This is a genomic window from Paenibacillus pinistramenti (genome assembly GCF_005869875.1).
GTDB classification, from domain to species: Bacteria; Bacillota; Bacilli; order Paenibacillales; family Paenibacillaceae; genus Fontibacillus; species Fontibacillus pinistramenti.
This window is the reverse complement of record NZ_VAWG01000002.1, coordinates 229,865-287,535: the sequence shown is the minus strand read 5'-3', so window position 1 is coordinate 287,535 and position 57,671 is coordinate 229,865. Positions and strand designations below refer to the sequence as shown.

The 57,671-nt window shown below is 51.8% G+C and carries 50 protein-coding genes and 1 pseudogene (2 of these 51 running past the window's edge); 39 read left to right on the top strand and 12 right to left on the bottom strand.

The annotated features are described in order from the left end of the window. On the bottom strand, positions 1–689 hold the 5' portion of the coding sequence (locus tag FCN15_RS04080; protein WP_138493684.1) for an amino acid permease. Its footprint begins 661 nt before the window's first position; only the first 689 of its 1,350 coding nucleotides appear in the window; the start codon lies at positions 687–689; the stop codon falls past the left edge of the window. Positions 690–976: 287 nt separating this feature from the next. On the opposite strand from FCN15_RS04080, the gene FCN15_RS04075 reads away from it, so the two are divergent. From FCN15_RS04075 to FCN15_RS04065, 3 genes are all read left to right on the top strand, one after another. Continuing rightward, entirely contained in the window at positions 977–2,419 is a 1,443-nt protein-coding gene (locus FCN15_RS04075; RefSeq protein WP_138493682.1) for a glycoside hydrolase family 1 protein, read from the top strand. 213 nt (positions 2,420–2,632) lie between these two features. Then, positions 2,633–3,610 carry a LacI family DNA-binding transcriptional regulator gene (locus FCN15_RS04070; RefSeq protein WP_138493681.1) on the top strand — a complete coding sequence of 326 codons (978 nt, stop codon included), beginning with the start codon at positions 2,633–2,635 and terminating at the stop codon, positions 3,608–3,610. Between the two features lie 33 nt (positions 3,611–3,643). Next, positions 3,644–4,099 (top strand): GNAT family N-acetyltransferase, encoded by a 456-nt coding sequence (locus tag FCN15_RS04065; RefSeq protein ID WP_138493680.1) that lies wholly within the window; start codon positions 3,644–3,646, stop codon positions 4,097–4,099. A 72-nt stretch (positions 4,100–4,171) separates the two neighbouring features. On the opposite strand, the gene FCN15_RS04060 is transcribed toward FCN15_RS04065, so the two are convergent. Then, entirely contained in the window at positions 4,172–4,486 is a 315-nt protein-coding gene (locus tag FCN15_RS04060) for a cupin domain-containing protein (RefSeq protein ID WP_138493679.1), read from the bottom strand. Positions 4,487–4,687: 201 nt separating this feature from the next. Between FCN15_RS04060 and FCN15_RS04055 the strand changes: the two genes are divergently transcribed. Next, the gene (locus FCN15_RS04055; protein ID WP_138493676.1) at positions 4,688–5,938 is read left to right on the top strand and encodes a DUF438 domain-containing protein; all 1,251 of its coding nucleotides are present in this window, start codon (positions 4,688–4,690) and stop codon (positions 5,936–5,938) included. A gap of 21 nt (positions 5,939–5,959) precedes the next feature. On the opposite strand, the gene FCN15_RS04050 is transcribed toward FCN15_RS04055, so the two are convergent. Next, on the bottom strand, positions 5,960–6,478 hold the full coding sequence (locus FCN15_RS04050) for a Crp/Fnr family transcriptional regulator (protein WP_138493674.1): 519 nt from the start codon (positions 6,476–6,478) through the stop codon (positions 5,960–5,962). 198 nt (positions 6,479–6,676) lie between these two features. Here FCN15_RS04050 and FCN15_RS04045 point away from each other — a divergent pair, with 198 nt between their 5' ends. The 8 genes from FCN15_RS04045 (at position 6,677) to FCN15_RS04010 (ending at position 15,594) form a co-directional block, all read left to right on the top strand. Further along, a complete protein-coding gene (locus FCN15_RS04045; protein ID WP_420819539.1) occupies positions 6,677–7,339 on the top strand; it encodes a LysE/ArgO family amino acid transporter in 663 nt (220 codons plus the stop codon). Positions 7,340–7,486: 147 nt separating this feature from the next. Beyond that, a complete protein-coding gene (locus FCN15_RS04040) occupies positions 7,487–8,848 on the top strand; it encodes a sodium-dependent transporter (RefSeq protein ID WP_203232089.1) in 1,362 nt (453 codons plus the stop codon). A gap of 198 nt (positions 8,849–9,046) precedes the next feature. Next, positions 9,047–9,970 (top strand): cysteine synthase A, encoded by a 924-nt coding sequence (gene cysK / locus FCN15_RS04035; RefSeq protein WP_138493673.1) that lies wholly within the window; start codon positions 9,047–9,049, stop codon positions 9,968–9,970. Positions 9,971–10,115: 145 nt separating this feature from the next. Further along, a complete protein-coding gene (gene murB, locus FCN15_RS04030) occupies positions 10,116–11,006 on the top strand; it encodes a UDP-N-acetylmuramate dehydrogenase (protein ID WP_203232076.1) in 891 nt (296 codons plus the stop codon). A 350-nt stretch (positions 11,007–11,356) separates the two neighbouring features. Beyond that, positions 11,357–12,091 carry a YheC/YheD family protein gene (locus FCN15_RS04025; RefSeq protein WP_138493670.1) on the top strand — a complete coding sequence of 245 codons (735 nt, stop codon included), beginning with the start codon at positions 11,357–11,359 and terminating at the stop codon, positions 12,089–12,091. Between the two features lie 158 nt (positions 12,092–12,249). Continuing rightward, positions 12,250–13,047, top strand: a complete 798-nt coding sequence (locus tag FCN15_RS04020; protein ID WP_138493668.1) for a polysaccharide deacetylase family protein — start codon at positions 12,250–12,252, stop codon at positions 13,045–13,047. 98 nt (positions 13,048–13,145) lie between these two features. Beyond that, on the top strand, positions 13,146–14,606 hold the full coding sequence (locus tag FCN15_RS04015) for an aminotransferase-like domain-containing protein (protein WP_138493667.1): 1,461 nt from the start codon (positions 13,146–13,148) through the stop codon (positions 14,604–14,606). A 73-nt stretch (positions 14,607–14,679) separates the two neighbouring features. Next, on the top strand, positions 14,680–15,594 hold the full coding sequence (locus tag FCN15_RS04010) for a D-alanine--D-alanine ligase (protein ID WP_138493666.1): 915 nt from the start codon (positions 14,680–14,682) through the stop codon (positions 15,592–15,594). A 79-nt stretch (positions 15,595–15,673) separates the two neighbouring features. Here FCN15_RS04010 and FCN15_RS04005 read toward each other — a convergent pair. Next, positions 15,674–17,077, bottom strand: a pseudogene (locus FCN15_RS04005) (amino acid permease). A gap of 250 nt (positions 17,078–17,327) precedes the next feature. On the opposite strand from FCN15_RS04005, the gene alr reads away from it, so the two are divergent. The 7 genes from alr (at position 17,328) to FCN15_RS03970 (ending at position 24,616) form a co-directional block, all read left to right on the top strand. After that, on the top strand, positions 17,328–18,515 hold the full coding sequence (gene alr, locus FCN15_RS04000; protein ID WP_138493664.1) for an alanine racemase: 1,188 nt from the start codon (positions 17,328–17,330) through the stop codon (positions 18,513–18,515). Between the two features lie 37 nt (positions 18,516–18,552). Then, entirely contained in the window at positions 18,553–19,188 is a 636-nt protein-coding gene (locus tag FCN15_RS03995; RefSeq protein ID WP_138493663.1) for an FMN-dependent NADH-azoreductase, read from the top strand. Between the two features lie 70 nt (positions 19,189–19,258). Further along, complete coding sequence (locus tag FCN15_RS03990; protein WP_138493661.1) at positions 19,259–19,441, top strand: small acid-soluble spore protein H; 183 nt, start codon at positions 19,259–19,261, stop codon at positions 19,439–19,441. Positions 19,442–19,596: 155 nt separating this feature from the next. Continuing rightward, on the top strand, positions 19,597–20,979 hold the full coding sequence (locus tag FCN15_RS03985; protein WP_138493660.1) for a spore germination protein: 1,383 nt from the start codon (positions 19,597–19,599) through the stop codon (positions 20,977–20,979). Next, the gene (locus tag FCN15_RS03980) at positions 20,972–22,066 is read left to right on the top strand and encodes a GerAB/ArcD/ProY family transporter (protein ID WP_138493659.1); all 1,095 of its coding nucleotides are present in this window, start codon (positions 20,972–20,974) and stop codon (positions 22,064–22,066) included. The genes FCN15_RS03985 and FCN15_RS03980 overlap by 8 nt, the downstream gene beginning before the upstream one ends. After that, complete coding sequence (locus FCN15_RS03975) at positions 22,063–23,172, top strand: Ger(x)C family spore germination protein (RefSeq protein WP_138493657.1); 1,110 nt, start codon at positions 22,063–22,065, stop codon at positions 23,170–23,172. Before FCN15_RS03980 ends, FCN15_RS03975 begins: the two co-directional genes overlap by 4 nt. A gap of 223 nt (positions 23,173–23,395) precedes the next feature. Beyond that, on the top strand, positions 23,396–24,616 hold the full coding sequence (locus FCN15_RS03970) for an MFS transporter (protein WP_420819546.1): 1,221 nt from the start codon (positions 23,396–23,398) through the stop codon (positions 24,614–24,616). Positions 24,617–24,684: 68 nt separating this feature from the next. Here the strand turns inward: FCN15_RS03970 and FCN15_RS03965 are convergent, their stop codons facing one another. Beyond that, positions 24,685–25,341, bottom strand: a complete 657-nt coding sequence (locus FCN15_RS03965) for a YitT family protein (protein ID WP_238996494.1) — start codon at positions 25,339–25,341, stop codon at positions 24,685–24,687. Between the two features lie 181 nt (positions 25,342–25,522). On the opposite strand from FCN15_RS03965, the gene FCN15_RS03960 reads away from it, so the two are divergent. Genes FCN15_RS03960 through FCN15_RS03945 form a run of 4 tightly spaced genes read left to right on the top strand, consistent with a single transcriptional unit; the run spans position 25,523 to position 30,045 of the window. Further along, complete coding sequence (locus tag FCN15_RS03960; protein WP_138493654.1) at positions 25,523–25,951, top strand: hypothetical protein; 429 nt, start codon at positions 25,523–25,525, stop codon at positions 25,949–25,951. Next, the gene (locus FCN15_RS03955; protein WP_138493653.1) at positions 25,938–26,423 is read left to right on the top strand and encodes a nitroreductase family protein; all 486 of its coding nucleotides are present in this window, start codon (positions 25,938–25,940) and stop codon (positions 26,421–26,423) included. The genes FCN15_RS03960 and FCN15_RS03955 overlap by 14 nt, the downstream gene beginning before the upstream one ends. 21 nt (positions 26,424–26,444) lie before the next feature. Further along, positions 26,445–28,190 (top strand): ABC transporter ATP-binding protein, encoded by a 1,746-nt coding sequence (locus FCN15_RS03950; RefSeq protein ID WP_138493652.1) that lies wholly within the window; start codon positions 26,445–26,447, stop codon positions 28,188–28,190. Next, positions 28,177–30,045, top strand: a complete 1,869-nt coding sequence (locus FCN15_RS03945; protein WP_238996493.1) for an ABC transporter ATP-binding protein — start codon at positions 28,177–28,179, stop codon at positions 30,043–30,045. Before FCN15_RS03950 ends, FCN15_RS03945 begins: the two co-directional genes overlap by 14 nt. Before the next feature lie 83 nt (positions 30,046–30,128). Here FCN15_RS03945 and FCN15_RS03940 read toward each other — a convergent pair whose 3' ends face one another. The 3 genes from FCN15_RS03940 to FCN15_RS03930 form a co-directional block, all read right to left on the bottom strand. Then, complete coding sequence (locus FCN15_RS03940; RefSeq protein ID WP_138493651.1) at positions 30,129–30,809, bottom strand: PspA/IM30 family protein; 681 nt, start codon at positions 30,807–30,809, stop codon at positions 30,129–30,131. Between the two features lies 1 nt (position 30,810). After that, entirely contained in the window at positions 30,811–31,356 is a 546-nt protein-coding gene (locus FCN15_RS03935; protein ID WP_138493649.1) for a hypothetical protein, read from the bottom strand. A 63-nt stretch (positions 31,357–31,419) separates the two neighbouring features. Next, entirely contained in the window at positions 31,420–32,466 is a 1,047-nt protein-coding gene (locus tag FCN15_RS03930; RefSeq protein ID WP_162515284.1) for a DUF4405 domain-containing protein, read from the bottom strand. Between the two features lie 246 nt (positions 32,467–32,712). On the opposite strand from FCN15_RS03930, the gene FCN15_RS03925 reads away from it, so the two are divergent. The 5 genes from FCN15_RS03925 (at position 32,713) to FCN15_RS03905 (ending at position 38,464) form a co-directional block, all read left to right on the top strand. Next, complete coding sequence (locus FCN15_RS03925; protein WP_138493646.1) at positions 32,713–33,390, top strand: response regulator transcription factor; 678 nt, start codon at positions 32,713–32,715, stop codon at positions 33,388–33,390. Then, the gene (locus FCN15_RS03920) at positions 33,390–34,664 is read left to right on the top strand and encodes a sensor histidine kinase (RefSeq protein ID WP_138493645.1); all 1,275 of its coding nucleotides are present in this window, start codon (positions 33,390–33,392) and stop codon (positions 34,662–34,664) included. The genes FCN15_RS03925 and FCN15_RS03920 overlap by 1 nt, the downstream gene beginning before the upstream one ends. Positions 34,665–34,910: 246 nt before the next feature. Next, positions 34,911–35,651, top strand: a complete 741-nt coding sequence (locus tag FCN15_RS03915) for a polyphosphate polymerase domain-containing protein (RefSeq protein ID WP_138493644.1) — start codon at positions 34,911–34,913, stop codon at positions 35,649–35,651. Continuing rightward, on the top strand, positions 35,648–36,328 hold the full coding sequence (locus FCN15_RS03910) for a DUF4956 domain-containing protein (protein ID WP_138493643.1): 681 nt from the start codon (positions 35,648–35,650) through the stop codon (positions 36,326–36,328). The genes FCN15_RS03915 and FCN15_RS03910 overlap by 4 nt, the downstream gene beginning before the upstream one ends. 24 nt (positions 36,329–36,352) lie before the next feature. Then, positions 36,353–38,464 (top strand): carbohydrate-binding domain-containing protein, encoded by a 2,112-nt coding sequence (locus FCN15_RS03905; protein WP_138493642.1) that lies wholly within the window; start codon positions 36,353–36,355, stop codon positions 38,462–38,464. Between the two features lie 103 nt (positions 38,465–38,567). On the opposite strand, the gene FCN15_RS03900 is transcribed toward FCN15_RS03905, so the two are convergent. Then, positions 38,568–38,885: an AzlD domain-containing protein gene (locus tag FCN15_RS03900; protein WP_138493641.1), complete on the bottom strand. Its 318-nt coding sequence runs from the start codon at positions 38,883–38,885 to the stop codon at positions 38,568–38,570. After that, positions 38,876–39,607 (bottom strand): AzlC family ABC transporter permease, encoded by a 732-nt coding sequence (locus FCN15_RS03895; protein ID WP_138493639.1) that lies wholly within the window; start codon positions 39,605–39,607, stop codon positions 38,876–38,878. The genes FCN15_RS03900 and FCN15_RS03895 overlap by 10 nt, the downstream gene beginning before the upstream one ends. A 256-nt stretch (positions 39,608–39,863) precedes the next feature. Between FCN15_RS03895 and FCN15_RS03890 the strand changes: the two genes are divergently transcribed. Beyond that, positions 39,864–41,375 carry a glycoside hydrolase family 43 protein gene (locus tag FCN15_RS03890; RefSeq protein WP_138493638.1) on the top strand — a complete coding sequence of 504 codons (1,512 nt, stop codon included), beginning with the start codon at positions 39,864–39,866 and terminating at the stop codon, positions 41,373–41,375. Between the two features lie 70 nt (positions 41,376–41,445). On the opposite strand, the gene FCN15_RS03885 is transcribed toward FCN15_RS03890, so the two are convergent. Next, positions 41,446–42,306 carry an AraC family transcriptional regulator gene (locus FCN15_RS03885; protein ID WP_138493637.1) on the bottom strand — a complete coding sequence of 287 codons (861 nt, stop codon included), beginning with the start codon at positions 42,304–42,306 and terminating at the stop codon, positions 41,446–41,448. Positions 42,307–42,481: 175 nt separating this feature from the next. Here FCN15_RS03885 and FCN15_RS03880 point away from each other — a divergent pair, with 175 nt between their 5' ends. The 9 genes from FCN15_RS03880 (at position 42,482) to FCN15_RS03840 (ending at position 55,624) form a co-directional block, all read left to right on the top strand. Then, a complete protein-coding gene (locus FCN15_RS03880) occupies positions 42,482–44,188 on the top strand; it encodes an ABC transporter substrate-binding protein (protein WP_138493635.1) in 1,707 nt (568 codons plus the stop codon). 94 nt (positions 44,189–44,282) lie between these two features. Further along, a complete protein-coding gene (locus FCN15_RS03875; RefSeq protein WP_138493634.1) occupies positions 44,283–46,559 on the top strand; it encodes a sensor histidine kinase in 2,277 nt (758 codons plus the stop codon). 40 nt (positions 46,560–46,599) lie between these two features. Then, complete coding sequence (locus FCN15_RS03870; RefSeq protein WP_138493633.1) at positions 46,600–47,262, top strand: response regulator transcription factor; 663 nt, start codon at positions 46,600–46,602, stop codon at positions 47,260–47,262. 191 nt (positions 47,263–47,453) lie between these two features. Next, positions 47,454–48,464 (top strand): YsnF/AvaK domain-containing protein, encoded by a 1,011-nt coding sequence (locus FCN15_RS03865; RefSeq protein WP_138493632.1) that lies wholly within the window; start codon positions 47,454–47,456, stop codon positions 48,462–48,464. Positions 48,465–48,915: 451 nt separating this feature from the next. Continuing rightward, a complete protein-coding gene (locus FCN15_RS03860) occupies positions 48,916–49,572 on the top strand; it encodes a phosphatase PAP2 family protein (protein ID WP_162515283.1) in 657 nt (218 codons plus the stop codon). Between the two features lie 177 nt (positions 49,573–49,749). Beyond that, positions 49,750–50,862, top strand: coding sequence for a glycosyltransferase (locus tag FCN15_RS03855; RefSeq protein WP_138493630.1), 1,113 nt, complete (start codon positions 49,750–49,752; stop codon positions 50,860–50,862). Positions 50,863–51,165: 303 nt separating this feature from the next. Then, positions 51,166–52,005 (top strand): BglG family transcription antiterminator LicT, encoded by an 840-nt coding sequence (licT, locus tag FCN15_RS03850; protein WP_138493629.1) that lies wholly within the window; start codon positions 51,166–51,168, stop codon positions 52,003–52,005. Positions 52,006–52,179: 174 nt separating this feature from the next. Then, the gene (locus FCN15_RS03845; RefSeq protein ID WP_138494011.1) at positions 52,180–54,081 is read left to right on the top strand and encodes a beta-glucoside-specific PTS transporter subunit IIABC; all 1,902 of its coding nucleotides are present in this window, start codon (positions 52,180–52,182) and stop codon (positions 54,079–54,081) included. Positions 54,082–54,160: 79 nt separating this feature from the next. Continuing rightward, complete coding sequence (locus FCN15_RS03840) at positions 54,161–55,624, top strand: glycoside hydrolase family 1 protein (protein ID WP_275259472.1); 1,464 nt, start codon at positions 54,161–54,163, stop codon at positions 55,622–55,624. Positions 55,625–55,695: 71 nt separating this feature from the next. Here the strand turns inward: FCN15_RS03840 and FCN15_RS03835 are convergent, their stop codons facing one another. Beyond that, a complete protein-coding gene (locus FCN15_RS03835; protein WP_138494009.1) occupies positions 55,696–57,180 on the bottom strand; it encodes a DHA2 family efflux MFS transporter permease subunit in 1,485 nt (494 codons plus the stop codon). A 281-nt stretch (positions 57,181–57,461) separates the two neighbouring features. On the opposite strand from FCN15_RS03835, the gene FCN15_RS03830 reads away from it, so the two are divergent. Then, on the top strand, positions 57,462–57,671 hold the beginning of the coding sequence (locus FCN15_RS03830) for a TetR/AcrR family transcriptional regulator (RefSeq protein ID WP_138493628.1). 393 nt of this gene lie beyond the right edge of the window; the window shows 210 of its 603 coding nt (coding positions 1–210); its start codon is at positions 57,462–57,464; the stop codon falls past the right edge of the window.

Here is a 57,671-nt window from a genome sequence, read left to right as displayed (position 1 = left end):
TCCGCATGCTCGGTCTCTGTCAGGGTTAACCCGATCAGCTCCGATCCGCCGTAGGAGAAGGTAACGACCAGCAAGGCCGAGAAGATCGCCGTCCACCCGTTCGGCAGAAATCCGCCATGGCCGGTTAAATGGCTGAGGCCTGGAGCCGCTCCCGATCCTTTAATAATACCGAAGACCACACAGATGCCGAGGATGACAAAGACGATAATCATGGCAATCTTGATTCCCGCCAGCCAAAACTCCACTTCCCCGAAGCTGTTCACACTCATCAGATTAATAAGAATAATCACCGCCGCGCAGGCGAGACTTAGCACCCACAAAGGGATGGAAGGGAGCCAATACTGCAGGAAGCTTCCCGCTGCTACAATTTCAATGACACAAACCGACATCCACAGGAAGCAGTAGAGCCAGCCCAGAATAAACGAAACCCGCTGCCCGAAAGCTTCCCGGACGAAATCCTTCATATTTCTTCCCGGATAAACGGTTGCCATCTCCGTCATCGCGGCCATCACGACGAGCAGGAGCAGACCTGCCAGAATGTAAGTTAAGACCACTCCCGGACCGGCCAGTCCGATGGTGTCGGCACTTCCCTTGAAGATGCCGGTTCCGATGACACCGCCCATTGCCATAAAGGTGATGTGCCTCGGCTGTAGCTTTTTCTGTAAATGACCCTGTTGTTTGCTGCTCATAAAACCCTCCTGACTCACTTCTTGTCTGTAGTATTTCTCAGTATAAAGCTCTTTAACTAAAAATCCTATCCTTTTCGTTGCTCCGGTACACGGATACCAGCACTTTGTTTATTTGTAGCGGATAATTAGCGGGTAATAAGAATGCAGAAAGCGTCTATTAGGCAACCCTAAGCTTCTGAAGGGATTCATAACAACCGTACACCGCCTGCTTGCTCTGAAATGCGTTTCATATTTTATACTGGTTTCACATTCGGAAAAATACTTGACTACATGGAGGCGACTCACACATGCTGCATCAGCAAATAAAACCTTTTCGGCCGGACTTCCTATGGGGCTCCGCGTCTGCGGCTTATCAGATCGAAGGGGCCTGGAATGAAGACGGTAAGGGGCCGTCGGTTTGGGACCTTTTTACCAAAATAGAAGGCAAAACGTTCAAAGGCAGCAACGGCGATGTGGCGATGGATCACTATCACCGGTACAAGGAGGACGTCGCTTTGATGGCTGAGATGGGGCTGAAAGCCTACCGCTTCTCGGTGAGCTGGCCCCGCATTTATCCGTCGGGCAGCGGCGAAGTTAACGAGGCGGGCCTTCAATTTTACGATAACCTGATCAATGAGCTGCTGGCTCACGGCATCGAACCGGTTCTGACTCTCTACCATTGGGATGTGCCGCAGGCACTGATGGACGATTACGGGGCCTGGGAATCCCGGCGGATTATCGAGGATTTTGACCATTACTGTACCACTTTGTTCGAGCGTTTCGGGGACCGTGTGAAATACTGGGTTTCGCTTAACGAGCAGAATTACAATACGAACCACGGATTCATTACGGCCATGCACCCGCCAGGGGTAAAGGACCGCAAACGGTTCTATCAGGCCAATCATCATGCCTTTCTGGCCAATGCCAAGGTGATTGACTCCTTCCGCAAGTACGTGCCGAACGGTAAATTCGGGCCAAGCTTCGCTTATTCTCCGGCTTACCCGGCGTCGAGCAGACCGGAAGACATGCTGGCCTTTGAAAATGCAGAGGAATTCACGAACAACTGGTGGCTGGATGTCTACTGCCGGGGAGAGTATCCGCAGATACCGCTGCAGTATTTGAAGGAGCAGGGACTGGCTCCGGAATTTGAAGAAGGCGATCTGGAGCTGCTGCTTAAAGGCAAGCCCGACTTTGTCGGCGTCAATTACTATCAGACCATTACGTATGATTTCAACCCGCTGGACGGGGTGGCTGAAGGCAGGATGAATACGACCGGCCAGAAAGGCAGCAACCAGTCGACAGGTGTGCCTGGACTGTACAAGACGACGCCGAACCCGAATCTTGAAACTTCCAACTGGGACTGGGCCATTGACCCGATCGGGCTCCGGATCGGCCTGCGCCGCATCACCAGCCGTTATGGCCTGCCTGTCTTCATCACAGAGAACGGACTCGGGGAATTCGACAAGCTGCAGCCGGATGATACGATTCATGATGATTACCGGATTGCTTACCTGAAATCCCACCTGGAGCAGTGCCTGCAGGCTGTGAATGACGGCGTGGATCTGATCGGCTACTGCAGCTGGTCCTTTACCGATGTGCTCAGCTGGCTGAACGGGTACCAGAAGCGGTACGGGTTTGTGTATATTGACCGCGATGAGACGGATGCCAAGACGCTGCGGCGGATTAAGAAGGACAGCTTCTACTGGTATCAGGAGGTCATCCGGACAAACGGCGGCAAGCTGACGGAGTAAGCTGATAGAGTATGGTGATGGAATAAGCGGATGCAAGAAGCTGATGGATAAAATGGTGGGGCTGGTCTTCGGACCGCCCCTATTTATTTTGCAGATAATCGCGGGATTCATTATACTCTTAGTGATTAGCAATCAAGAAGAGTACATACCTATTTAGACTGCAGCAGGAGGAGACACGCATGAACCAGGTTATGGAAGCGAGAGGCCGCGGGAATGGCTAATATCCGTGAAATAGCGAAGGCGGCTCAGGTCTCCGTAACCACGGTCTCCCGGGTGCTCAACGGCCATCCCTATGTCAGCGTGGAGAAGAGGCAGCGAGTTGAAGAAGCGATGCGGCAGGCCGGATACAGCCCGAATTCGAACGCGGTTCATTTGGCAACGGGGAAGACGGGCATGGTCGGAGTGGTGCTTCCGTACAGCCATCATCCGTATTTTCATGCGCTGCTCGGCGGATTAATGGAAGAGGCGCTGAAGCATCAATACACGGCATTGCTGTGCCAAACCAATTACGAGGCCGAAACCGAACGCCACTATCTTGAAATGCTGCGCACGAAGCAGGTAGACGGGCTGATTCTGTGTTCGCATGAACTGCCCTGGCCGGACATTCTTCCCTATGCCGCAAACGGGCCGATTGCCGCCTGCGAATTTGTTCCGCACCCGGAGATCAGCGCGGTTTATACCCCTCACTATGCGGCTTTTCTGGAAGGCATGCGTTATCTTGCCGCCCGGGGCCACCGCAGAATCGGCTACTGCATCGGCAGGCGGGACAGCGAAAGCAGCCGCCAGCGCTACGCGGCTTATACGGACGCTTTAAAGGAAATAAACGAGCCGCTCCGCGAAGACTGGATATTCGAAGGCTGCGTTCAGTTCAGTGACGGGATAAAGGTGCTCGATCAACTGATGCACATGGAGGACAGGCCGACGGCACTGCTGGTCACCGGAGATGAAGCGGCGGCAGGCGTATTGGCCCGTTCCCGTCAGCTCGGCATAGCGATTCCCGGCCAGCTCGCCATTGTAGGCTTCGATAACCAGCCGATTTCAGAGGCGCTTGAGCTGACTACGATCGACCAGCATCTGCATGAAATCGGCAGACAGGCCTTTAAAGCTTTCTACCGGAAGGCTGCGCAGCAGGACAAGACTCCGTGCCGGATGGAGATCCCTTTTGAACTGATCGAGAGGGCAAGTGTTTAGAGAAAGAGAAGCATAAACGGGAGGGAGTTACCTATGGAGATCAAGATTGACGATTTAAGAGGACCCGAGATTAAGGCTCTGCTCGAAGAGCATCTTGCGGATATGTATGCGACTTCGCCTCCGGAGAGCGTACATGCCTTGGATCTGGATAAGCTGAGACAGCCCGACATTACCTTCTGGACTGTATGGGAGGATGGGGATCTGATGGGCTGCGGCGCTTTGAAACAGCTGGATGCCGGGCACGCGGAGATCAAATCGATGCGGACCTCCTCCAGACATAAGCGTAAAGGGGTCGCCAATATCCTGCTGACGCATATCCTCTCAGCCGCTAAAGAGCGCGGATACCAGCGCATCAGCCTGGAGACGGGGTCAGTCCCTTACTTTGAACCGGCCCGCAGACTTTATGAGAAGCTTGGGTTTCAATACTGCGGCCCATTTGCCGATTATACCGAGGATCCTTACAGCGCCTACATGACAATGGAATTGTAAACTGAACCTGTATATTTTGTATTTGAAAAAGAAAAGAGCTGTCCTCCTGAACGAGGACAGCTCTTATACTATTTAAAGCTTGATCAGCGTGACATACAGGTTCGATTCGACGCCTTCAGCGCTCGTAAAGGAGAATTCCTCTTCCTCCGTAACCTGAATCACATCGCCGCGCTTCATTTCCACATCTTGTCCATCTACGGTTACCTTGCCGGCGCCCTCCAGCAGAGTTGCGTATAAAATAGCTCCAGGATGTTTGTGGTCCGGGAGTTTCTGTCCGGCTGCAAACTGCAGAACAAACACCGTTTGCTCTCCGTTTTGAAAGAGAATATGCTTTGCAAATTTGCCGTTAGGTATGTCAGCTGCTGAAACGAAAGTCTTTTTATCCATGTGATACCAATCCTTCCCTTAAAATATTTAGCAGACTTTATTAGTTTGCTTTGTGTGTACAGGTTCTTATCCACCGTGCTTATTTATCGTAAATGATTTTTCTCACACAACTTGTGATTCAAATCACAAAGTCTGAGGTGTATGAATGATACCTTATGGGCAGAGGATAACGAACCTAAACATGAACAGGGAGTGGAGAACATGAGCGAACTGATTAATAACCGCGAACAATCCGGCATGGTTGATGAAGAACGTATAGAGACCCTTAAAACAATCATTAAAGAACTGCACAACGGCGCAAGCGTGGAAGAGGTGCAGGCACGGTTTCAAGATGCGGCCGGAGACATTTCCGTTGCCGAAATTTCAGTTCTGGAGCAGGCCCTTATGGAAGAAGAAGGAATTCCGGTGCAGGAGGTACAGCGTCTATGCAGCGTACATGCGGCCGTATTCAAAGGCTCAATCCAGGATATTCACCGGTCTTCCAAGCCGGAAGAGCAGCCGGGCCATCCCGTACACACTTTTAAAATGGAAAATCAGGAAATTGACCGGCTCGTCCAATTTAAAATCGGGCTTCACGCCGAACGTCTGCGCAAAGACGACAGCGAGCCAAACCGGCTCAAGCTGCTGGCGGACCTGAATCTTCTGTACGACATTGACAAACACTACAGCCGTAAGGAGAACCTGCTGTTCCCTTTCCTTGAGAAATACGGGGTCTACGGCCCTACAAAAGTAATGTGGGGAGTGGATGACGGCATCCGTCTAGGGATAAAAGAGCTGCAGGCCAAGCTGACCGCGTATGACGGGAATCTGGAGGCGCTGCTGGCTCTTCTGGATAAGGTGATGAAGGAAATCACCGATATGATTTTTAAGGAAGAGCATATTCTGCTGCCTATGGCCCTGGAGAAATTGACAGAAGACGAGTGGGTCAAGATTGCCCGTGAAAGTGCAGAAATCGGATTCTGCCTCACCTCGCCGGAGCAGGAGTGGATTCCGGAACGGGCAGAAGAGCCTCAGGTTCCGGATGTAGAAGAAGCTTCCTCCCACTCGGACGGTTTGATCCGTATGGGTACAGGCGTACTGACCGTCAAGCAGCTGGAGACGATGCTCAACCATCTGCCGGTTGATTTGACCTTTATCGACGACCAGGACATCGTCCGTTATTTCTCGCATGGCAAAGAACGGATCTTTGCCCGTACCAAAGCTGTAATTGGACGTACCGTGCAGAACTGCCATCCGCCGCAAAGCGTGCATGTCGTTGAGAAGCTGCTGAGCGATTTCAAAGCAGGTGTCAAGGATGTGGAAGACTTCTGGATTCCGTTTAAGGACAAATTTGTATTTATCCGCTATTTTGCCGTAAGAGATGAAGAAGGCCGGTACATGGGAACGCTGGAATTCACACAAAATATTGCGCCGATTCAGCAGCTGCAGGGTGAAAAACGGATCATGTCCTGATCCTCATCCTCTGCTTGATTCTCATCCTCTTCCGGATCCGCCATGAATTTGATTCCGGAGCAGACGGTTAACGGTCTCTCTGCGCAGCCCGATCCACTGGCCGATCTCGCTCTGCGTCAGAATGTCGGTCAGGGAAGCAGCCTGGGTATAAGTGTGAAACCAGTTCTGAAGCTGTTTCAGCCGTTCGGCTGGAGAGACTTCGGTCAGCTGGTCAATCCGCTGCTGCATCATGCGAAGCTTGTCCTGCAGCTGCAGGGCTATCGTCCGGTAGAGCTCCGGGTTCTGCTCGAGCTCCCGGTACCATTCCGGTCCCGGAATCCGCTCAACTTCGCAGGTGACAAGGGCGATGGCCGATCCGTAAAAAGGATTGGGAGAGATGAGAGAGTGATGCGGGATCGTTTCGCCGGGGACGATGACGTTAACCAGAATTTCGGAGCCGTCCTCATGGACACGCACAATTTTTAACATACCGCTCTTAAGATGATACAGGAACCCTGATTCTCCTTGCCGGAACAGGGTTTCTCCTTTTTGCAGGATCATGATTTCGCCTCCAGTGGGTTGGTTCATTTGATTGGTATACACGCCGCAGAAGCCTGAATTCCTCTAATCATTGTAGCGTCTGGCCGGGTTTGGAGCAAACCAATTGGCCGGAACAGGCAGCAATAGAGCCGATGAGCAGCTGAGCACTTGGGCAGCTGTGGGTTATAATAGGAGGCGGAATTCTAATCATACTGGAGGATGTTTATTTTGCTGGCTGCGCTTATGCATGGATTTGTACTGGCCTTCGGGCTTATTCTGCCTTTGGGGGTGCAGAATGTATTTATCTTTAATCAGGGAGCTGTACATAAACGTTTCATATACGCGCTGCCCGCAGTCCTGACGGCTGCCATTTGCGATATGCTGCTGATCACCGCTGCTGTCGCAGGCGTTTCTATAGTCCTGCTCGGCTCCGTCTGGTTCAAAACTCTTCTGCTGGCCGCCGGAACCGTATTCCTGCTGTTCATGGGCTGGCAGACCTGGAAAAACAGCGGTTCGTCCGCAGACAGCAAGCGCGGGGAGAAGGAGGCTGACCGTAATTCCAGAGCGGACGAGCCGTTCTCTCCCCGGAGGCAGATTCTGTTCGCGGCATCGGTTTCACTGCTGAATCCGCATGCCATTCTGGATACCATTGGCGTCATAGGTACAGGCTCGCTGCGTTATGCCGGCATGGACAAGATCGCTTACGCCGCCGCGTGCATTTTGGTCTCCTGGCTCTGGTTCGCGGGGCTCGCTTACGCGGGAAGACGAGCTGGCCAGCTTGACCGCAGCGGACGGTTGATGGAGATCGTCAGCAAAATCTCAGCGGTCATTATCTGGGCCGCAGCGCTGTATATGGGAAGCACCCTGCTATTATCGGAATAACGGGAAATAGGGCCGTGAAACCGGTAAATAGCCGCATTTTTCAGAAAAAGTCGAGAAATCCCTATTTAGATTGCTGACATCTTACATGACTTGAAATATAATTAAGAAACTTGTATTCAAGACATCTATTGATGAGGAAGGGTGTTTATTCATTTGAGTAACCAGAGGCAGACAGCACCAACTAAAGGAGACCGCTTCTCGTCGGCAGGCTTTATCCTGGCCGCGATCGGCAGTGCCGTTGGTCTCGGCAATATGTGGAAGTTCCCTTATATTACCGGGAAGTATGGGGGAGCAGCGTTCTTTATTCTATTTATTATTTGCTTGATATTGATCGGCCTGCCGGTACTGCTGGCTGAGCTGGCTATCGGCCGTACAGGAAGAGGCAGTGCTTCGACCTCCTTCGCCAAAGCCGGGGGCGGACGCATCTGGGAACGGTTCGGGATGCTGCAGGTCATTTCACCGTTTGTTATTCTGTCCTTCTATGTCATGATAACAGGCTGGACGCTGTATTATGCCTTCTTGTCGTTCAGCGGCAAGTTGTTTGACACAGACGATTTCTCAGGCAAGTTCGGAGATTTTACCGGCAGCTACATGCCGCTGGTTTGGCAGCTTGTCTCTATCGTACTGACTGCATTAATAGTTGTGGTAGGGGTTTCCAAAGGGATTGAGCGATTTAACAAAATCGTGATTCCGGGTCTTATCATTCTTCTTCTGGTTCTGATGATCCGGGCGCTGACGCTGCCGGGCGCAGGAGAAGGGGTATCCTTCTTCCTGAACCCCGACTTCTCCAAGCTGAGTACGGAATCAGCTCTGGTCGCACTGGGACATGCCTTCTTCTCCTTGTCGCTGGGCATGGGGATCCTGATTACTTACGGCGCTTATGTGGACAAGAAGCAGTCGCTCGGAGCAGCAACGCTGGCCATCGGGGCTGGTGACCTGATTTATGCGCTGATTGCCGGACTGATTATTTTCCCGACTACCTTTTCTTTCGGCATTGACCAGACGCAAGGGGCTTCCCTTGTCTTTATCGCTCTGCCTGCCGCGTTCTCGGCCATGCCGTTCGGCGGATTGTTTGGAGGCTTGTTCTTCGTCCTTCTGGCGATTGCAGCACTGACCTCGGCAGTATCCTTGCTTGAGGTACCGGTAGCCTATCTGATGGACCGCTGGAAATGGAGCCGCCGCACCTCGGTTATCGTGCTGTCAGTTATCTGTTTCGCATTGGGCGTACCTTCCGCCTTGTCGTTCGGTCTCGCTCCGTCGCTTGGCGATATTGGCGGGAAATCCTTCTTCGACTGGATGGACTTCATTGCTTCCAACATTCTGCTGCCGCTGGGCGGTTTGCTGACGACACTCTTTACAGGCTACTTCTGGAAAAAAGCCGGCGAAGCCGCGGGCCTTACTTCCCTCTGGTTCCGGCTTTGGGTGTTTACCCTCCGCTACATTGCGCCGGTGCTCGTTATCCTGGTTCTTCTGCACACTTCGGGTATTATCAAGTTCTCCGGCGAGTGATGGCGGATCAGCTGACAATAGCGTAATGATGCAAATTCGAAGTATTACCAATATTCACAGCATTACACTTGGCCTGCCGGAACCCGGCAGGCTTTTGCTTTCATCAGCAGAATTTGCGAAGATAAGAAAGGAAGCGGCCTTGTTATAGAACCGGACGGCTATTTTTTTCAAATGGAAATGTATAAGGAAGTGTTGTAAATGACTAGAAAGATCGTAAACCGGATTACCGATTTGATTGGAGATACACCGGCTGTGAAGCTGAGAAGATTAACCGGAGAACAGGACGCGGATGTATACGTCAAACTGGAATATTTCAATCCAAGCGGCAGCGTCAAAGACAGGGCGGCCCGGAATTTGATCGAGCAGGCGGAGAAGGACGGAAAGCTTCAGCCTGGCGCAACGATTATCGAACCGACCAGCGGCAATACCGGAATTGGACTCGCGATGAATGCGGCGGCCCGCGGGTACAGGCTGATCATTACGATGCCTTCCAATATGAGCCGGGAACGGATCAACATCATGAGAGCCTATGGGGCTGAAGTGATTCTGACGCCGGCGGAGGAGCGGATGCCCGGGGCCATCGCGAAGGCAATGGAGCTGCATGCCGCCATTCCCGGCAGCTTCATTCCCCAGCAGTTCGAGAACCCGGCGAACCCGGACGCACACCGCGGAACGACCGCCCTTGAAATTCTGGAGCAAATGGAGGGCAGGCTGGATGTGTTTGTGGCTACCTCGGGTACGGGAGGGACCATCACCGGAACTGGAGAGGAGCTGCGCAAAGCGCTGCCTGACCTTCGGGTTGTGGTTGTAGAGCCGAAGGGCTCTCCGGTATTATCCGGAGGGAAGCCCGGTTCCCATATGCTCGTCGGGACGAGTCCGGGCTTTATTCCGCCTGTCTTGAACCGGAACGTATTTGACGAAATTGTTCAGGTGGCAGACGAGGACGCCATCCGGACCATTAAGCAGCTTGCGGCCTTGGAAGGACTGCTGCTGGGCCCGTCTTCAGGCGCGTCCGTCTGGACGGCGCTTCAGGAAGCGAAGCGGTTAGGGCGGGGCCGCAAAGTATTGTGTATCGCTCCAGATAACGGAGAGAGGTACCTGAGTTCCGGCATATTTGACTAGCGGGACGGCCCGCGTTGGAGGACAGCTTATGCGGCTGTCTTCTTTGTTTGGATTATTTTTCACCAATCAAGCCCATTGTTCATTAAATGTATTAGCGGAATGCTGTATAATGATTAAAACGATTGCTAATAGGAGTGCGCCATTCATGTATGAATTAGAACAACTGATTCCTAAAGAGAAGCTTAAATACAATGAACCTTTGAGAAATCACACCTTTATCAAGCTCGGCGGCCAGGCGGATGTGCTGGTTCAGCCTACGACTGTTGAGGAGATTGCGGCTGCGGCTGCGTTTGCACGCTCGAACCGGATTCCTTTGACGATTCTGGGAAAGGGCTCGAACACCATTATTAAAGATAACGGCATAAGAGGCATAACCCTTTCGCTGAGCCATTTTGATCAGATTAAGGTTAACGGACTCGAAATCACGGCCCAGAGCGGCGCCGATATTATTGATGTCTCGAGAAGCGCATTGCAGCATTCGCTCACCGGGCTGGAATTCGCCTGCGGCATTCCGGGGAGTGTAGGAGGGGCCTTGTATATGAATGCCGGCGCCTACGGCGGGCAAATCTCGGATGTGCTGGCAAGCGCGCGTGTCCTGAGCAAAGAAGGCGAGCTTCTGACCTTATCCAAGGATGAAATGCAGCTGGGTTACCGGAAGAGCATCTTCCGCGGAGATGAATATGTCGTTTTGGACGCCGTCTTTGTGCTTGAAGCTGGAGATTATGGCAGCATTGAAGCTAAGATGAAAGAGCTCACCCATGCGAGAGAGTCCAAACAGCCTCTTGAATATCCTTCCTGCGGAAGTGTCTTTAAACGTCCGGAAGGGCATTTTGCCGGAAAGCTGATTCAGGACTGCGAGCTGCAGGGTACCCGGATCGGCGGCGCAGAGGTGTCGAGAAAGCATGCCGGCTTCATTGTGAACGTCGACAACGCAACCGCACAGGACTATCTGGATCTGATCAAGCTGATTCAGCAGAGAGTCCGGGAGAAATTTAACGTCGAGCTCGAAACCGAAGTCATTACGCTTGGGGAATGACCGGGAATCCCTTCGATCCCAAATAAATAGCCGTTTTATTCCAAAAATCCCTCCGCCAGTTTGAATGGTGACCCAGATTTGAGATCTTGCGGGTCACCGTTCAATTGCCGGGGGGATTTTTATATTGCCTCTCGCCGCACTTACGCGGGAGTTCTGTGGTCCTATTTTCCGCTTAGTATCCGGTCAAAGTGTCCGTTCCTGATGATGATCGTCACTCGTATGATGGTCTAGCGGCAGAAGAATCATGCAGCCGGGTTGAGCTTTAACCGGAGCTAAGCGGAAATACCCTAATTCATATCGGCTATTCGCCATGCCCCGGCTTATTTAATAATAGTTTGGGAGGACTTAGAATGCCACGTTACGTAGGAAGCAAATGGAAGAAGACCGCTGCTATTATGAGAAATTCCTCTTTAGCTGTTAATGTTCCCTCTACCAGCCGAATGAGCAGACAATCCTTAAAGGAGTATTTGGCACGCTACCAAATGGTCTATATCAAACCCGAGCACGGCTCCTATGGCAATGGAGTGATGCGTGTTGAAACGACAAGCTCAGGCTACCGTTATCAGCTGGGCACGAAAGCCCGTAATTTTAGAGCCTATGATTCGATGTATCAGTCTATTCTGCAGCATACAAAGGGCAAGCGTTATTTGGTTCAAAAAGGAATCCACCTTCTCAAGCATAACGGCCGGAAATTTGATTTGAGGGTGATGGTCCAGTTATCGCCTAACAATGTATGGGAAACAACCGGAATTATCGGAAGAGCGGCGGCTAAGGGCAAAATAGTTACGAATTATCACAGCGGCGGAACAATCGTGAACGCAGATCAGCTGCTTAGCACGCATACGAACCAGGTTCAATCCCGGCTGCGCCAGCTCTCTAGTATGGGTGTCCGGGCTGGAGCAGCGATGCAGCGGGCGTTCCCGGGCGTTACGAAGATCGGCCTGGATATTGCGATGGATAAGACGCTTCATCCGTGGATTCTGGAAGTGAACACCAGTCCTGACCCATATATTTTCCGGAAGCACTCCGATCCAAAGGTATTCAAGAAAATAATGAGATATATAAAAGCGGATAGAAGCAGATAGAATCAGAGGAGTTTACGTGCATCTGATCTGCTCTATCAAACCAATAAATTGAGCATTTGGATAGGAATGTGCCGCGCAGCAGTGCACATTCCTTTTTTTCGCGTTAAACTGGAGAGAGAACTGAATCCTGTGAAGTCAATTAGAGGAGGAATATTGGAATGCGCTTACATTTCGACAGGTTTCCGAACGGACTGAACAAAGCTTTGACGGTCAGCTTCGATGATGGCCGGGATTATGACCGTCAGCTGGTACAGAAACTAAATACATACGGAATCCGGGGCACCTTTCATCTGAACAGCGGCAATCTCGGCAAGGCGGGATATATCGGCAGAGAGGAAGTGGAGCCGCTCTATCAGGGGCATGAGGTATCCGCCCATACGGTGGATCATCCGGCACTGCCTGACCTGCCGCCTGAACAAATTGTGGAACAGATTCGAAAAGACCGTCTGGCTTTGGAGCAGCTTGTTCATTACCCGGTTAAAGGGATGAGCTATCCCTACGGGGCTTATAATGACGAAGTGGCCGTGCTGGTTCAGGCGGCGGGAATGGAATATGCCCGCACCGTAAACAGCCATGGCTCGTACCACAAGCCTGAGGATTGGCTCCGCTGGCATCCGACCTGTCATCATAAAGAGATGCTGGAGTATGCGGATCCGTATATCCGCCTGGAGCAGAGTCACCCCGGCATGGCTGTTTTCTATGTATGGGGCCATAGTTATGAGTTTGAGGAGGATCAGAACTGGGAGCTGCTGGACCGGTTTGGAGAGCTGGCCGGCGGCCGTGAAGATATCTGGTATGCGACAAATGCGGAAATCTTCTCGTATTGCCAAGCTGTGGACCGTCTCCGCCTGTCGGCTGACAGACGGCTGCTTCATAATCCTTCCGCGCAGGCGATCTGGGTGAGCAAGGATGGTGAAGCTGTGGAGATAAAGGCGGGAGAGATCATCCGGCTGTAATCCGCAGCAATTGAGCCACGACCCCGTTTTAACCAGCGGGGCGTGGTTCTTTTCATATTCGGCGGGGATATGTCATGATGAATGAGGAGGTCGATCAGATGTATAACGATTTCAAGCTGCTGGATCAGGATCGTCCGGCTCACATCCAGGTGAAAGACTATGTCAAACGGCTGATCGTCAGAGGGGCGCTCCAGGCGCACCAGAAGCTGCCGGCAACCCGGGAGATGAGCAAGCTGCTCGGGGTGAGCCGGAACACGGTAATTACCGCTTATGCCGATCTGGAGGATGAGGGCCTGATTTATGCCGTACAGGGCAAAGGCAGCTATGTCGCGGATATGCAGCTGTCCGCCGAGCCCGCAGCCTCCTGGCAGACCGATTGGGCGTCCAGGGTTAATGACTATGCCAGGCAGGCTGTGGAGCTTGACCGGATGAAGAATGGAATCCGGGCGGCAAAAGGAGTGATCTCCTTCACCAGCATCGCGCCGGATGAGTCCCTGTTTGATCTGGATAACGTCAAACGAGCTTTTCTGGACCGGATGTCTCTTGAAGGGCACGTCCTGCTTAACTATGGCTATGCCAAGGGATACAAACCCTTAATTGAATTTCTAATGCGCTATATGGAGCAAAAAGGCGTCGATCTGACCGGTAAGGATATGCTGATCACCAGCGGATTTACGGAAGGCTTTGACATTGTGCTGGCTGCGCTTGGGAAGAAGCACGGGGCGGTTCTGTGCGAGAATCCGACCCACCAGACAGCACTTAAGAATTTGAAGCTGAACGGCTTTCAAATTACCGGAATCGACATGGAGCAGGACGGCCTCCATCTCGGCAAATTGAAGCAGGCGCTGAGCGAACGGTCTTATGACTGCGCTTATTTAATCCCTTCGTACCACAACCCGACAGGAATAGTCACTTCCCCGGGCAAACGAATGGCCCTGATGAAGCTTCTGTCTGATTACGAAATTCCGGTCATCGAGGACGGATTCAACGAGGAGCTGCGCTACTCGAGCTCCCATGCACTGCCGCTGATGTCTCTTGCCGGCGGAGGGAACAGCGTCATTTATCTCGGCAGCTTCTCCAAGGTGCTGTTTCCAGGGCTGCGGGTAGGCTGGGTGCTTGCCGACAAACAGCTTATTGACTATCTGGAGAGCATCAAGCGGGCCCGCAGCATTCATACGTCGACGCTGGATCAGGCAGTCTTGTACCAATACCTTCACAATGGGCATCTGGATAAGTATTTAAAGAAAGCAAGACAGGAATATAAGAAGAAATACGAGTGGACGCGCCAATGCTGCGAGCAGTTTATTCCTTTTGCCCGCTTGTCAGGGGACGGGGGACTGCATTTGTTCCTTGAATTTGAGAAGGGGTTTGATACTCACCGGCTGCTGGATGCCTGTTTGAGCGAAGGGGTGATTTTTACTCCGGGAGAGATGTTCTTTACGGATGGCGGCGGCAGGAATACGATGCGGATCGGCTTCTCAAGATTGGATATCGGGGAGATTGCGAAGGGGCTGCGTATTATAGGTGAGCTTGCGGCAAAACAATTGCTTGAAGGATAACGATTCCAATAGGGAAGAGCAATAGGGAAGAGCAATAGGGAAGAGCAATAAAGAAGAGGGAGAGGGAACCAGGATGAAAGTAGGCGTGATTATGGGAGGACCTTCTTCGGAGAGGGAGATATCCCTGCTGTCTGGAGAAGAAATGCTGAAGGGCTTGGATACCGAAAAATATGAACCCTGCCGGATTGAACTCCATCCTCGGGAGCAGCTTGCCGCTCAGCTGAAAGGAATCGATTTTGCCCTGCTGGCGCTGCATGGCAGCTACGGGGAAGACGGAACGATTCAGGCCGAGCTGGAGAGCCTCGGAATTCCTTATTCCGGCTCCGGAGCGGCCTCCAGCAGCTTGTGCATGGATAAGCACGCTGCCAAAACCCGGCTTCACGCGCACGGCATTCCGACGCCGAAGTGGCTGCTTGCGCACGGGCTGAAGGAGGTATCTCCAGCTGATGTCCGGAAGCTCGGCTATCCGGTGTTCGTGAAGCCGAATGCCGGCGGCTCAAGCGTCGGCACTTTGCCGGCTGAGAATGAAGCCTCGCTCCGTCAGGCGTTCCAGGAAGCGCTTCGCTGGGATTCATCGGTGCTGATCGAAGAATATATCGAAGGGCAGGAGATCACCTGCTCCATCCTAGGCGGTGAGCTGCTTCCGATCCTCGGAATCCGTTCAAAGACCTCGGCGGGTTGGTTTGATTACAAAGCCAAATACGAGGATGGAGGAGCGGAGGAACAGGTCATTCATCTGCCGGCTGATCTGGAAGCGAGGGTCCGCAGGACCGCGCTGGACGTTTACCGCGTTCTGGAATGCAGCGTTTATGCCCGGATTGATATGATGCTGAAGGATGGAATTCCATATGTGCTGGAAGCCAATACGCTGCCCGGAATGACCCCCGCCAGTCTGCTCCCGAAGAGCGCAGCGGCGGCGGGCATCAGCTTCAGCAGGCTGCTGGACCGCATTATTGAGCTGTCCCTGCTGGAGAGAGCTTCCGGTTAAAGGACAAAGAATAACCCGCCGCGGGTGTGCGGCGGGTTTATTTTTCAGATAGAGAGAGTCATTTCTGTCTTCTTAAATTTTATTTCTGTCTTCTTAACGATCCGGCCAGCATCAGCGGATAGAGGACAATTCCGGCCGCAATGAGCGCAAGCCCGAGCAGGAAGGTTTTGAGATCGGCTGTACCAGCAATTATGACCCATAAAGAGTAGATGGCCGCCAATCCGGCTATAATTCCCTCGGTGACCCGTTCGCGGCGGTGCAGGAAGGTTTCACCGGTCATGGTCAGCTTCAAATGATAAACCGCAGCAATCAGGTAAGGCACCAGATAAGCGAGCGTTGCAATGTAGATAATAAAGTCAAAGGCTGCCGAAATCGAGCTGGAGAGGGTAGACAGCAGGAAGATCTGGCCAAGCACGTTGGAGATCCAAAGAGACACATTCGGCATTCCCTTGCTGTTCTCTTTAGCGAAGGAAGGCAGGAATACCCCGACTTTGGCTGCCTGAAAAGGTACCTCCGCGCTGAGCAGCACCCACCCGACTGTCGAGCCGAGCAGACTGATTAATCCTAAACCGGCAAGCAGCTTGCCTCCAACCGGACCAAGCACGGTCGAAATTCCGTCTACGAGCGGATTCTGGGAAGTCATCAATTGGGCCTGCGGCAGCAGTCCCATGGTCAGAACACTGATCCCGATGTACAGCACTAATGCGATCAAGAGACCTGCAATCGTGGCCCGGCGGATATCCTGCTTGCGGCGGGCGCGCGAAGCAAACACCATGGCGGATTCCACGCCGATAAAGGCCCAGAGTGTTGCGACGGCAGCCGCGTTGATCTGGGAGAGCAGACCGATCGTTTCTCCGCTGTCATTGGTGCGGGGAGCGAGAAACGGGCCTATGCTGCTCTGCTGAAAGGCAAACAGGGCGATTACAATGAAGAGCGCGAAGCCGACGACTTTGGTCGCCGTTGCGATAAAGTTCAAGCGCCCGGCTCCCTTGATGCCTTTCAGGCAGATGGCATGTGTGCCCCACAGCAGCAGCGAACTGACCAGAAACGTGAGGACATTGCCTGCTTTCAAAGTAAAATCTCCAAGCGAAAGCCATGCTTTATCACTGGTCAACACCGGGAAGAAGGTGGATTAATAGCTTGTGAATGTCGTAATTACAGCCACGAAGCCGGCAATATTCCCGATCCAGTAACCCCAGGTGGACATAAAGCCGGCGAGAACCGAGCTCTGCGAGCCTTCGCGGAACAGCGCCTTGGCATAAATCTGCGGGCCGCCGCTGAGCTCCGGCTTGCGGACAGCCAGGCTGCCAAAGACAAGCGCCAGCAAAAGAACGCCAAATCCGGTGGCTCCCCATGCCGCCAGCACTCCCGCCGGATTTGCCGCTTCCGCGAGCGATCTGGGCAGCATAAATATCCCTGAACCGACCATGTTGCCTACAACCAGGGCGGTCAGGATCCAGAAGCCTAATGGATGTTTAGTCATGATGGATGAAACCCCTTCTGTTAATTAGATTGATAAAGCGTCAAAGTGAACGGACAGTTATCTATGATACACTTTCTTTTGGTAAAGCGCTATAGCATTTTTTGCAAGTATGACATGCTGCATGAACAAGGAACCGCTAGTACGGAGAAAAGAGCCGTCCGTGGTTCTTTATCCGCCTTCCATCTATATGTCATGATGATAAAGGAAGAAGCTCTTCACATAGAAAGTCATGAACAGGAAGTGTTTATTAATGGAATATGAAAATCGTCCTTTTTATAGAGATACTTGGGTGGAAATTGACCTGGATAGTATTTCCTGGAATTTAGCCAGGATCAAGCAGCAGCTGCCGGCCGAGACAGCCGTAATAGCTGTGGTTAAAGCGAATGCCTACGGGCACGGGGATTACAGGGTGGCCGAAGCAGCTCTCAAGGCAGGAGCGTCTCTTCTGGCCGTCGCCTTTCTCGATGAAGCCCTCACGCTGAGAGACAAGGGCATTCAGGCGCCGATTCTCGTCCTGGGAGCGACGCGTGCCCGTGATGCGCGGCTTGCGGCCGTCCATCATATATCGTTAACGGTGTATGAGCAGGAATGGCTTGAGGAGGCTGCGGCCTGTTTGCAGCCGGAAGACCGCTTGGCTGTTCACTTGAAGGTGGATACCGGCATGGGGCGTATCGGCGTCCGGGACGGCGCGGAGCTTATTGTGCTGGAGCAGCTGCTCAGAGCTGACAGCCGGTTTGAATTTGAAGGGGTGTATACCCATTTCTCTACCGCAGATGAACCGGATCCCGCGTATTTCGAAGCCCAGCTGGCTCTGTTTCAGGAGAGGCTGAGCCTGTTAAGCGGGAAGCCGAAATATATCCACTGCAGCAATAGTGCGGCCGCCCTGCGCTACCCCGCTGCGCATTTCAATGCGGTCCGGATCGGCATTGCCATGTACGGCCTCGCCCCTTCAAGCACGGTAGAGCAGGAGGTGCCGCTGCCATTAAGAGAAGCCTTCTCTCTGCATTCCCGGCTGATCCATGTCAAGAAGCTTCCTAAAGGGGAGAAGGTCGGCTACGGCGCTGCCTATGAAACAGCGGAGGAAGAATGGATCGGGACCCTTCCAATTGGCTATGCGGACGGCTGGATCCGGCGGCTTCAGGGTCAGGAAGTGCTAATTAACGGCAGACGGGCGCCGCTTGTCGGCAAAATCTGCATGGATCAGTGCATGGTCCGGCTTCCCGGCTATACGGAGCCTGGAACCGAAGTCACTTTAATCGGCGGTCAAGGAGCAGGGCGGATCTCGGTAAATGAAATCGCGGATAAGCTTGAAACGATAAACTATGAAATCCCTTGCCTGATTGGCAGCAGGGTGCCGCGGATATACAAAAATGCCAATGAGCCAGGCTGCATGATCTGTACGCCTGAGGACATAATACTTGTCGATTCGGCGCATTAAGCAATCCTCAAATTTAAACTAAAGGAGCACTGCATCCATGGCCCAATTGCTATTCATTACAGCTCATCCCAACGATCACAGCACTTCATACAGCATGGCTGTCGGCAAGGAATTTCTTGACGCCTACCGCGCAGCTAATCCGAATGACGAAATTGTTGAGCTGGATCTCTACAAGCAGAACATCCCCTACATTGATGCCGATGTGTTCAGCGGCTGGGGCAAGCTCAGATCAGGGAGTGAATTCGGCCAGCTGAGCGCTGAGGAGAAGGCGAAGGTGGGCCGGCTGAACGAGCTGGCGGATCAATTTACAGCGGCTGACAAATATGTATTTGTAACGCCGATGTGGAACTTTTCCTATCCTCCGATTATGAAGGCTTATATTGATTCCATCTGCGTTGCGGGCAAAACGTTCCGGTATACCGAAAATGGACCGGTCGGGCTGCTCGGCGGCAAGAAGGCGCTTCATATTCAGGCGAGCGGGAGCGTCTATACCGAAGGGCCGATGGGTGACCTGGAAATGGCGCACCGCCACCTTAAGGTCATCATGAACTTTATCGGGATTCCATCTCTGGAAGCCTTGTTTGTAGAAGGGATGGCAGCGGCGCCGGATCAGGCGGAGTCCATTAAGGAAAAAGCGATCCAGCGTGCCCGTGACATGGCCCAAACGTATTAATTAGTCCTTATCCAATCCAAGTCCAATTCAAATCCAATCTTATATCTTAACAAGCAGGGAGGCCTGTCCCGTGAATGCACAAAGAGCGCAGGAAATTGTCTCTTCTCCAGTTATGGTTGATGTAACCTGTGAAGGTGCGCCGGTCTATATCCAGCATGTGGACGAGCGGAAGGAAACCGCCCGTATTTACCCGCTGGGCAGCCCGGAGGAAGAAAGGGAAGTACCATTGTATGCCTTAACGGAGCAGGGCTAAACGACTGGAACACGCACAGATTCGTCTGCTGCGTGTTTTTTTATTTTTGCCGGATAGCAGAGCTCCTCCATCCAGTGTTTAGTGAAACTGTACATAATTTCAGTCAAGCAGAACCACAATAGAACTATCTAGGACAGCCGGCAAGGGGGAGAACAATGGCGGACAGCAAGCAGCAAGCAAGTAAGGGAAACACGATTTCATGCGTTAAGGAGCAGCTCGCTAAAATGAGCGATTTGGAGCACCAAACGCTTGGTTTTCACGGGCAAAAGGTTCAATTTATCTATTTGACAAGTCTCTGTGATTCCAAAATCGTGAACCGCTCCCTGATCGCCCCTTTATATGAAATGGGGGATGATAAGGAATACGAATTGTATATTGCTTCCTTTCCCGGCTGCCAGCAGCTTGAAGCCCCCCCGCAGATTGTCGCGAAGCTTCTGCAGGGCTGTGCCGCTTTGGCTTTTGACAGCGGAAATTTATATCTCTTTGATGCCGCCCGTGTCGAAGCAAGCGGAGTGGCTCCGGCGGAGTCCGAAACCATTGTACAGGGGCCTTCAGATTCGTTTAACGAAAGCCTGGATGTAAGTCTGAATCTCATCAGAAGACGGTATCAATCCGCCAGTCTCAAATCCGAAGCCAGAACGATCGGCGCCCAGTCCAAAACCAAATTAGCCGTAATTTATGACGAAGACCGGGTCGATCACAATGTTCTGAAGGAATTAATGGCCAGGCTGGACAACATCAATATTGATATCCTGCAGGGGGCGGCGGAACTCGACCGATATTTGGCGAGCACCAAGTTCCGTCTGTTTCCTACAACGATTTTGACGGAGCGTCCGGACCGGGCAGTCTTTAATCTTTCAGAAGGTAAAGTGATCATTCTGGTCGATACCACAGGCTATGCGGTCATTGTCCCGGTCATCTTTAACGACTTCTTCACGGCTATGGACGATAAACTTCAGGTTACTCTGGTTGGCTGGTTCCTTAAGGGCATCCGCTATTTGGGTTTGGTGCTGACTACCGTTCTTCCTGCGATTTATGTCGCTTTTTCCTCTTACAATTCCGAGGTATGGAAAATTCAGATCGCGCTTCTGGTAGCAGGCAGCCGGGCTACGGTCCCTTATCCTTCTTTTGTTGAGGTCATTCTGATGCTGCTGATGATGGAGTTTCTGACAGAGGCCAGCCTTCGGCTTCCCAAAGCCATTGGTTCGACTGCCACCACGGTAGGCGGGCTGATCTTGGGTACAGCTGCAACCGAGGCCGGTCTGGTGAGCAACATCATGATTATCCTGGTTTCGGTAGTGGCCATATCGAACTTTGTCATCCCGTTAAATATGATGGGCTTCACGGTGCGTGTCATTAAATACGCCTTAATTGTTGTTGCAACCTTGTATGGGCTGCTCGGGATTATCTGCGGCTGTCTTGTATTAGTCATGTATCTGACAAGCCTGCGCAGCTTTGGCAAGCCCTATTTCCGCATCTTTGTTCTGGATCGGCTGAAGCTTGGACGGACATCGATGGGAGAGAAGAACAATGGCTAAAGACCGCTACTTTTATTATCTCTTTTTGATCAATGCGCTGCTGAATATTGTGAATTTCGTGCCCAAAGGACTTATCAACGGGCGGTTTGACGGCTCGATGGCGTCCATCATGGTCGCTGTGCCGCTGGGACTCCTCTTTACCTATTTATTTGGAAAAGTAATGGGGAAGTTTCCTTCCACCGGAGTTCCCGAAATCTACAATCAATATCTCCCTAAACCGTTGTCGCTGCCACTTCTGCTGATGTTTGCCGTTTTATGGTTTATCGCAGGTTTAATTACTTTGCTTGCCTTTGTAGAAATTACTCTACGTTATATAAGCATGGATGTAGAGCCATTAACGGTCCTAGTTTTATTTCTAATGGTTGTCTGTATCAGCATGCGGATAAATACGGAGTCGATCTTGTATGGCCTGGAGGTTCTGCTGTTCCTCAACTTTCCGATCATCGGTTATATTCTGTTCAAATCGCTGCTGAATCCGCAGTTTAACTGGAACGCTGTTCTTGAAATTGTTACCCATTCCGCTCACTGGCCTTCATTTGGAGGTGTTGCGACAGCCACTTTTGTCTTCTCTGGCTATGCCAATCTGGCTATCTTTAACCGGGTTCTGAAGAATGTAAACTTCAAGCTGCTATGGCTACTCGGAATATCTGGGTTCCTGGTTCTCTTGACCTCGTTCCTGATCCCGATCGGGTATCTTGGCACGATCAATGTGGACAGACACGTTTATCCTTGGTTCTCTACCGCCGATGTATTAAGAACCAAAAATTTCGTCATTGAGCGGGTTCTCTTCTTATTCTATTTCAACTACTTGATGTTATCTCTTGCAAGTACAATTCTGCACTGGCATATCTCTCTGAATATGATTAAGGGGATGTTCGCCTCCAAGAAGAGGAAGAAGCCTAAACGCTCGTTTGACTGGTGGGTGATCATCCTCTTCAGCGGATTTACGTTCGCCGCCCAAACGGCGAATCAGTTTAAACTGGATCAATTCGGCCAGCTGTTTCTTGATGTCCGGTTCGGCGGCGAAGGCATTCTGATCCTCAGCGTCTACCTTGCTTACAGAAGGAGGAAGCAGAGACAAGCATGAAACGATGGGGAGTTATTATTTGTACACTGCTCCTGCTCCTTCCTGTGCAGGGATGTAAATTCAAGGATCTGGATCTTAAGCTCTTTGTCGTTGCGATGGGCGTGGATCTTTCCGAGAGCGACCCTGATAAGCTGAGCGTAACCATCAAGGCGGCCGTGCCGATGGGCGATCCGAAGCAGGCGAGTGAGAAGGTGCTGATCATGACCGAAAAAGCGAATACCATTGCCGAGGCTGTCAGATTGATGAAATCCCGGACGGATAAAGAGCTGGATTTCGGCCACTGTAAAGCCGTTATCTTTGGCGAGTCCTATGCCCATAAGGACATCAGGCAGGCGACGGATTGGGTTCTCCGCAGAAGAGATATGCAGCTTCTTAACTATACAGCTGTGGGAAGCCCGTCAGCGAAAGAAGTGCTGAACGTTCAGCCGGTTACCGAAAGACTGCCCGGAAATTCGCTGCTTCAGGCGCTAAGTATGGATGGAACGGAATCTCCGTTCATTATATCGCCACAGTTCACTTACAATCTGGAGCGCAAAGCCGAAGAAATCGGCGAAGATCCGATTATGCCCTTAATAGAAGTCAAAGGGGAGAGCGAGCTGAACATCAGCAAGGGCATCCTGTTTAACAAGAAGCAAGCAGTTATGACGCTGGAGCCTGATGAAGTGAGAATTTACAACATTCTCGAGGGGCGCAATCTTAAAACCAGCCTGAATTTCAAGCTTGAAGGGGTAAAATATGCCTATACCTTCCTGCGCAGCAGCTCCTCTTATAAAATGAAACTTGCAGACGCCTCTTCCCCTAATTTGGAATACAAAATCAAAATTCAGGCCGGTATTGAGGAAAATTCCAGCGGCTCGCCAATCGATTCGGCGGGTCTTAAAGAGCTATCTGCTGCCGCGGAGCAGCAGCTCGGCGAACAAATCGAGAAGGTGCTTAACAAAATCCATAAGACCGGAACCGACCCGCTGGGCTGGGGGCTGCACTACCGGTCAAGGCACTGGAACAGCTTGACAGCGGAGAAAGAAGCCTGGGAGGATATCTATCCCCAGCTCGATTTTAAAGCCCAAGTTCGTATTAACATCAAATATACCGGGATGATCCGGTAATCAAGAAGGACGGGAATTGGGATTGAATGGGGATCGGGAAGAAATGGGAATCAGGAAGCATTGGGAATCAATAGAAGGATCAAATTTGGCTGCTTCGGGATAGTCTGGACCATGGCGGGGGACGATAATTCTACAATCAATGGCTTTTGAAGGAGGATGTGAAGTGTCTGAAGGTCAACCCTCTGCTAAAACAATCGTTGCCATAGGCTCCATTCCGCTCATTATGACGCTGGGTAACTCCATGCTGATTCCCATTCTGCCAACCATGAAATCAGAGCTGCACATTTCGTCCATGCAGGTCAGCTTAACCATTACCGTGTTCTCATTAGTCGCCGCTTTCTTCATCCCGGTGCTGGGTTATCTCTCTGACCGTTACTCCCGGAAAGCGGTCATAATTCCATCGCTGATTCTGTATGGAATCGGAGGGCTGCTTGCAGGGCTGGCGGCCTCCATGTTCCCTCACGCATATGCCTGGATCCTGGTTGGCCGGACGCTTCAGGGAATGGGCGCTGCCGGAACGGCGCCGATTGCTATGGCTTTAACCGGAGACCTGTTTAAAGGCGCTGAAGAGAGTAAAGTCCTCGGCCTGGTTGAGGCCTCCAACGGCTTTGGCAAAGTGCTGTCGCCGATTCTGGGCGCTGCGATTGCCCTTTTGATCTGGTACGGTGTCTTTTATGCTTTTCCCGGCGTGGTGCTGATCTCCATTGTGTTGTCCTGGATCTGGATTAAGGAGAAGAAGCGGGACAAGGAGCCGCCCGCTTTAAATCAATATGTAAAGGGCTTGTTCAGTGTATTCAAGCATGAAGGCCGATGGTTATTTACCGCCTATTTGGCGGGGGCGACCTGCCTCGTGACCCTCTTCGGGATTCTCTTCTTTCTGTCTGACACCCTGGAGAAGGTATACAATATTGACGGCGTAGTCAAAGGCTTGGTCTTGGCGATCCCGCTCCTCGTCATGTGTACAACCTCTTATATAACGGGCAGCAAAATCGGCCAGAAGCAGAAGCTGATGAAGCGGCTCATTGTTACAGGCTTTGTTCTGATAACGGTATCGGATGCTGCGTTGTCCTTTATTACCAACCTTACTTTCTTTATTGCCGTACTTGCTGTCGGCAGTGTTGGCACCGGCTTGACGCTGCCCTGCCTGAACAGCTTTATTACGAGCGCGGTGGGCAAGGAGAGAAGGGGATTTGTTACTTCTTTATATGGTTCCGTGCGCTTCTTTGGAGTCGCGGTCGGCCCTCCTCTGTTCGGCTGGCTGATGGACTGGTCGAGAGTTGGCATGTTCCTGTGTATTGCCGGCTTTACATTTGTGGTCGGGGTGCTTGCGCTGTTCCTCATCCGGGTCAGCAGCAACCAGGAGGAAGGGCGGGAGCAGCCGAAGCCTTCCAAGAAGAACAAGAAGCGTCAAATTCATTACTTAAAACCGGTTGGAGGCCGTTAAGGCTTCCGGAAGACGAATCGTGCTTGTCACGGCTCGTCTTTTTTTTATGGGGAAAAATCATGTGCCGGTCATTTCTTCCGCCATCCCAAAGTGTAAGCCAAACTCCTGCGGCGGACGGGAAGCTTGTAGACCCAGGTGATAATCCGGGTTGAGATCCACTGGCAGATCAGGGCCAGGATGATGATTTTCCAGTCGATGACATAAGCGGCAACGGAGAAGATAAGGATGTTCAGCCATAAAAGGACAGTGCCGGGATTCATTTTGCGTGATTTGGCTATTGCCAGTGCCAGAAATCCGAGTCCGCCGTTGGACACGCCGGACCGGAGCAGAAGCGAAACCCCGGTTCCAAGGAACATCGAGCCGATGAGAAGGTCCAGCCAAATGTTGCTGAATGGAGAGCCTAAATAAAGCTCAAAGTATTTCACTGACACGGAGGTCGCCGTAATGACATAGACCGTCCCGGCAGTGCTGAACAAGCCCAGGTATTTAACCGCGAACAGGAGAAAGCTGATGTTCACGGCCCAAAAGCCGAAACTCATCGGCAGCTGAATCCAGTAGTTAAGCAGGACCGCGATCCCGGCTCCGCCGCCGGAAGGGATGGAGTGGGGGAACAGAAATACGGCCATGGCATAGCCCTGCAGTAAAGCTCCGCCGGTGATCGGAATGATTCTTCTTGATAAGCGCCGAAGCCAATAGTTCGGATAACGAATGCTTTGTCGGTTCACGTGCCCCATCCTTCGTTCGTGCAGGAATCGTACAGCAATTTGTACAAGTTTATGTTTGTCCCGGGCAGGACATGTCAAATAGACAGACAAAGAAAAGATTGACAGGGCAATCATCGCGGGTATACATTTGTATACAAGAAAATATTCGTATACTTTTGTATACGCGAGAGGAGAGATACACATGCGGGAAGGAAGACATGAACACCAAGGAAGACATGAACACCATGGGCCTGATAAGGAAGGACGCGGGCACTGCCGGGATCATCATGGCAAGAAGGACTTTCACAAGGTCCAGACGTTCCGCCGCGGACGGGCGATTGCTTTTCTTGAAAGGCTGAACGTGAAGCGTTCCACGCTGCAGCAGCAGCTGAACCAGCCGGAGTTTGATGCCGTCAAGCAGGTGATCAGCGGGGAGCTTAAAGCGACGGATGCGATTATCCAGGAGTTTATTCATACCTTTGAACTCCATGAAGCGGTTAATGAAGCAGTTAATGAAGCGGTTAACGGGGCAGCCGGCGAAGCTGCAAGTGAATCTGCCGCCGAAACTGCAGGCGAAACTGCAAGCGAGAATAACAAACAGGGAGAGGACGATGACCATGTCAATCATTGAAACTATCAAATCACGCAGAAGTGTAAAAGCATTTAAACCGGATCCTATTCAAGAACAGGATCTGATGTCCTGGCTGGAAGCCGCTAGTTATGCGCCGAACCACCGCCTGAATGAGCCTTGGGAGATTAAGATGGTGGGGCCGGAGACGAGAGCCAGATTAAATCACAAGACAGATTTCGGCAGCGCGCCTGTCGTGCTGGCCGTGTTATCCAAACCGGGCGCTACGCCGTTTGAACGCGACGAGAATGTGATGGCTGTCTCCTGTTATGTGCAGAATTTCCTGCTGGCCGCGTATGAAGCCGGAGTTGGCGTCTACTGGGCTTCAATGGGAGCGCTTCCGCAGAATCGCGAAATCCTTGGCGTATCAGAGGGTTACGATGTAATTGGCCTGTTCGGAATCGGATATCCGCAGGAGATTCCCGCAATGAAACCGAGAACGCCGATCTCATCCAAGATCAGCTATCTGAGTTAATTGGGCTGGTGACGTAATAGAATGTGGAAACTGAAGAGCTTTCTTAAGCCTTATTGGCTGTGGTGTCTGCTTGCCCCGCTGCTGATGATCGTAGAGGTCTATATGGATCTGCTTCAGCCAACGCTGATGGCCAGTATTGTGGATAAGGGAATTATGATGAATAATCTGCCGCACATTGTTTCAACCGGCCTTATGATGCTGGGCATCGCGCTGATCGGTTTGATCGGCGGAGCGGGCTGCACGATATTTTCAAGCATTGCTTCGCAAAATTTCGGCAACGATCTGCGTGTGCGCCTGTTTGAACATATTGAATCTTTCTCCAACCGGAATCTGGACCGTCTGAAGACAGGTTCATTGATTACCCGGTTAACGAATGACGTTGGGCAGCTGCAGACCTTTGTGCAGATGATCCTGCGCTCGTTTGTCCGTTCCCCTCTTCTCCTCATCGGCAGCCTCGTGATGGCTCTGCGGATCAGCCCTGTGCTGACTTTGATCTTAGCCGTTTCCGTGCCGCTGCTGTTTCTGATTTTATTTGTACTGATAAAGCTCTCCTTTCCGCTGTTTGCCAAAATGCAGGCCAAGCTGGATGGCGTCAATACCGTGCTGCAGGAGAATTTGTCCGGCATCCGGGTCATCAAGGCTTTTGTCCGCGCCAGGCAGGAGCAGAAGCGGTTTCAGACGGCCAATAAGGATTATACTGAAACCGCGATTAAAGCCAACCGTCTGATGGCGCTGAACATGCCGCTGATGATGCTGATTCTGAACGCCAGCATCGCTGCCGTTCTCTGGTTTGGCGGGCTGCAAAGCTGGAATCACGGACTTCCCGTCGGCGATCTGATCGCTTTCATCAACTATGTCACTCAGCTGCTCATGTCGATGCTGATGCTCAGCAACATGCTCACCTTTGTGTCGCGTGCGAAGGTATCCGCAGACCGGGTGGAGGAGGTGATGGCGGTGACCAGTGAAATCGATCAGGCGCCGGGTGCAGATCATGAGGCTGTTCAAGCCGGACGAATCGAATTCAGCCAGGTCTCCTTTGCTTATGACGAGGAGGATGAGAACCTGGTGCTGGAGGACATCAGCTTCACAGTCCATCCAGGCGAAACGGTTGCCGTCCTCGGCGCCACAGGGGCCGGGAAATCAACGCTCGTCAGCCTGATTCCAAGGCTGTATGATGTCTCCAGCGGCTCCATTAGGATTGACGGTACGGATATCCGGAATATTCATCTCGACCATCTCCGAAGTCGGATCGGCTTTGTCATGCAGCAGTCGATTCTGTTCACCGGCACCATTCGCGACAATATCCGGTTTGGGCGTCCGGCGGCGACGGATGAGGAAGTGGAGCAGGCTGCCAGGATCGCTGAAGCCCATGATTTTATATCTGCGCTTCCTGACGGATATGATACGCTGCTCGGACAGCGGGGCATCAATTTATCCGGCGGGCAGAAGCAGCGGCTGTCGATCGCCAGAGCTCTTCTGATTCAGCCCGCGGTGCTGATTCTGGACGACAGCACCAGCGCGCTCGATGCCGCCACGGATTCCCGGGTGCGGCAGCAGCTTAAACAGCAGATGCGAGCCTGTACAACGATCATGATCGCCCAGCGCGTTTCTTCCGTAATTGAAGCCGACCGCATTCTCATTCTGGAGAATGGAAGAATTGCGGCCCAGGGCACTCATGAGGAGCTGCTGCGCAGCAGCGAAATTTACAGGGATATCCGCCAGTCTCAGCTTAAAGGAGAGGAGCAAGCTGCCCATGTCGAATCTTAACAACCGCATGCCGCTCCCGATGCCGGGACGACCGGGCGGTTTTGGCGGAGGGCCCGGCGGTCCGGGACCGGGAGGAGGCCACGGCGCCCCAGCCAAGGTGCGGGCCAAAAACCGCGGAGCCACGATCAAACGGATCTGGTCCTACCTGAACCGTCAGAGATCCGCGCTCATTCTCGTATACGTGTTTACCGTTCTCAATGCGATCTTCTCCCTGATTGGTCCTTTCCTGCTGGGAAAAGCCATTGATTCTGCCGTCATCCCGGGTGATTACGGGGCTTTGGTCCATTTTTGCCTGCTGCTGCTCGGCATTTATCTGCTGGGAAGTGTAGTCGCCTGGGTTCAGGCTTATATCATGACGGCCGTATCACAGAAGACGGTCTTTGAGCTGCGGCGGGATTTGTTCGGCAAGTATCAGGTGCTGCCGGTGCAGTTCTTTGACACCCACGCAAACGGAGAGCTGATGAGCCGGGCAACCAATGATATTGATAATGTATCCAATACGCTGAGCCAAAGCGTCACCCAGCTGCTCAACAGCCTGATTACGCTCAGCGGTTCGCTTGTAATTATGCTCGCGCTCAACGTTCCGCTGACAGTCGTCACGCTGCTGACCATCCCTCTGTTTCTCCTCTCCAGCCGCAAAATATCGGGCCTGGGCCGGATTTACTTCAAAACTCAGCAGCGGCACCTGGGGGAACTGAACGGATTCATCGAAGAGACGGTCACCGGGTTAAAGGTTGTGAAGCAGTACCGCAGGGAAGAAGCGGAAGCGAAGCGGTTCCGTGTCATCAGCGGCAATTTGAATAAAGCCGGGATCAAGGCCCAGATCGTATCCGGGCTTGTCGGCCCTGTCATGAACACCATCAACAATCTCTCCTTCGCGCTCATTGCCGGAGCCGGAGGGTGGATGGCTTATCACGGGCTTGCTACAGTCGGCGTCATCGTCAGCTTCCTGAACTATTCGAAGCAGTTTGGCCGCCCTATTGCAGAGCTGGCTAACCAGTACAATCTGATTCAGTCGGCGATTGCCGGTGCGGAGCGTGTGTTCGAGGTGATGGATTTGAACTCTGAATACGAGAATCAGGGGGATAAACGGCCTGATAAGCTGACTGGAGATGTGGCGTTTGAAGACGTATCTTTCGGTTACAAGCCGGATACTCTGATTCTGAACGGGGTGACCTTTGAAGCCAGGGCAGGCGAGAAGATCGCGCTGGTCGGGCCGACGGGAGCGGGGAAGACGACGATCATCAACCTGCTGACCCGTTTCTATGAAATCAGCGGAGGGAGTATCCGGATTGACGGGCAGGACATTCGTGAGCTCGATAAAAATGCCCTGCGAAGCCAGATTGGCATCGTGCTGCAGGATGCGCATGTCTTCTCCGGAACCATCCGCGAGAATATCCGGTTTGGCCGTCTGAATGCGACAGACCGGGAAGTCGAGGAAGCGGCAAGGCTTGCGAATGCTGACGGATTTATTGCAAGACTTTCGCACGGGTACGATACGATGCTGGAGCCGGAGGGAAGCAATCTCAGCCACGGCCAGCGCCAGCTTCTGACGATCGCACGGGCGATTCTTGCCGATCCGGCGATTCTCATTCTGGATGAAGCCACCAGCAGCGTGGATACGCGGACCGAGATGCACATCCAGCAAGCCATGAAGACCCTGATGAAGGGACGTACAAGCTTCGTTATTGCCCACAGGCTCAGCACGATTCAGGATGCTGACCGCATTCTGGTGATTCAGCATGGTGCCGTTGCCGAGCAGGGGAACCATGACCAGCTCCTGGAGCATAAGGGTGTATACTTTAACCTTTATAACAGTCAGTTTAAGCAGGCTATGGAGGCCGAGGTTTCTTAAACAAGAGGAAAAGGACAGAGGGAGTGGCTCCTCTGTCCTTATTTCTGTCCGCCGAGCCCGACCTTTCGTCTCGAACGTCCCGGTTAAACCGTTTGAACTTTATCTTTTCTTTGCTCCTTCAGCTTCTCAAGCTCTTCCAGAACCTGAGCCTGAAGCATATCGGCTTGTCCATAGGACGCAGGAACGTTATAAATCCGGTTCACTGCGTTTCCTGCGCCGGCGTTTGCTTCCAGCTGCCAAACCTTCTCCTCGATTCTTGCAAAGCCGCGGCTGATCTGATCCGGGTTGAAGGATCTCAGAGTGGAGTGGATTTCACTTTGAGCTTGTGCCGCATTGAGCCGGGAGATCAGATAATCCTTGCGGACCTTCAATTCCTCATAGACTTCTTTCAAATGGCGGATATCCTCCATCAGATTTGCGGTCTGGCGTTTGACTTCGTGCTGCTGGTTCAGGTAATTCTGGAGCTTGCTCTCATGAAGGAGCTTGTCCCGCAAAGCCATCTGCGCGATCTGCTCCTCGCCCCGTTCAACGGCAAGCTCGGCTTGACGGGCGCGTTTGCTGATCACAGCTTTGGTGTCGCTGACAAGCGCTTCATATTTGCGTTCGACAAACAGCTGATGCGAAAGCGCCTGGCGGGCTTCATCCATCTGGTCTTCCAGCTCGCGGATATACTGTTTCAGCATGCTGATCGGGTCTTCCACCTTATCGAGCAGATTGTTGATATCGGCGACGGCAATATTTTTAACACGACTAAAGATTCCCATATTATTTATCCTCCTTTGTTATACTTCTTTCCCATTCGTCCAGCAGGTCGGCTTCGCTGCCAATCGGCATGCGGTCAACCCGGGAGACGGATTCGATTTGAACAGGCAGAACCTGGTTGTTTCGATAAATCCGATATAGAATATATGCAATCAAAGCAGTTGCAGCAGCAGCGAGCCAGAACGGCATCAGCGTAAACAAACCGATCACAAACACGGCTGCTCCGAACCATTTTAAAGTCTTCTTGGCACAGCTCCACAAGATCAGGCCGGTAAGTATAAATGCAATCTTAATCAATACCAACGCCCAATTGCTGCTGGAAGCTTCCGACTGAAGACTGCTGCGGCCGTCCATCATCATCATGGACCCTTGTCCAAAGAAACCGCGCTGGGCAAATCCGTGTTTCCCGAAACCGTTCTGTACAGGCTGGGATACATGGTGCATGGACTGTGAGTTACCCCAGAACATACATCCGAGGACAATAATCACCACAGCAGCAGCTAATCCGATGAGAAGGCCTTTAAAGCTTTTGTCGTTGGTTCGTTTCATTTGTTTCACCTCCTTTCAAGGGGCTTTCGCCCCTTAATTTATTACTTGAATTTATCAGCGGCATTATGCAGACTGCTGAACGGTTTTGCGTACCCGCTTCTTGCGGGAAGTGATCCATTTATCCAGATAGTAGGTGATGCCGGCAAAGACAGCCATGATTCCAAAATAGGTCAGGAGAACCTGATACCAGCTGGAACTTCCCGATTCCCGGCCTTTAACACCCTCACCGCCGAATTGTCCGCGCATTCCGCCTTCATCCGAATCGAAAGAGTCTCCATCCTTGAAGCTTGAACTCTGATCTCCGGAAGCCGCCTGCACGGTGCCGCTGCTGTCTGCAGAAGCTCCGTTTGCCTGCGCAGCAGCAGCGGTTGTGCCGGAAGCACCTGCCGTATCTGCGGTTGAGGAAGAGCCTGTATCGGCCGAAGCTGAGCCTGTATCTGTTGGCGCTGCGCCTCCGCGGTCAAATCCGCCTCCATGCTCAAAGCCGCCTTTGCCGGAGGCTCCTGCCGTAGAGGTGAACATGGACTGAACCATCTGAAGCTTGGACCAGTAACTCGTGGTATAGAACTGGTAAACCCCGAAGCCGAGCACAATTACGGCAGCGCCGGTCATCAGAACTCGGGACAGCCGCTTGGAGACTTTAAGGTGCAGAATCTTCTGGAACATTTTAATGACCCAATGCCAGTGCAGCCCGATATGAACACCGATCAGGGCCAGTCCCAGATAGGCAGAGCCCATGTGCGCCATTTTGAACCAGTTCTCATTACCGAGCTGGAAGTTTGGCAGCAGGACTCTCGAGATGACCAGACCGCTGAAGATCACAAGCCCCATCGACAAGAGGAGCAGGAAGCTCAGCAGATAGCTGAAACGGGTTCTGGCCGGAAGCGCCTTGTCAAACAAGCGGACAGTCACTTTCTGCACGAATTTGAAATTCAGCAGAATATGGGTGATGAAAGCAGCTCCGATCGCTGCCCCCGCAATCTCGTGGAAAGCCAGCCCGCCCAGTACGTTCTTGTTATAGAGCAGCGCAAACGTGATTCCCATCAGAATGTCCAGCGTAAGTTTTACATAAGGGATTTTCTTCTTCATTCCTTCGTCTCCGTCCTTCATGATTTTGAGGTACCCGAATGTATTGTCCGTCCTCTTCATGTCTATAGCTTATAGCGGGAACCTTTAATGAAGCTTAAATGCTTGGTCTCTGTTTGAACTATTGGCAAAAAAGAAGAGGCTGGCCTGAGCGCCGTGAACCGCTATAATGGAAGAAAGTGATATCAGAAAATTGGTTTCATTTAATTAAGGTAGATTAAAGGTTTTGGACCTAACATCAAGACATGACAATTAAAGGGGCTGCTAGTAATGAGAATATTAATTGTAGAAGATGAGGAGAATTTGGCGGAGGCGCTCTCTCAAATATTAAAGAAGCAGAATTATTCGGTTGATGTCGTTAACGACGGGGAAGAGGGGCTGGACAATGCGCTGAGCGATATTTATGATCTGCTGCTGCTTGACATCATGCTCCCCGGCATGGACGGCATCTCTATATTAAAAAGAATCCGGGCCGAAGGCCTTGCCACCCCGGTCATCATGCTCACGGCCAAAGGGGAAGTGCCCGACCGGATCGCCGGCCTGGATTATGGCGCGGATGACTATGTCGCCAAGCCGTTCTCAACGGGAGAACTGCTTGCCCGCATCCGGGCCGCCCTGCGCCGGAAGGGCGAGGTCGTACCAGAGGACGCCCTCCGCATTGGGGATATTGAGCTGAACACGGCTCATCTCAAGCTCACCTGCAAGGGCAAGGAGCTGAAGCTGATTCTGAAGGAAAGCGAGCTCCTGGAGCTGCTGATCAGCAGAAAGCAGGCTGTGACCTCCAAGGAGCAGATCATTGAGAAGCTGTGGGGATTTGATTCGGACGCGGAGCATAACAACGTGGAGGTCTATATCTCTTTTCTGAGAAAGAAACTGACCTTCCTGCAGTCCTCCGTGAAGATTAACACCATCCGGGGCGTCGGATATGTACTGGAGGCGGCTTCCTGATGTTTAACAAACTGCGCAATCGGTTCCTGCTGATGAATATGATCATCATATCTGTAATCATGCTGGTTGCCTTCGCAACCATTTATACGATCACTTATCAAAATGTCCAGAGTGACATGCAGGGACAGCTCCGTCAAGCCGCTGAGATGACGAGGAAGGATGGCGGCAGCATGGACCAAATGGGGATGGGGGCAGGCTCAGGCTCAGGGTCAGGTCATCTGCACCCGGGAATGAACGAGAACGATGACATCCGCATCCGGTCGGTCTACTTCGAGCTTGAGACCGACGAACAGTGGAATATTACATCTACTAATTCCCGCTATGACATTGACAGCGACTTCTACACGACAGCCGTCAGCAAAGCCTCTTCGAACCCCGCTGAGTTCGCCAAGATCACAATCAGCGGCACCCGCTGGGCATACAGTGTTTTAACCACCCCGAGCGGGTATTCGATCACCTTTATGGAGGTAAGCTCACAGCAGAAGATTTTGACTAATCTGATCTACACCTTCTCAGCCGTCGCCCTTGTGATGCTGGGCGTCATCTATGTGGTGAGCCGGTATTTTGCTAACCGGTCGATTAAGCCGGTCAAAGAGGCATTTGAGAAGCAGAAGCGGTTTATCGGCGATGCCTCGCACGAGTTGAAGACACCGCTTGCGGTCATTAACACGAACGCCGATGTGCTGCTGGCCAATGGCGAAGATACCGTCAACGAACAGGCCAAGTGGGTGCACCATATCAAATCGGAGACCGAGCGCATGAAGACGCTCACGAACGACCTGCTCTATCTCACCGAGATGGATGATGCACGCGAACGGACCATTCAGGTTCCTTTTAACCTGAGTGAAGCCGTGGAAAGTGTAATCTTGACGATGGAAGCCGTTATTTTCGAGAAGGATCTGGTCATGGATTACAGAATAGAGCCCGGTTTGTCAGTCACAGGCAGCAGTGAGCAAATGAAGCAGGTGGTCATGATTCTGCTGGATAACGCGGCCAAATATTCGAATCCGAAAGGCTCGATTAACATTGCCTTGGAAAGACAGAAAGGGCATATCCTGCTGTCGGTCAGCAATACCGGACCGGGGATTCCGGCCGATCATCTGGATAAGATCTTCGACCGCTTCTACCGTGTCGATGCTTCCCGTTCCCGCCAGAAGGGCGGCTACGGCCTTGGCCTGGCCATTGCCAGATCCATTGTAGAGCAGCACAAAGGGAAGATTTACGCGAGAAGCGTGCCTAATGAGACGACAACCTTTTATGTGCAGCTCGGTTAACCTTAAGTCCTTTAAGTCTATTTGAATTCGGAAACGGAAGGGCATTTGCCCGGGAGAAGAAGCAGCGGCAGTCTTGGACGAAAGAGGTCCAGACAGCCGCTGTTTTTTTGGGGTTTTTACAAAAGTGCAGAAATTTTAACACGAATTTTACATGATTTTAATTGTTTAAGTTTCATTAAAGGTTCGCCCTATAAGATAGAAACATGAAGAGCGGAACGCAAGCCGCCGGGGAAGGAGAGATTTAAAATGGCAATTGAAGTATTTAACCGGTATGAGAACAAATACTTGATGGATACCCAAGCCTTCAACGGTATTTACAGCCGTCTGATGGAATATATGGAGCTGGACGCCAACAACAAGGACAACAAGTTTTACGCCATCAGCAATTTGTACTATGACACAGACCAGCACACACTGATCCGCAGCAGTCTTTCAAAACCGAAGTATAAGGAAAAGCTGCGGCTGCGGGCCTACGGTGTACCTGCACCGGACGCGAAAGTATACCTCGAGCTAAAGAAGAAAGTATTCGGCCTGGTGAACAAACGGCGCACTTCTTTGAAGCTTCAGGAAGCGTATGAATTTGTCCGGACCGGACAGCCGCCCGTCTACAGGGAGGGCATGAACCAGCAGGTCATTCAGGAGATTGAATATTTTCTGTCACGGTACGAGCTTAAGCCGATGGTCTATCTGGCATATGACCGGATCGCCATGTTCTGCAGAGGCAATCGTGACCTCCGGATCACCTTTGATACCAACATCCGGTCACGGCGGTACGATCTCAAGCTGGAGGCCGGCGATTACGGCGAGCAGCTGATGGAGCAGGGTCAATGGCTCATGGAAGTAAAGGCAGAGAAGACCATTCCGGTCTGGCTGTCCAAGCTGCTGTCCGAGCATCAGATGTACCGGACGGGCTTCTCCAAATACGGAAATGAATACAAAAAATCCATTCGTTATGCGAATACAGAAAGGGAGAGAATTCTCGTATGATCGATTCTATTTTTAACTCTTATGCAGCTAATGCTGACTTAACTTTATCCCAGGCGCTGCTGACCTTTGTAGCTGCACTTCTGGTCGGTGCCGTAATCAGTTTGACATATATGAAGACGCAGAATACTTACACGCAGAGCTTTGCGCTGACCATGATGGTGCTGCCAACCATTGTAGCCGTCATTATTCTCCTGATTGGCAGCAACGTCGCCCGCGCCTTCAGCCTTGCCGGAGCCTTCTCGATCATCCGGTTCCGCAGTGCCCCCGGCGATTCCAAGGATATCTCGTATGTCCTGTTCTCCATGGCGGCCGGCCTTTCCTGCGGAGTAGGTGCTTATGGTTATGCTGTACTGTTCACACTGCTGCTCTGCGGTCTGATGTTTGTCTTGAAGGCCTTGAAATTTGGCGCCCGTAAGGATTCGCTCAGACAGCTGAAGGTCACTATTCCCGAGAATCTCGGATACGAAGAAGCTTTTGCAGAAATTTTTGAAAAGTTCAACATCAACTACGAGCTCAAAAAGGTGCGGACAACCGAACTCGGCAGCTTGTACGAAGTCGTCTATGCCGTGAAGCTTCCTGCAGGCACCAACCAGAAAGAACTGCTTGATGCCGTGCGTACACGGAACGGTAATCTCGATATCACTTTAACGATGAACCCTTCGGGTCAGGAATACTAATTCATACAAGAGAGGTTGATAAATATGAAACGATTTAAGAAGTCTAAAGTAGCCGGAATCATGATGATCAGCGCTTTGCTGGCTGCAGGATGCAGCGCCAATTCCACCAGCTCTTCCAGCTCTGCGAGCACCTCTGCAAACAGCTCGCAGACAGCTGCAGCAGTCAGCTCAAGCGGCGCCGCTTCGGCGGCAGCCGTGAAGCTGGCAAGTGTGGACATCTCCAAGCAGACCGGATTTGACGATAATGACAGCTTGACGACCTGGGATGCAGGCAGCTCAACGGCCATCACGCTTAATTCAACTAGCGCCACTGTAACAGGCTCAGGCGCATCAGCCAGCGGCGGTGTCGTTACAATCACTGCAGCCGGGACCTATGTGGTCAGCGGAACGCTGACAAACGGCCAGCTCGTCGTGAATGCGCCGGAAGATGCGGAAGTGCATATTGTGCTGAATGGTGCCAAAATCACCAATGCAAGCGGTCCTGCTTTCTATATCCAGCAGTCCGATAAAACGATCGTAACACTGCAGGAAGGAACAGATAACACGCTGGCGGACGGAGCGACTTATTCAGATACCTCAGAAGAAGCGCCTACCGCGGCATTCTACAGCAAGAGCGATCTGACCATTAACGGTACAGGCTCCCTTAATGTAGAAGGCAATGCCAAAGATGGTATTACGAGCAAAGACGACCTGAAGATCATGAGCGGCACGATCAACGTCAAAGCAGCCGACGACGGCATTATTGGCCGTGATCTGGTAGCCGTTAAAGAAGGAACGATCACCGTGGATGCCGGAGGCGACGGTATGAAGTCCACCAATGACAGCGAAGACGACAAAGGATATGTAGCCATTGCAGGCGGAACTTTTGATATCACGTCAGTCAATGACGGCATTCAGGCAGCTTCTTCCCTGTATATTGCAGGCGGCACCTATGACATCGTTACAGGCGGCGGCAGCGCGAACTCAACCAAGACGCATGAAGATCAGAAGATGGGCGGATTCAGAGGCCAAGCCCCGTCGGACGGTACCGCTCCAAGCCAGTCCAGTGATACAGCAGCGGCTGCCTCATCGGCAGACAGCTCGGCGTCCAGTTCGTCCAGCTCGACCAGCTCCACAGAAGAGACGGAGTCTACAAGTGCTAAAGCCCTGAAAGCGGCTGGAGATATCGCGATTATGGACGGTAAATTTACGATTGACGCAGCTGATGACGCCCTTCACAGCAGCGCAGACGCGGCGATTATGGGCGGACAATTCACCCTGTCATCAGGTGATGATGGCGTGCATGCCGACAACGGACTGTCCATCTCTAACGGTACGATTGATGTGGTCAAGAGTTATGAAGGCATTGAGGGCTCGGATATTCAAATTTCGGGCGGCACGATTCATGTAACGACAACAGATGACGGCGTAAACGTTGGCGGCGGCAACGATAATTCCTCTGCAGCCGCACCTGGCGGCGGAGGCGACGCCTTCGGCACAACCGACGGAACACTGGCAATCAGCGGCGGATATCTTGTAGTCGATGCGCAGGGTGACGGCCTGGATTCAAACGGCTCGATGACCATGACAGGCGGTACGGCTATTGTGAACGGCCCAACCGATTCCGGCAACGGCCCGCTCGATTATAACGGCACATTCGAGCAGTCCGGCGGTACGCTGATCGCAGCCGGCAGCTCCGGCATGGCACAAGCGCCGTCTGAGGATTCTACGCAGCTTGCCATCCAGATGACCTTCCCGGATACCCTGGAAGCAGGCACCCTGGTTACATTGACAGACAGCACCGGCAAAACGGTGGCAGCCTTCGCACCGTCCAAAACGTTCAGCAGCATCGTCATCTCTTCGCCTGATCTGAAGTCCGGAGAGAATTACACGATCTCTACCGGCGGCACTTCCACCGGAACGGCGGCAGACGGTCTCTACAAAGACGGTTCGACAAGCGGCAGCACCAAAGTCGTAACGTTCGCCATGGGAGATAAAGTCACTTATGTGAATGAATCCGGCGTAACGACACAGCCAAGCTCATTTGGCGGAGGCGGCCAAGGCGGCGGACGGCACGGAATGCCAGGCACCCAGGACGGTCAGGACCCAGCGGGCACTGGTACAGGCACTGGCACTGGCACTGAAGTAAACGGCTGATCCTGACGGCGAAATGGAAATTAGAGCTTAAATGGAGCCCTTAGCAAAAAGCAAAGCCCAAAGCAGAATCTCTGCTTTGGGCTTTTTTCTATCACTACATCATTCAAAATAAATACCGCAGCACCATCATGGATAGGATTCCAACAATAACAGTTCCGAGTAAACTTCTTGTCCAGAACGCTGTGGCCAGAGCCGGCAGGGCAGCCAGCATCTCGGGGTCAAACGACAGCTTCCCGTCAGAGATAAACAGCTCTTGCCCTACCAGGGCAGACATCACCGCGATGGGCACGAAGTTTAACCAGCGCATGCCCCATTCCGGAATCTGGATCCGGCTGAGAAGCATAAGCGGAACAATTCTTGGGATCAGGGTAACGATCGAGGCACCGATAATCATCAGCAGAACATCCTGATTTATTTCCATTTCTTCACCGCCATTCCGAGAGTTGAGGCAATTACGGTCGCCAATATGACGCTGAAGCTGCCGGAAGTGACGTAACTAAGCCCGATTACAAGTCCGATGGAGCATAAGGCGACTGCGAGATCCGCTGCTGCCTTTCCCCGGCTTAACAGCTGCAGCACGAGGAGCCCGATGAACATGGCGGGCAGGGCAAAATCAAGTCCGTATTGTTCAGGATCTGCAATCCATTTGCCGAAATAAGCGCCGGCAGCGTTGGCGGCAATCCAGTTTATGTAGGCGGTAATATTGAGGCCCTGCATCCATTTTTCGGACAGCTGCTTCTTTCGGGCTGCCTGCTGGATGGCGACGCCGAAGGTCTCATCTGTGAGCAGCATGCCGATCAGCATATTCTTGACAGGCGTAAGATGACGGAAATAGGGCGACAGAGCTGCGCTGAGCAGCAGATGGCGGAGATTGACAAAGAAGATGGTGAACACAATTGCGGCGGGGGAACTTGCGGCCGCCAGCATGCCGGCAGCAATAAATTGTGCGGATCCGGCATAGATCAGCACCGACATCAGCAGAATCTCCGGAATGGTGAGCCCGGCTGTTTTCTCAACCACACCTGCAGCAAGGCCGATGCTTAAATACCCCAGCAGAGTAGGAATACAGCTCTTGACTCCCTGCAGGAAGCTGTCTTCTGTCCACTCGCTTTCTTTGGTGCCTTCCCATATTTTCTCTCCCATAATGCTGACTTACCTTCTCTCTGCTTTCATTCTTCTTAAGGGAAGAAGATATTTTAAAATCTATCATACACCGTAACTTATTGAGGAAGCCAGCGTTTTGAGCCGGTTGATTAGTCTGCGTGAGCCTGGCTGCCCGCTCAAGAATGGCTAAATAATGCTAGACGGGTGACTTAAAAATGAAGGTTTCTGCATCTGCCGAAAGCATACAATTTGATAAGAGAACGCTAGCAGCGAATCAGACAGGAGTGCAGTTGATATGCGGATTACCAACCCCGTTATACCAGGTTTCTATCCTGATCCGAGCATTTGCAGGGTAGACGAGGATTATTATTTAGTGACAAGTACGTTTGAATATTTTCCCGGCGTCCCTGTATTTCATAGCAGAGATCTTGTGCACTGGCGTCAAATCGGGCACTGCCTGACGACCCGGGAGCAGCTTCCGCTCGGCAATGCCTGGAGCTCCGGGGGGATCTTCGCCCCGACTCTCCGCTACCATGACGGATGGTTTTATATGGTGACAACAAATTTGGGCGGAGCTGGGAACTTCTTCGTTAGAACGCAGAACCCGGCTGGGGCGTGGTCTGAACCGTTCCCGGTTGATCAGGATGGCATCGATCCATCCCTTTTGTTTGATGACGACGGTAAGGTCTATTTTCAGTCCTCTCGAACCGGAGATGAAGGGGACGGCATTTATCAGTGTGAGATCGATATTCAGACTGGCACAAGGCTGACGGACAGCCGCCTGCTCTGGAAAGGGACGGGCGGCGCCTATCCGGAAGCTCCGCATTTATATAAAATCAACGGGCTGTACTATTTGATGATTGCCGAAGGCGGAACCGAGTATGGGCACATGGAGACCATTGCGCGCAGTTCCAGCCCTTATGGTCCATTTGAAGCCAATCCGGATAATCCCATTCTCTCAAACCGGAGCATGAGAAGCAGTATTCAGGCTACCGGCCATGCCGATTTGGTAGAAGCGCATGACGGCAGCTGGTGGGCCGTGTGCCTCGGCATCAGGCCGGTCTCCTATCCAATGGGCCACCATTTGGGCCGGGAAGTCTTTCTTTCTCCGGTCTCCTGGACATCTGAGGGCTGGCCGGTTATTGGCAGGGAGACACATATAGATCCGGATATGGGCGGGCCGGAGCTTCCCGAAATTTTGTGGCCTGAGAAACCGGTCAGAGACGATTTCAATGACCTTCAGCTGGGGATGGACTGGAACTTCCTGCGCAATCCCAAGCCGGGCAGCTGGTCATTGGAGGAACGCCCTGGATGCTTGGTGCTGCACGGACATGAAGAGACGCTGGATGAACCGAAAGCGCCTGCCTTTGTGGGCCGTCGCCTCTGCCACTTTGCCGCAAGAATAGAAGCAGAGCTGGACTACGAACCGCTGAGCGAACAGGAAGAAGCCGGATTAACCGTATTTAAGAATGAAAAATTCCATTACGACCTTGCCGTGAGAAAAGTGCAGGGCTGCAAGAAGCTTCTGTTCCGCCGGACCGTAGGCTCCATGAAGACGGAAGAGATTATGGATTGTCCGGAAGGGAAGGTACGGCTCAAGATTCTGGCTTATCCCGAGAAGGTCGAGGCCTACGTTCAAACTGCGGATGCCGGGCCCACTCTAGCGGGAACGGGAGAAACGCATTTTCTTTCAACAGAGATGACAGGAGGTTTTACAGGCGTCTATATTGCCATGTATGCGGTCAGCGAAAGAGGCGCAGCTGCTCCCGCGGCGTTTGAGTGGTTTGATTACGAGGCTGAGCAATGACTTAGTTAGTTGTATAGAAGAAGACGGGAGAGAGGCAGGCCGGTTCGTCAGAACCGGTCTGTTTAGCTTCTTACAACTTTTTCCGCATGGTTTTAGGCGAGATGCCATAGGTCTTCTTGAACAGACGAGTAAGATAATTGCTGTCGTTGAATCCGCATTCATAAGAGATTTCAGTGATAGACAAATTCGTCTGTTTAAGAAGGGTGCTGGCGCGTTCCAGCCGCAGGCGCTGCAAATAGGCGATTGGGGTGGTCTGGTAATAGGCCCGGAAAATGCGGTTCAAATGCCGTACGGATATTGCTGATTTCTCGGCAATGTCCTCAAGCGTAATTTGCTCCAGGTAGTGATCTTCGATATAGGATATCGCATTAGCCAGGTGCATGAGGCTGCTGTCGATGCCTTTTTCCTGGTGATCATATTGTCTGGACAGATAGACGACGAGCTCCATAAATTTAGAGGCGAGCATCGTTTGATAGCCGTGCTGTTTATGCTCATATTCTTCCACCATTTCCGAAATGAGCGCCGAAACGTATTCCAGGCCCGCAATGGACAGGTTCAGTTTGCTCTTATAGACATTGATGCTCCGGTAGAACGGTTCCAAGATAAATAATGCCTGAAAGCCGTTCAGCGTCTTCAGATCCGGACCGGCGGATTTAAGCATTTCAGGCTTGTACATGATATTGCAAATTTTGAAATCATACGGATCTTTATAAGCATGAGGGGTATCCCCGTTTATAACAAACACATTGCCTTTCTTGATAAACGCTTCCTCGTGATTAACGATATGGGAAGCATGGCCGTTCAGGACGATAACAAGCTCGGAAAAATCTACATGCTTATGGAAGGCCGTATCCTCATCATGCCCTCCATACTGGATAAAGAAAGGAAAATGCTCGTCCGTTGTAAACCAGCTTAAATAAACGTCGCTCATTCGTTCTCCCGCCTAACTTACTATGTAATGTCTATATCATGCTAGTAGGTGACTTAAAAATCAAGGTTAACCGACACCGGCCGCGTTAAAATTTGGAATGTAATTAAAACACAGCCAACATATTCAACGCAGCTAGGAGAGCTTAACAGTACATTTAAAGGGGAGGAATGGGAATATGAAGAGACGCACGGCCAAAAAGGTAGGCGCTGCAGTGCTGGCCAGCCTGCTCCTGGTCACGGCAGGCTGCAGCAGTTCAAACAGCAGTGCTTCTGCGAATTTGGCAGACAGCAGTCATACGGAGGACACGAGCCCGATTACCTTCTCCTTTTTCGGGGCGGATGCAAGCCCGAACTGGAACAATATGCAGGACGACATCGGGAAGGAAATAACCGCCAAGACGGGGGTGACGCTGAATGCGGAATATGATGTTGGAAGCGGCGGCGGCCAGAGCAAAATCGCTTTAATGGCGGCGAGCGGCCAATATCCGGATTTGATCTATGCCAAGGGCGAGCTGGGCAAGCTGGTGGATGCCGGGGCTGTCATCGACCTGACCGACCTGATTGATAAATACGCGCCGCACATCAAGAAGGTCATGGAGGATAATATGAACCGCATGAAGTACAGTCTGGATGATCCGTCTATCTACTCCATCCCGACCAATGTGGGCGTTGATCAGCAGTATTTTGATGCGGACAGCGGCTTTGAAGTTCAGCTTCGGGTTCTGAAAGAGCTGGGTTATCCGCAGATCAAAACCGTACAGGATTTTGAAAACGTACTCAAACAGTATGTGGCGAAGCATCCGACCACGGACGGTCAGCCTACCATTCCTCTGACCTTGAATGCGGACGACTGGAAGATTATGATTACGGTCACGAATCAGGCCAACAATACAACCAATGGCACAAATGACGGCGAATATTACGTTAACCCGGACACTTATGAGGCCATGCTTCATTACAAGCGCACTGAGGAAAGAGAGTACTTCCGCTGGCTGAACCATATGTATAACGTGGGGCTTCTCGATAAAGATTCTTTCGTTCAGAAAGAAGATCAATACAAAGCGAAGATCGCCAGCGGACGGGTTCTCGGCCTTACATCAGTAGAATGGGAATATGCGGATGCCGAGAATGTCCTGAAGGCAGCAGGCAAAGACGAATATACGTATGGGCATTTTCCGGTTACGATGGGTGAGCAGTATAAAGATCATGCCATGCAGGCTTTCGGCGTGGACGGTTACGGAATCAGCATCACAACAGCCTGTAAAGATCCGGTCCGTGCGATCAAGTTCCTCGACTGGCTGTCATCGGATGAAGGCCAGGTTCTGCGGAACTGGGGCATTGAAGGCAGGCAGTACGAAATGGAAAATGGAAAGCGGGTTATTCCGGAGGATGTGCTGAACAGAAAGGTTAACGACGCAGCCAACTTTACGAAAGAAACGGGCATCGGCCTGTATAATATCTTTGGCGTTCATTATGGGGACGGCGTTAAGGACTCTACCGGCAATTATTATACGACCAACTATCCCGAGCAAATTACCGCCAGCTATTCGAAGGCTGAGAAGGAAGCTTTGGCATCCTACCATGCCACCACCTGGAAGGATTTGTTCCCCAGTGAAAAAGACTTCCCGGTCAAAGAGTGGGGCGCCCTCTATAATATGCAGGTGCCTACGGATGGAGACTATCAGGTCATCTACCAGAAGACTCAGGACATCGTCCGCAAACGGATTCCCGAAGCTATCCTGGCCAATCCGGATGATTTTGACAAGAAATATGACCAGTTTATAGACGAGCTGAACAAAGCGGGAGCTGAGAAGATGGAGCAGGAATATACGCAGCTGGTTAAGAGCAGGGTGGCCTTGTTTACCGGTAAAGAGGTTAAGTAAAATTTGGCATTCCGCCAATCCGACTTCAATTCTGCCGAAAATTGTCGATATAACTACTGATATCTCAGATTTCACTCCAAAGGATAAGACACCTATGAATTTAACAGACAGCCTTTTATTGCAAGCTTTTGAGCGTTCAGAAGCCGGGATCGGAGTAGTTGACATTAACGGGAACTGGATAAGGGTTAATTCTTCGCTGTGTGCTTTAACTGGATATACGGAGCAGGAGCTCCTTAAGACAAATTTATACACGCTGCTGAATAGGGCAGACCTGAAGCTGGAAAGAGGCGGCCGCGAATTCCCGATGCTGCAAATGCTGAAGGGACAGAGCAGCCAAGTTTCCGCAGAGCGCTGGATTTATCCGAAAGAGGGCAGTCCGTTATGGGGACAATTCACAATCATTCCCGTGCCGGCCGGGGAAGGACGTGCCGATCGCCAGGATTATTTTGTAATCCGCTTTGAAGTGAGACAGGAGAAGCGCCAGGAGCCGGCATTCATGTTAGCAGACAATTCCATGGACTTGAGCAGCCCTGTGAACCCGGAGAAGTGGAAGAGAATGGAGCTGATTGCGGACCTGATTGCAGATCATTGCACGGACCTGATCGGCATTCTCGAAATGGATGGCCGGATGCTGTTTGCTTCGCCTTCCCATTGCTCCGTTCTGGGCGATCACCGCTATCAGGGCCGTTCTGTTCTGGAGTTTGTCCATCCTGATGATAAACCGTTTGTCATTGACACGTTCTCCCAAATCGCCATCTCCAAAGAGAGCCGGAAAATCGAGTTCCGCTATATTGACCAGCAGGGGAAAATCGTATACATCGAATGCCAGGGAAATCCGGCCTTGAGCCGTGATGGTGAAGTAAAGCACATTATCATCATCGGCAGAGAGATTACCCAGCGGAAAGAGTCGGAGCGCAGGCTTCAGGAAAGCGAAGAGAGGTACCGGATGCTTGTTGAGCTGTCGCCTATTCCGATTGCCATTCTTGAAAAAGGCCGCTTCACCTATGTGAATCCATCCGGCATGAAGCTGTTTGGAGCGGACCATCCGGATCAGCTGCTGGGCAAGGCCTGCATTGATTTTGTCCATCCGGATTACCGGAATATCGTGCGGAGAAGAATGGGCGCGCAGACAGCAGAGCTTCCAAGTGTTGCAGCAGAGGATCAGAAGATACTTACCTTAGATGGCAAAATACTGGATGTACTCGCGACAGGAATCTCCCTCCAGAAGGATAATCAGATTCAAATGCTCGTCATCATCAAGGATGTTACGAAGCAGAAGCACATGGAGCAGGAGCTGAGACAGAATCAGCAATTATACCATGAGCTCCAGCGCAGCCTGGACCGGTTCTCCGGTGAACTGTTCCGGGTGATGAAGGCAGCAGAATTGGATAAACGGCTCATCAGCGAAATCAGTACCATGATGAAGGTCCGCCAAATCGGGATCATGGAGCTTGAGCATGCCTGCCCGGCTCCGCAGCTCTCCATTGAAATCGGGCAGCTTCACTTATTGGACGATCAATATGTGATGAAGCTCTGGAGCAGCAAGACCCATGCGAGCTTCCTGCATTTTAAGCCTAATTCGCCGGATAACAGCATCAGCAAGCCCATGCAGGCCTGGTTAAAAACCCTAGTCAGATACGCCTCGGTTCTGTATCACAATCTTCAAACGATGGAGGACCTTATTCAGCAGTTAAAGGACGGTTCCCAGGGACACGGCTCGGTCTGGCTGCTAAGGCTGCTGTTTAAACTGTCGGAAAAAGAAAGGGCGGCTCTTTCGCTGGATCTGCACGATTCCGCCCTGCAGGAACAGATCCGGTGGTACCGGCGGCTTCACCTGCTGACACAGCCGGAGAACACGGCTTTAACTCCGGAGATCAGGAGCGAATTGCTTGAAATTGAAGAGGGCCTGCTGGATGTGATTCATCAGATCCGGCTAACCTGCAACGAGCTTCGGCCGCCTCTGCTGCTCGAATTCGGGCTTGCCGAATCGCTGAACCAGCTGTTTGAATACACGCAGAAATACGCGGATTATACGGTTGAATTCAAGCATAATCCTTTGGGCAGCATCGCCTTCACCGAGGAACAAATGATCTCGATTTACCGTATTGTTCAGGAGCTTCTGGCCAATGCGAGCAAGCATTCCAACGCCTCAAGGGTGCAGATTGAGCTGGATAATGACGGCGACACGATTGAGTTTAAGTATATGGATAACGGAAAAGGGTTAAATACCGCGCGTATTAAGAATTCGTTTAAAAGCATCGGCTTATCGGGCATCTGCAACCGCGTCCGCAGCCTGGGGGGACAAATCACCATCCATTCAGAAATGAATCAGGGGTTTGAAGTCACCATCCGGATTCCGTCAGCAGCATGAGAACCATTCAACATCGAAGAGAAAGGACAGGGAAAGGGCTATGGTACAAATTCTGCTCATTGATGATCATCCATCGGTCATGGAAGGGACAAAGGTAATGCTTGAGAAGGAGCCGGATATTAGCGTCACAGCTCATCATCAGGCTCCGTCCAAAGCGGTAGAAAGGGTCCGGTCCGGCCATTTTGACCTGATCCTGATTGACTTGACTATGCCCGAGATGAACGGGATCGAGTTAAGCAAAGGGATCATCCGGGTCAAACCTGACTCTATTATTCTGATATACACCGGCAACGACTTATCCCCGCATCTTAACCATTTGATCGAGGCAGGCATTGCCGGCTTTATCTCCAAAACCTCGACCCAGGAAGAGATGCTCAGAATTATCCGGGCGGCGCTGCGGCGGGAAGTTGTTCTCCCGTTTTCCGTCTTTCGCGGATTAAGGGCCGGCCAGGGAGCTGAAATGGCGCAGCCTGCCGCAGAGAGCAGCACGAATCCGCTCGTTCCTGATGAGCTGGACATCATTCGTATGATCGCGGAAGGCAAGACGAATAGGGAAATAGCCGATCAGTTATTTTTCAGCAAAAGAAAGCTCGAGTATCAGCTCACACAGCTGTTCAGCAAATTAAACGTGAAATCCCGGCTGGAGGTCGTAGGCAAATGCCGTGAAATGGGCCTCCTCGCTGTTCATGATCTTGTAAATTAAGCTAAAGCGCTGCACAGCTGTGCGGCGTTTTTTTTCTGCATAATACTGGCTAGTCTATGGCCCAGACTCATCATAATCGGATGCCGGAGGATACCTGAACAGGATATAGAAAATATAACCAGCGGCGTTTGAATGCGGAAGTAGTGGTTAAGTAACAAATGAACCCAACAACACATCTGGAGGTAATGATAATGACACAGAAAATAGTTGGCGTATTTACTACCGAACAAGATGCGACGAATGCGATTCAGGATTTGAAGAACCTTGGTTACAGAGCAGAAGATATTTCAGTTATCGGAAAGAACAAAGACGACTTGAATGACATCCATGAAGAAACAGGCACGAAGGCGCCGGAAGGCATGGCTACAGGTGCAGCGACCGGGGGTGTCCTCGGCGGGATTGCAGGCTTGCTCGCAGGATTGGGCGCGCTGGCAATCCCGGGCATCGGTCCAATCCTTGCAGCCGGACCAATTGCTGCTACGCTCACAGGAGCCGCGGTTGGAGCAGGTACAGGCGGACTTGTCGGCGGTTTGGTGGGCCTTGGTATTCCGGAGGACGAAGCCGAGGAGTACAATGCCAACGTGAAGAGCGGCCGCATCCTCGTCATGGTCGATGCTAATGAAATCCAGAAGAATGAGGTTTACTCGCTGTTCCGGGATCATCATTCCATGAATTCGAGCCATTATCCGATGGGTACCGGCACTCTGAACCGGGAAGAAGCTGACATCAGGAAGAGCGAAACGAGAGAACCGGTCTTCTATCAGGAGCTGGCCACTATGGACCGTCCGCAGGATACGATTACGGATGGGACAAGCCAGGACCGGACGATGCGCCTGCGTGAAGAGCAGCTGGACATTTCCAAGACACGCCAAACCACTGGCGAGGTGAACCTCCGCAAAGAGGTGATCGAGCAGGAGCAGTCCATTAATGTTCCTGTAACCCGTGAGGAAGTAGTCATCGAGAAGAAGGCGGTTCAGGACGAAGCTACCGGCGAACCGATTGGCAAGGATGAGACCATCCGCATCCCGGTTACGGAGGAACGGGTGGAAGTCAGCAAGCGTCCAGTAGTCACCGGCGAAGTGGAGATTCACAAACGCCAGGTGCAGGACACAGAGCATGTGAGCGATACCTTGAAGAAGGAAGAAGCCCGTCTGGAGCAGACCGGCAATCCGACCGTCAAGGGCGACGAGGATTTGAAATAGGTTCCGCATGAAAATAGCATAGGCTGCGGAAGCGAGCAAAATGGATAAACGGACAGCAGACGCTGTCCGTTTTTTTGCTATTCACTCTATGTTGAGGAAGTTTTACTGAATTTTCATTATTCTTTGATAGCATAATCGTATTACTCAATTGGTGGTGGAATTTAGAATGAACATTCTCCTTGCTGAATTGAAACAGTCCCTTTCTCCACACGGGTTGGAGCATAAGAGCTGACTCCTGCTCCAATTACGCCAATCATGGTTAAGGCGGCTAATATGAGTTTGAATTTAATCATGTTTACCCCTCTATCTAATTGTGTATTCAATGCCTCGGGAACATGCTTATTCTACCCCTCACTTATTAAAAAATTATTAACTAAGCCAAACTTAGAATATGTACAACGGCCAATTCAAAAGGATCCTCCAATTTAATAATTTAAAACGAGGTAATTTGATGAAAATAAGCTTTATGAGCAAGGTTTTATTTCGTTCCATGCTATTATCCGTTGTTTGCTTAAGCTTCTTCATAGGAATAGCATTATCCGTTAAATTTCAGCATATCGCCGGCTTTGACCTTACCGTTATGAGCAGGATACAAAGCGTGAATTCGGATATCCTTACAATAATCATGAAGGGATTCACCACAATAGGCTCCGGGCTCTTTGTAGTAATTATAGCTGCAGTCCTCGCATTCTTTCTGTTCCGAATAGGTTATCGCCGGGAGCTCCTATTATTAGCCGGGATCATCAGCGGCTCTGGCCTGCTTAACATTTTGCTTAAATCTATGTTCCATAGAACCAGACCGGATATACATCGGATTATTCAAGCCGGCGGGTATAGCTTTCCAAGTGGTCACTCCATGGCTGCTTTCACCCTTTATGGGATTACGGTGTATTTTCTGTGGAGGCATATCCCCCGTTTTGGGGCTCGAATGCTTGTCCTATTGTTGGGAACATTTATGGTTCTAATGATAGGAGTCAGCCGTATTTATCTTGGCGTGCACTATCCTAGTGACGTAATCGGGGGTTATTTGATGAGCGCTGTATGGCTCACAGCAAACATCGGCTGGTACGAGCACTACTTGAAGGAGAGGTGGTCCTCTAGTCAATAAACGCTGCAGCCGCTATTCGGCGCAGTAGGTGATAGAATGGCAGGTACTGGCTGCCCGCGCGGCTTATTATTGCAGAAATTATTGCTGCTTTTCATTCCCTTTCCGAAAAAGCCTGCATATGCTATAGCATCTGCATGATTCAGTTATAAGGCAGCGCTGCTGAGGGAGGATCCGAAAGTGAAAAGTTATCGGTGCGAATGGAGGGGGCCGCTCGGATTAATCAGCGGGCTGGGCATAGCCAGCCGGGCGTATGTGCGGGCGCTTCGGCGGCAGGGCGTTCCGGTCAGCGTCCGTTCCGGTTCGCTGGGCGTGAACAGGCAAGCGCAAGGCCCGGCGAAAAAGGTGCTGATCTGCCACACGCTTCCGTATCGTGTGCATGCTGCCGCCGAGAAACGCCGTTATGACCGGGTGATTCTGAACACGGTGTGGGAAACGACCCGGATTCCGATGCGCTGGAAGCCGCATATGAACAAGTTTGACGCCATATTTGTTCCGTCCCGCCATAATAAGGAGGCTCTGCGCCGGAGCGGTGTCAAGGTTCCCGTGCACATCGTGCCGCACGGTGTCGATACCCGGCAGTACAACCCGGGCAATCCCAAGCTGCGCATATCTGGGGCTCAGGGCCGGTTTGTCTTCGTCTCTGTCTTCGGTTTTCAGCACCGCAAGAATCCGGAGACGCTGCTGCGCGCCTATTGGGAGGAATTCTCGGCCTCGGATCCCGTTATGCTGGTGATCAAGACCAGCGGGTACGCTGCTTATGAAACAGAGGCCTGGATCAAGGCGAGAATCCGGCACTACAAGGAGCGGCTTCGCCTTGGCAGGCAGACGGCTCCCGTCAAGGTCATCGGGCGGTCTCTTGCGCCCGGCCAGCTGAGAGGGTTGTACACGCTCGGCAATGCCTTTGTGCTCCCGACAAGAGGAGAAGGCGTCGGACTGCCATTCCTGGAGGCTATGGCCAGCGGAATTCCTGTGATCGCCACGGGCTGGGGCGGGCATATGGATTTTTTGAACAGCCGCAACTCTTTCCCGGTAAGCTACCAGCTGCGTAATCCCGCAATCAGTATGAACAGTCCGCATGCGATTGCGCGGAGTTTCCGTTCGCTGTTCGCCGAGAAGGGCCAGCTGTGGGCCGAAGCCGAGCTGTCCAGCCTGAAGCGGCAGATGAGGAAGGCTTACGAGAATCCTGGGCTGTGCAGGAGCAAAGGCCAGCAGGCCCGGCAGGATGCGCTTAAGCAGTCCTGGAACCGGTCGGGGCAGATCATGAACCGGGTGATTAGAGAGCTGTTATAAGAGCAGAGCTATTTTAAGAAATTTTAGCAAAAAGAAAGCGCTTGCTAAATGAGAATCTCCATGTTATTATGACTTTGGGATTGTTACTGAAGAAGGCAAGACCCAGGACATGCACGAGACATGTTTTGGGTTTTGCCTTTTTTAGTCTCCATGTCCCGTTTCCGTCACTCAAACTCCAATGCAGAAAGGAAGGAGAGAGCCAAGAAAGGCAAAGGTTTTGACGAAGATGAAAGCGCTTAGATCCGGCGACTTAATCCTGGGTGACCAATACGATCGCAAACGCGGTGAAGGAGAGCAGCCTGGATGATTATCAAGAAGATATTCAACAATAATGCCATTGTAGCCAATGACCCGCATCGGCAGGAGCTTGTTGTGATGGGCTGCGGCATCGCTTTTAAGAAAAGTGTCGGAGATCCGGTTGACGAAAGTCTGATTGAGAAAGTGTTCATTCTGAAGCAGAAGGATGCTTCCGAGAAATTCAAGCTGCTGCTGGAGGATGTGCCTTCCGACGATGTGTCGCTGTGCTACGATATTATTGAGTACGCGAAGAATAATTTGGGGGTCCCGCTCAGCGAGTACATTTACGTAACCTTGACGGATCACATGAATAATGTCTTCCGGATGTATGATGAAGGGGTCAAGAATGTCAACCCGCTGATCTGGGAGATCAAGAAGTTCTACCCCAAGGAATTCGCCATCGGCCTGAAGGCGCTGGAATTCATTGAGGAGACGGTCCACAGACGGCTGCCGGAGGATGAAGCGGGCAATATTGCGCTCCATCTGATCAATGCCCAGGTGAACGGCCCGGGCAGCAAGGTGGCTGATGTGGCTCACCTGACGGAGAAGATCCAGGATATTATGAATATCATCAAGTACACTTACAATATTACGCCGGATGAGAAATCGGTCAGCTACGAGAGGTTCATCACCCATCTGCGGTTCTTCTTCCAAAGACTGCACAAACGGGATGTCCCGGCGGCGCTGGAAGATGACTTCCTGCTCAGGCAGGTCAAGGCGAAGTACAAGAAGGCCTACGATTGTATGCTGAAGATCGAGAAATACCTGGGCACCGAATTGTCCGATGAAGAGAAATTGTATTTAACGATTCACGTTCACCGGGTAACGCACAGACAAACTGAATAACCTTTGGATTGTTACTGGTAATGCAGGCGAGACCAACTATAGCGGCAGTGCACACAGATGTGCTGCGTCTATAAGGTCTCGCCTTTTTTGTATAAAACAACTGGTTGTATAAGCAATTGGCTGATCAAGGGATACTACGATGAAGAAATTTGTACGAACGAAGGGGAGAGCATGATGAAATACGAACAGCTGGCGAAAGACGTGATCAAGAATGTCGGCGGCAAAGAAAATGTCAACAGCCTTACGCACTGCATTACACGCCTTCGCTTTAAATTGAAAGACGAGAGCAAGGCCAATACGGATGTATTGAAAAATATGGACGGCGTCGTTACGGTCGTACAGAGCGGCGGACAGTATCAGGTTGTTATCGGCAACCATGTGCCTGAGGTTTATGCAGAGGTTGCGGCCATCGGCGGCTTCCAGGCCGCTGCAGAAACACCTGTCAAGGAGAAGCAGGGACTGCTCAACGCGTTTATTGATATGATCTCCGGCGTATTCTCGCCGACACTGGGCGTGCTGGCTGCAACCGGTATGATCAAAGGCTTTGCGGCCATGTTCCTGGCACTGGGCTGGCTCACGAGCACTTCGGGCACATACCAGATTCTGAGCGCAATCGGTGACTGTCTGTTCTACTTCTTCCCGATCTTCCTCGGATATACGTCGGCCAAGAAGTTTAATGCGAATATCTTCATCGGCATGGCGATCGGCGCGACCCTCGTCTACCCGACGTTCTCAAGCTTAACGGCTTCCGGCAAACCGCTGTACACGCTGTTTAGCGGCACGACGTTCGAATCGCCGGTCTACCTGACGTTCCTGGGCATTCCGGTCATCCTGATGAGCTATTCATCCAGTGTTATTCCGATTATCGTATCGACATATGTAGGCTCCAAGATTGAGGCCGGCTTCAAAAAGATTATTCCAAGCGTCGTCCGGACCTTCCTGGTGCCGTTCTGCACCCTGCTTGTTACCGTACCGCTTGCACTGATTGTTATTGGACCTGTGTCCACTTGGGCCGGCCAGCTGCTCGGCGCAGCAACCGTGTTCCTGTATAACCTGAGTCCGCTCGTTGCCGGCGCGCTGCTTGGCGGATTCTGGCAGGTATTTGTCATCTTCGGACTGCACTGGGGTCTCGTTCCGGTCGCTATCAACAACCTGACGGTACTCGGCTACGATCCGGTGCTTGCCACCGTAATGGGCGCTTCCTTCGCACAAACCGGTGTCGTTCTGGCCATCCTGCTTAAGACGAAGAATGTGAAGCTGAAATCTCTGTCTGTACCGGCGTTTATTTCAGGTATCTTCGGTGTAACCGAGCCGGCGATTTACGGCATCACGCTGCCGCGCAAGAAGCCGTTCATTCTGAGCTGTATCGTAGCGGCCGTCGGCGGCGCCATTATTGGAGGCATGGGTTCCAGAGGTTATATGATCGGCGGTCTGGGTGTCTTTGCGATCCCGAGCTATATCGGACCGAACGGTATGGACACCGGCTTCTACGGCATGCTTATCGGTATGTTCGGCTGCCTTGTGCTGGGCTTCCTGGTGATGCTGTTCGCAGGCTTCAAAGACGATGAAATCAAGACTGAGAACCAGAACAACGGTATCGGCAAAAGTGAGTCGCTGGTGAAGCAGGAGACTGTAGCCAGCCCGGTTAAAGGCAGCGTTGTTGCTCTCTGCGATGTAACGGATGAAGCGTTCTCTACCGGAGCGATGGGTAAAGGCATCGCGGTTGAACCGGCCGAAGGCAAAGTGTATTCCCCTGTCGACGGGGTGCTGACAAACGTGTTCCCTACCGGTCATGCCATCGGCATTACCAGCGACAACGGCGTCGAGGTACTGATTCATGTGGGCAAGGATACCGTGAAGCTGAAAGGCAAGCATTTTACCCCGATGAAGAAACAGGGCGAGCATGTGAAGAAAGGCGACCTGCTGCTTGAATTCGATATGGACGCCATCCGCGGTGAGGGCTTTGTCCTGACGACTCCAGTGATCGTGACCAACTCGGGGAACTATCTGGATGTCATCGAAACGGAGAAACAATCGGTCAATTTCAAGGAAGATCTGCTGACGGTTGTCATCTAAAAATATTTGATCGGTCCGGGCCGGCGGCAACATCAAGCTTCCGGTTCCGGGCCGGAACTTTAAAGGAGGAAATGAACTTATGAATCAAGTGATGAAGAATCAAGCCATTAACAAATTTCCGGAAGGCTTCCTGTGGGGAGGCGCGACCGCAGCCAATCAGCTGGAGGGCGGCTACAACGAAGGCGGCAAAGGACTGAGCACCGCCGATGTGATGACGGCCGGAACACATACGACGCCGAGAAGAATTACGCTGGAGCTGGATGAGAGCCTGAACTATCCGAGCCATGAAGCGGTCGACTTCTACCACCGGTACAAGGAAGACATCGAGTTGTTCGGCCAGATGGGCTTCAAGGTGTTCCGTTTATCGATCGCGTGGTCACGGATCTTCCCGAACGGCGACGACGCGGAGCCGAATGAAGAAGGCTTGAAATTTTATGACTCGGTGTTCGCCGAGCTGAAGAAACGCGGCATCGAGCCTCTCGTGACGATCTCGCACTATGAGACGCCGCTGAATCTGGCGAAGCAATATAACGGCTGGACCAGCCGCAAGCTGATCGATTTCTACGTGAAGTACTGCGAGACGATTTTTAACCGTTACAAGGACACTGTCAAATACTGGCTGACGTTCAACGAAATCAACATGCTGACGATGCCATTCGGCTCGATCTTTGCAGGAGCCATTCTGCCTGATGCCGAAGCCGATCTGACGACGATGAAGGATAACGAGCAGCAGCGCTACCAGGCGCTCCACCACCAGTTTGTCGCCAGCGCCAAAGCCGTCAAGCTCGGACACGAGATCAACCCGGAGTTCAAAATTGGCTGCATGATCGCCTACCTGTGCTCCTATCCGCTGACCTGCAACCCGGATGACGTGATCCTGGCGCAGCAGAAGGACAACCTGACGAACTTCCTGTGCTCCGATGTGCAGGTAAGAGGGGCGTATCCAGGCTTCGCGAAGCGTTATTTTGCGGAAAAAGGCATTGAAATCGCCATGGAAGCCGGCGACGAGCAGATTCTGGCCGAAGGCTGCGTGGACTATTACACCTGCAGCTACTACTCCTCCACCTGCGTCAGCGCCGACCCGGATCAGGAGAAGATCGGCGGCAACATGTCGATGGGCCTCAAGAATCCTTACCTGAAAGCGAGCGCCTGGGAGTGGCAGATCGACCCGCAGGGCCTGCGGTGGTCGATGAACAACATTTATAACCGCTACGGCATCCCGATGATGGTCGTGGAGAACGGACTTGGCGCGGTGGATACGGTGGAAGAGGACGGCTCGATCAACGACGATTACCGGATCGACTACCTGAAGCAGCATATCGAAGCGATGAAAGAGGCGATCTTCGACGGTGTCGACCTCATCGGCTATACGCCTTGGGGCTGCATCGACCTTGTCAGCGCCGGCACCGGTGAGATGAAGAAGCGCTATGGCTTCATCTATGTGGATAAGGATAACGAGGGCAAGGGCACGCTGGACCGCAAGCCGAAGAAGAGCTTCTACTGGTATAAGCAGGTGATTGAGAGCAACGGCGAAGAGCTGTAGTTTCCAGCAAAAACAAAAGATGGCCGTGCAAGGATAACCTCCTTCGCACGGCCATCTTTTTCTATTCTAGCTTAAGCCTCTTTAGCAACCGTCTTCTTTAATGCCGCGTCGGATGCTCCTTCCGTGCTGTGGGCAACCCGTTTGATGAAGAAGGAGAACAGCAGGGCAAGAACGGCAATGCCGATGATGACAACATACGCATCGTTAATCCCCTGAATGGTGGCATCATTAATCATTTGCTGCTGTGAGCTGCTGCCTGCTCCGCCGCTGGTCATCAGCTTGGTGAGGTGCGTCTTCGTACGGTCTGTCATAACCGTTACGAGGAGGGAAGTACCTACCGCTCCGGCCACCTGCCGCACCGTATTGGAAATCGCTGTGCCATGCGCATTCAGGCGGTTCGGCAGCTGATTCAGGCCTGCAGTCTGGATCGGCATCAGCAGCAGCGCCATCCCGATCCGGCGGCCCGTTGACATGAGAATCAGATAAGTGTAGCTGGTGGAATCCGTCAGGTTAATAAACCCGGCAGTGGTTCCGATTGTAATGATCAGGCCGATGACGGACAGCCATTTTGCGCCGAAGCGGTCAAACAGCCGCCCGGTTACAGGCATTAGGAAGCCCATGACCAGCGCGCCCGGCAGGAGCAGCAGGCCGGATTCCAGCGCCGTATAACCGCGAGCATTCTGCAGATACAGAGGCAGCAGCATCATATCGGCATACATAACCATAGTGATCAGAATATTGATGACCGTTGTCAGGGAGAACATATTATACTTGAAGGCACGCAGGTCCAGCAGAGGATTGCCGGATGTCAGCTGCTTCCATACGAACAGCCCAAGAGCCACGATGCCCGCTGCAAAAGCAATCAGCACCTCGTCGTCAGACCAGCCTGCGCTTCCCGCCTGGCTGAAGCCGTATAACAGCCCGCCAAATGCGATCGTAGACAGAAGCACACTGAGCAGATCGATTTTGCCGCGGACCGGTTCGGACACGTTCTTCAAATATACGAATCCGCTGATAATGACCAGGATGGTAAGCGGAATCATGCCGTAGAACATCGTTTCCCATTTGTAGTTCTCAAGAATATAGCCGGCCAGAGTCGGCCCGATGGCGGGCGCGAAGATAATGGCAAGGCCCATGGTGCCCATGGCCGCTCCTCTTTTTTCAGGCGGGAACAGAGTGAGAATGACGTTTGTCAGCAGCGGCATAATAATGCCGGCTCCGGCTGCCTGGATCATCCGTCCGGTTAACAGAACCGGGAAGCTGACTGAGATCGCGGATACAATCGTCCCAGCCAGGAAAATAAACATCGAGGCCTGGAACAATTGCCGGGTCGTGAATCTCTGCATGAGATAGGCTGTAATGGGAATCAGAATCCCGTTCACCAGCATGTAGCCGGTTGTCAGCCACTGCGCGGTTGCAGCCGTAATGTTAAAATCTGTCATGAGCTCAGGGATCGCCACGCTCATTACGGTTTGGTTCAGGGTTGCCAGAAAGGCGCCCAGAATCATAATGACCAGAATCGGCCCTTTCTTGATGGAACGAATAGAAGCATCCATAGGTTTCTTCAAAGACTCCTTCCTTGTAATCATCTCTGTACTTAATTTACAATGTGTTTAATAATAAACATTGCATAAATTAGATTATAGTCAGGAAGGCATTGCCTTACAATTTACGATTTTCATAAAACTGTAATTTAATTTACACTTTGTCTTACATTTGTAGTCCAGCTGAGAAAAATACTTCAAATCTTAGTTATATTGTTGATTTTCTATATTATTGAACTTCTATATTGTTGATCTTCTATATTGTTGATCCGCGAAGGGAGGAAGCAAGCAGTATGACCGATCCAGTCAAATCCCAAACCGATCCCCGGGTGATCCGTACCCGGCAGCTGATCAAGACGGCCTTTGTCGACCTGGTACAGGAAATGGATATCGAGAAAATGTCGATCAGCCGCATTGCAGAGCGCGCCACCATCAACCGGGTAACCTTCTATCTGCATTACAGGGATATTCCGGATATGCTCGAGAAAATGGCCGAGGAAATG

What these genes read in the sequence shown, in the direction of transcription:
- FCN15_RS03910 (WP_138493643.1), top strand. Translation starts at nt 35,648, where the DNA reads ATGATCGATTCTATTTTTAACTCTTATGCAGCTAATGCTGACTTAACT.
- FCN15_RS03960 (WP_138493654.1), top strand. Translation starts at nt 25,523, where the DNA reads ATGCGGGAAGGAAGACATGAACACCAAGGAAGACATGAACACCATGGG.
- FCN15_RS03940 (WP_138493651.1), bottom strand. Translation starts at nt 30,809, where the DNA reads ATGGGAATCTTTAGTCGTGTTAAAAATATTGCCGTCGCCGATATCAAC.
- FCN15_RS04025 (WP_138493670.1), top strand. Translation starts at nt 11,357, where the DNA reads ATGCCACGTTACGTAGGAAGCAAATGGAAGAAGACCGCTGCTATTATG.
- FCN15_RS03895 (WP_138493639.1), bottom strand. Translation starts at nt 39,607, where the DNA reads ATGGGAGAGAAAATATGGGAAGGCACCAAAGAAAGCGAGTGGACAGAA.
- FCN15_RS03980 (WP_138493659.1), top strand. Translation starts at nt 20,972, where the DNA reads ATGGCTAAAGACCGCTACTTTTATTATCTCTTTTTGATCAATGCGCTG.
- cysK (WP_138493673.1), top strand. Translation starts at nt 9,047, where the DNA reads ATGACTAGAAAGATCGTAAACCGGATTACCGATTTGATTGGAGATACA.
- FCN15_RS03935 (WP_138493649.1), bottom strand. Translation starts at nt 31,356, where the DNA reads ATGAAACGAACCAACGACAAAAGCTTTAAAGGCCTTCTCATCGGATTA.
- alr (WP_138493664.1), top strand. Translation starts at nt 17,328, where the DNA reads ATGGAATATGAAAATCGTCCTTTTTATAGAGATACTTGGGTGGAAATT.
- FCN15_RS04015 (WP_138493667.1), top strand. Translation starts at nt 13,146, where the DNA reads ATGTATAACGATTTCAAGCTGCTGGATCAGGATCGTCCGGCTCACATC.
- FCN15_RS03975 (WP_138493657.1), top strand. Translation starts at nt 22,063, where the DNA reads ATGAAACGATGGGGAGTTATTATTTGTACACTGCTCCTGCTCCTTCCT.
- FCN15_RS04060 (WP_138493679.1), bottom strand. Translation starts at nt 4,486, where the DNA reads ATGGATAAAAAGACTTTCGTTTCAGCAGCTGACATACCTAACGGCAAA.
- FCN15_RS03970 (WP_420819546.1), top strand. Translation starts at nt 23,396, where the DNA reads ATGACGCTGGGTAACTCCATGCTGATTCCCATTCTGCCAACCATGAAA.
- FCN15_RS03865 (WP_138493632.1), top strand. Translation starts at nt 47,454, where the DNA reads ATGACACAGAAAATAGTTGGCGTATTTACTACCGAACAAGATGCGACG.
- FCN15_RS03905 (WP_138493642.1), top strand. Translation starts at nt 36,353, where the DNA reads ATGAAACGATTTAAGAAGTCTAAAGTAGCCGGAATCATGATGATCAGC.
- FCN15_RS04045 (WP_420819539.1), top strand. Translation starts at nt 6,677, where the DNA reads ATGTTTATTTTGCTGGCTGCGCTTATGCATGGATTTGTACTGGCCTTC.
- FCN15_RS04065 (WP_138493680.1), top strand. Translation starts at nt 3,644, where the DNA reads ATGGAGATCAAGATTGACGATTTAAGAGGACCCGAGATTAAGGCTCTG.
- FCN15_RS03925 (WP_138493646.1), top strand. Translation starts at nt 32,713, where the DNA reads ATGAGAATATTAATTGTAGAAGATGAGGAGAATTTGGCGGAGGCGCTC.
- FCN15_RS03995 (WP_138493663.1), top strand. Translation starts at nt 18,553, where the DNA reads ATGGCCCAATTGCTATTCATTACAGCTCATCCCAACGATCACAGCACT.
- FCN15_RS04055 (WP_138493676.1), top strand. Translation starts at nt 4,688, where the DNA reads ATGAGCGAACTGATTAATAACCGCGAACAATCCGGCATGGTTGATGAA.
- FCN15_RS04050 (WP_138493674.1), bottom strand. Translation starts at nt 6,478, where the DNA reads ATGATCCTGCAAAAAGGAGAAACCCTGTTCCGGCAAGGAGAATCAGGG.
- FCN15_RS03835 (WP_138494009.1), bottom strand. Translation starts at nt 57,180, where the DNA reads ATGGATGCTTCTATTCGTTCCATCAAGAAAGGGCCGATTCTGGTCATT.
- FCN15_RS03945 (WP_238996493.1), top strand. Translation starts at nt 28,177, where the DNA reads ATGTCGAATCTTAACAACCGCATGCCGCTCCCGATGCCGGGACGACCG.
- FCN15_RS03900 (WP_138493641.1), bottom strand. Translation starts at nt 38,885, where the DNA reads ATGGAAATAAATCAGGATGTTCTGCTGATGATTATCGGTGCCTCGATC.
- FCN15_RS03880 (WP_138493635.1), top strand. Translation starts at nt 42,482, where the DNA reads ATGAAGAGACGCACGGCCAAAAAGGTAGGCGCTGCAGTGCTGGCCAGC.
- FCN15_RS03860 (WP_162515283.1), top strand. Translation starts at nt 48,916, where the DNA reads ATGAAAATAAGCTTTATGAGCAAGGTTTTATTTCGTTCCATGCTATTA.
- FCN15_RS04010 (WP_138493666.1), top strand. Translation starts at nt 14,680, where the DNA reads ATGAAAGTAGGCGTGATTATGGGAGGACCTTCTTCGGAGAGGGAGATA.
- FCN15_RS03840 (WP_275259472.1), top strand. Translation starts at nt 54,161, where the DNA reads ATGAATCAAGTGATGAAGAATCAAGCCATTAACAAATTTCCGGAAGGC.
- FCN15_RS03955 (WP_138493653.1), top strand. Translation starts at nt 25,938, where the DNA reads ATGTCAATCATTGAAACTATCAAATCACGCAGAAGTGTAAAAGCATTT.
- FCN15_RS03930 (WP_162515284.1), bottom strand. Translation starts at nt 32,466, where the DNA reads ATGAAGGACGGAGACGAAGGAATGAAGAAGAAAATCCCTTATGTAAAA.
- FCN15_RS03950 (WP_138493652.1), top strand. Translation starts at nt 26,445, where the DNA reads ATGTGGAAACTGAAGAGCTTTCTTAAGCCTTATTGGCTGTGGTGTCTG.
- murB (WP_203232076.1), top strand. Translation starts at nt 10,116, where the DNA reads ATGTATGAATTAGAACAACTGATTCCTAAAGAGAAGCTTAAATACAAT.
- FCN15_RS03875 (WP_138493634.1), top strand. Translation starts at nt 44,283, where the DNA reads ATGAATTTAACAGACAGCCTTTTATTGCAAGCTTTTGAGCGTTCAGAA.
- FCN15_RS04070 (WP_138493681.1), top strand. Translation starts at nt 2,633, where the DNA reads ATGGCTAATATCCGTGAAATAGCGAAGGCGGCTCAGGTCTCCGTAACC.
- FCN15_RS03920 (WP_138493645.1), top strand. Translation starts at nt 33,390, where the DNA reads ATGTTTAACAAACTGCGCAATCGGTTCCTGCTGATGAATATGATCATC.
- FCN15_RS03870 (WP_138493633.1), top strand. Translation starts at nt 46,600, where the DNA reads ATGGTACAAATTCTGCTCATTGATGATCATCCATCGGTCATGGAAGGG.
- licT (WP_138493629.1), top strand. Translation starts at nt 51,166, where the DNA reads ATGATTATCAAGAAGATATTCAACAATAATGCCATTGTAGCCAATGAC.
- FCN15_RS03890 (WP_138493638.1), top strand. Translation starts at nt 39,864, where the DNA reads ATGCGGATTACCAACCCCGTTATACCAGGTTTCTATCCTGATCCGAGC.
- FCN15_RS03845 (WP_138494011.1), top strand. Translation starts at nt 52,180, where the DNA reads ATGAAATACGAACAGCTGGCGAAAGACGTGATCAAGAATGTCGGCGGC.
- FCN15_RS03915 (WP_138493644.1), top strand. Translation starts at nt 34,911, where the DNA reads ATGGCAATTGAAGTATTTAACCGGTATGAGAACAAATACTTGATGGAT.
- FCN15_RS03985 (WP_138493660.1), top strand. Translation starts at nt 19,597, where the DNA reads ATGGCGGACAGCAAGCAGCAAGCAAGTAAGGGAAACACGATTTCATGC.
- FCN15_RS04075 (WP_138493682.1), top strand. Translation starts at nt 977, where the DNA reads ATGCTGCATCAGCAAATAAAACCTTTTCGGCCGGACTTCCTATGGGGC.
- FCN15_RS04020 (WP_138493668.1), top strand. Translation starts at nt 12,250, where the DNA reads ATGCGCTTACATTTCGACAGGTTTCCGAACGGACTGAACAAAGCTTTG.
- FCN15_RS03885 (WP_138493637.1), bottom strand. Translation starts at nt 42,306, where the DNA reads ATGAGCGACGTTTATTTAAGCTGGTTTACAACGGACGAGCATTTTCCT.